This is a genomic window from Scytonema hofmannii PCC 7110, from assembly GCF_000346485.2.
In the GTDB taxonomy this organism is placed as follows: domain Bacteria; phylum Cyanobacteriota; class Cyanobacteriia; order Cyanobacteriales; family Nostocaceae; genus Scytonema; species Scytonema hofmannii.
Window position 1 is genome coordinate 8,355,710 of sequence record NZ_KQ976354.1, and the last position, 57,671, is coordinate 8,413,380.

A 57,671-nucleotide genomic window follows, 5' to 3' on the forward strand; every position below is an offset into this window, starting at 1 on the left:
TGGATGATGGTAGTTTCCTCTATTTAGCTGTTGCCAACGTATTTATTGATGAGAACCAAAGGCTAGAAGGTAAAGGCGTCGCGCCAGATATTAGCGTTCCCTTCTCATTAGAATATGCAGAGGGTAAAGATCCTCAAAAAGAGCGGGCTATAGAGACTCTGCTAGCAACAGCCAAGCAGCGCAGCCAATCAAGAGAAGGAAACCCTTAGAACTGGTTGATAGATTTTTTGTATATGTGGCTACAATCAAACTCAACTTAAGCAAATTCCCCAGATAGATGACAATGGCAGATTTTTAAAGATATATTTAGAAATACAGAGATTCAGGGCAACTACTGACATAGGTAATTTGTTTTTCTACCTTGACATATTTAATCTCTAACAATCCACAGATAGATTGTTTGTATTCTAGACCAAACTCTACGCACACTCATTTTATTGCCCGTGTTTCTAATTAACTACAGTCATTCCGAACAAACACAAACCTCAGAAAATCCTCAGATTTATTTGGTACCTCTAAGAGGGTGTCTGAGAAGTCTTATTTCATACTTAACCTTGGCGATTAGAAATTGCGGTTATACAGGCAAAACCCACAAAAATCTCTTGTGGTAAGGGCGTCCTCGCCCGTCAGCAAACGGGTAAGGGCAAGGACGCCCTACAATAGGTCGAATTTATTTTTTGCACATCCCTAACATGATTTCCAAAAAATAAATTACCGGGGAATAGGTAACCTATCTTAGGGGCACAATGCCTTGCGCCCCTACAGAAGTAAAATTTTTCTCGAAAATCGCCTAAGTTATCGAACTAACATTTGGCGAGGTTCAACAACTGTGGATTGAACCTATAAAGTTGTCTTTTTCGACCTTCTCCAGTTACATTTTTTCATCTCAACCTACTTACGTTCTGTTGTCACTTGCAAACTAATTTATGCTGTTATCTGTTAACATTCCCAAAACCCCTTCGACCGAGTTATTACTTAAGCTTTGGGCAGAGCGTTATACAGTAGACGTATCTTCTCTCTCCAAAAATCCTAAGTTTTATGGAGAATTGGTAAAAGCCGCTTGGCCAGAAGCTCGAGCCTTAACAGCAGCTAAATTATTGAAGACTGTATTAGAGCGCACGAGTTATCAAGCAGTGTTACAGGCAAAATCTCTCTACGAATATATTCCTGACATTATTGATTCTCAAGCGGAGCAGCGAATCACTCAGTTTGCCTGCAAAGTTTATCAAACGTTACTATCCTTTTACCAACAACAGTCTGGTATTGTTGTCACTCCTATAGTCAAACAAATGACTTCAGGTAATACTGAAGAAACGACTCTTGTGTTACGGACAATACCAAGCATAGAAAAGTTGTTCAATGAATTAGAACAATCTTTACTAAAGTATCAGGAACAACATTTCATCGCAAAGGAGCAGCGTGTGCTTGGTTTTCTGACTACGCTGTTCAATTTCACTAATCAGTTACTGATTAATCAGTTGACACCAGCTGAGAAAGTGCTGCTGTGTCCCTACTTTAAGTTCCTTGAAGAACAAGTTGCTATGCCCTGGCAGCGAGTCTGTGCCGCCGCCGCAAAGCATCAGCTAGGTTCACCAGCTTTAGCTCTAGTTCAGCAAATGTTCCCTATAGCGAATGAGATTAGTTCAATAGTTTACTGCCGACTGTTACAATTATTGCCCAATTATCGTAGCTTAAGAGGCTCTTTGGGTCATCCAGACGTCGCTCACTCTTGTCTTCGTGACTTAGATATGTTCCAGGCTTACTTATGGCTATGCGTGTTAGAAGAAAGTCTCAGACCTATGGAACAGGAACTGGTACCTTTATGTGTGATGGTCATGCCAAGTGTGGGAGTGAAATGGGAAATGACAAATCAATGGAAGCGACAATTAGTAGATGAAATAGAAAGCCGCGTGCCTCCAGAACAAAAGCCCCTTTTGCTGAATTACACTCAAGGTATGGAGTCAGCATTCTTTGCAGCGCGTCAGCGCCTAGGTCACCCTGGTGACATCATAGAAATTCCCTCTGAGTTTGGGGACAACTTAATTATTCATATTAACTCTCAAAGTTCTTTTTCTTGACACTGTCTAGAAAATAGGGAGTAGGGAGTGGGGAACTCGGGGCCCCCTCTGGGGATAAGGGGCAATGGGGAGTGGGGGAAGAGAAATTTTTATGATTGGTGGTGAAAATTTTTTCATCGGGACTGCCTAAATTGATTGATATAAAAAGCAGTTAGGAGTAAATTGTGTATACAGCAGTCGAACAGGTAAGACTATATGGACGTTTTGAAGATTAAAAAAACAATTACGAGTGATTTACTAGAACTTAGCGGGTTATCCGAATTTAAAGGCAAAGAGGTAGAGATTACGATTTCTCTGGTCAACCAGGAAGCTACTCAAACTTCCCGCAAAAAGAAAAATTTTATGAAATTTGCAGGAATAGCGGTTGACATGGCTGCTACACTCCAAGATTTGGAGAATGAAGTTGCTGCAAATAGACAACTTGATTGACAGAGCTAAGTGCCAATTGAGCGAAGTGTCCACTATTACCAAAACTCAATTGTCGTAATTCTCTCATACCAATTTGAAAAAAGAATGCGACAGTAGTCGGGCGAGATTAAGCCCAAGCAAGGCTTTCTCAATCCAAAATCCAAAATCTAAAATCCAAAATGGTATAACTTTGGAAAAGGAATTCCGGGACAAAAAATAAAGTGTCCTCAATCTTGTTCATTTCAATACGCTTTTAGGCTTACTTTGTTATGTAAGTGGCTGCGTAGTTTCGCACTAATTGAGGCGTTGAACTACAGTACATGAGGTAGCTGACACTGCTTAACTTGACCGAAACCACCCCTGCCATTGAGCAAGAACCAACTTCTCCAAATCACAAATAAACATGGACTCTAGAGAGCTTTTAGAGCTTTACTCAGCAGGAAGAAGAGATTTTTCTTGTGCTCATCTCGGTGGTTCCAAGCTGAGTGGTACTAACTTAAGCGGTGCTGACCTAAGAAACGCTAACCTACTTTTTGCTGACCTTTCCAATATTGACCTGCGGAGTGCTGACTTACGTGGTGCAATTTTACGTGGTGCTGACCTCCGTTGTGCCGATCTGCGGGGTGTTATTCTCAACCGTGCTAGCTTGTACACGGCTGATTTCTACAAAGCTAACCTCAGTCGTGCTAATCTCAGCGAGACTAACCTTAAGGGAGCCTTTCTGAGCGAGGCTAACTTGAGCGGAACTGACTTGCGTGGTGCCAACCTAAATTATACCGATCTGCATGGTGCTAATGTGGAAGATGCTCGATTTGGCTGGAATACGGGGCTTTCGGAAGACATGAAGCTTGACTTGGAACGGAGAGGAGCGATTTTTGAGGATTCTCTCAAGAAACAGGGGAGTGGGAAGTAGGGAGTAGGGAGTAGGTGAAAGAGTGTTTCTTTCATTCGTAGCGGGTGGTGTGCCGCCCGTGGGGCTGCTCTCAAGAGACGCTCTGAAATTATTAACTTTAGCTTAATCTATGAGTTTAGAAACACTTTCTTCTCCGAAAAAAGCAGCCAATTCCTCAATTAAGGCTTGGGGTATTGGAATACCTGTTAACATTCGCTCTTGGCGCGTCATTGCTTCTAGTTCTCCAGGGTAGTAGATGGGCTGGTTGGAGTCTAGACGGGGAGTTTCTTTGAGAGAAGCGATCGCATCTTGCACCTGTTGCTCAAACTCTTTGCGATCGCTCCACGCCTCCACATCAAGCACCCAGAATAAATGTCCGGTACCGTTAGCACCATCATGAATTGCTTTATTTTTAAACATTGCTGCTGCAGTACCCAACAACGGACCGCACAGTAAATCTGCCACAAATGCCAAACCAGACCCCTTATAAGATGCTGGTAAATTGACTGCTACCTGCTTGGGATTATCTGTTGGTTCTCCTGCTTCCGTAAGCCCCCAACCCAAAGGTATCGGTAAACCTTGATATCCAAAGTGCTTAACTTTACCTCCACTCACAGTCCCGGCTGCCATGTCTAAAATCACAGGTTGCGATGTACCTGTAGGAATTCCCCAAGAAATTGGATTGTTGCCCAGTTTTGCCTTTGTTCCTCCATAGGGAGCTAAGTCTACAGCACTGGTATCGCTAGTTGCAAAGCCAATTGTACCTGCTTCTGCTGCCATGCGAGTATAATAACCCGCCATCCCAAAGTGATTGCTATTACTCACTCCCACCACAGCCATTCCAAACTGACGAGCAACTTCAATCGCTTTTTCCATTGCGACTTTGCCTGCATACTGTCCGGGACTGCGATCGCCATCAATCCGAATCATTGTTGGACGTGCTGAATTGATACACAAATTTGGTTTTGAGTTAATCCGTCCACTCCGCAAACTTTTCACATAACCAAAAATTTGTTGCAAACCGTGCGAATCCATTCCACAAAGATTTGCCTCCACCAAATGCGTTTTTAATGCTTCTGCAACTTCCGGTAACAGTTCGTAGGGAGAGAGAACCGCATCAAAAAAATTATGCAGGGATTTGACTGAAATTTTCTTGTAGTTTGACATGAGGTTGGTAGACATCTAAGGTGCGATAATTGACTTGCCATCCTTCAGTTAGATCTTCCACTTGGCGCACGTGACGGAGCGTTTCTACCCGCCAACCAGGCATTTCGTTGATATGAGGTGCGGGGAGTGTTTCCAAAATATGAGATGAAACCTTTACTTCAACTGGCTTTGGCTCAGTTCCCCACACACTTGCTACAACCAAAGCCTTGTCACCAAAAACCTGCAATCGCAAACGTAAAGAAGCTTGGCTGTTATTTCTCACAATTAAGTTTTTATAACCATAAGCCACTGTTGCATCTTGACCTAAAGTAAAAAAACGAGTGTCTCCATGAGCATCAATTGAGTGATTGTGACGTTCTAAAATTTCACAGTTTGCCCATAGTAAAGCCTGAAATAAAGTCGTAGAAATTTGGCACAACCCACCTCCAACATCACTCATCAAGCGATTACCCACCAGAGTTGGACCCTCCCGGAAACCATTGGCAAGAGTTGGACGCGGTACGCGATGCCAAAAGTCAAAAATTTGCTCCGGGTTCAGGGTCAACCTATCAATACCCTTTGTCGCCAGTTGCATATTCCAAAGGCGGTTCTCGTTGACTTGGAGAGAACCAGAACGTTGTTTAATTGCCGTACTAATTTCACTCCATTGATAGCAATAATCAGAAGATTGCTCTGAGCCTTGTTTGCGAGGGTAGTAAAACACGTAACCCCGCCAGAACGATTGAGCATCTTTGATTTTTTGGCGAATCAACGCTTTCAAACTTGGGGATAACAGGTTCATCAAAACCTCCGGGATACCTCCTACCTTTAGGGTAGGGTAGTTGAAGACAATCTATCAGTTAGGGAGACTCGTAAAAAGGATAAATCGCTATTAAACGGTATAAAACAGAATTGTTGTCTGAGTGAGAAGTGGTGTAACGGTTAAGGTTTAGACCTTCCACTTTTCTTTCTAGACGTTGGTAAGCTCCCACTTACCAGTTTTTGAAACTCAGGGTTTTTTCGATGCTTAGGGTCAAGCCAGCCCAACTCCACTGCATCATCCAAACTCTTACCTTCGAGCTTCAGAAACATTGCAGTACGACGCAATAACACTGCTTGCACTTCACTCGCTCCCATGTACCGAGTAATCTCCTTATCCGTACCTCGATGAAGGACAGCTTTAGCAGCATTGCAGTCTGAGTGCACAACGACCCCAGTATGCCTGGTAAAACTGTCTCCAACACGCTTCCCTAAAAGAGTCAACGTGACGGAATCAGTTTGTGACGTATACGCAGCGTTCACCTCTGTGATGACTGAATCACTCCAATCAGCCCATTTTTGTAAACTGTCTCGCATACAGCCTTTGACCCAACTGTTCAACTTGCGAGACAAAGATTTGCTGTAGCGTTTATTTTTGATGGGTTGGGTCAGATCTTCTGCAAAAACTTTTAATAAACCAGTAGCAAACAGGGATTTAGAAGTTTGACCAAGTAATGAAGAGATAGCTGTTTGGTCTTTCCGATAACGTTTATTTTCAGTTTTTCTAGATAAGTTATTTTTGAGAATACGTGCAGCTTTTACTGGGTCATGTAATTCCAGCTTACGAAAAATAGCAAACAGCTTACCACGAAGACGATTCTTATTAATAATGCGGTTAGACTTTTTGGTTAGTAGCTCACCCAGACCAGCACCGTGAACTTTTTCCGACGAATCAATGAAAGCTTCTGTATATCCTTTATCGATACCAATAGGCGTTCGCTCTGAGTCAGATGATTTATTGTAGTGTCCGAAGTCTACTAAGAAATGTACTTCAAAACGGTCTAGTTCTGAATTGTAAATAACTCTGATTTGTCCACTTGGCTTGCGGTTACTCCTCATATTGAACTCAACTCGCTTACCTTTGGTTAAACCAGAAACACTTAACCTATAAACAAAGCGATTAATTTGTTGTACTGTATAGGCTACTGGTTGATAAACAATTTGGTGCTCAACACTAGTATGACCGCGTTGAAACTCATCCCTCACAATTCGACTTAAGAATGAGTCTGATAAAAACTCAGTGGACTTTAGCTTACGGTAGGCTTCTTTTCTTTGCGCTTCGTTTTCACTACCAGAATACCTTGCCCAAATCTTTCCACTCAAGTTAGCAATTGTTGCAGCTTGTTGGGCAAGTATCGCTTTAGCCACATCATTGACTGTCCACTCCATTAACTTGGATGGTAGCCCCAATGATTCAGGAGTACGGAATGCACGCACAAGAGGATAAGCTTTATGCCAATCCATTCCCCAGTGCTTGACACTACCAAGTTTGTTATATGCTTCAGAGCGAACAATACCTAAGCGCTCCATAAGGTCTAGCAATTCAGTCTTAACGCTGTCATCAATTAAAACAACGTTGACAATCTGAGTTGACAACTTATGAATCTCATTTTTAGGTTTTTTATTGTGAGACGCCATTGTTTGTACCTCCCTTTGCGCCCTCAGCGTCTGGAGCGGTTTTTAAATTATTCAGATATACTGGGTTGCTATTATAGCATATTGGGTTGAATTCTTATTAAATCTTCACCCAAAGGCTAAACAATAAAAATTGCAGTTACACCAACAATTTTTGTTTCCGCAAACTTTGAATAGTAGAAATCGCATGTTCCGCCACTCTATCAATTTCTTCAGCAGTGTTGAATCTTCCTATCCCAAATCGCACTGAAGCATAAGCTAACTGTTCTGAATGCCCCAGTGCTGTGAGAACATGAGAAGGTGCAGTCGTTGCTGAAGAACAAGCCGAACCAGAAGACACCGCCATTACAGGTTGCAATCCTAATAGCAATGCAGCACCATCCACCCCTTCAACACTGATGTTCAAATTTCCTGGTAATCTCTGTATAGGATGCCCGTTAAGACGAATTCCTTCTACCTGAGAAAGCTGTTCCCACAATCTTTGCCTGAGTTGGATCAAACGTTCCGTTTCTGTGACTTGCTCTTGTAAAGCTATCTCCACTGCTTTACCAAACCCTACAATTTGCGGTGTGTATAAAGTACCAGAACGCATTCCCCGTTCGTGACCACCACCATGTTGTTGCGCTGCAAGTTGTACTCTAGGATTTTTTCGGCGAACGTATAACCCACCAATACCCTTTGGACCGTATACTTTATGTGCTGTTAGTGACAGCAGATCCACTTTCATTTCCTGCACATCTAAAGGAATTTTACCAATAGCTTGTGCTGCATCAGAATGGAAAAGGATATTGCGATCGCGACACATTGCACCAATTTCCGCCAATGGCTGCAACGCGCCAATTTCATTATTAGCAGCCATGACTGATACAAGAATTGTGTCAGAACGAAAAGCTTGTTCTAACTCCATTAAATCAATCAGTCCATCCTTTTGAACGGGAAGGATTGTGATTTCAAAGCCCAAGGTTTTCAAATACTTATAAGGGTCTAGGACAGCGCTATGTTCTGTTGCTAAAGTGATGATATGCTGTCCTTTTTGGAAATAAGCTTCTGCAACACCTTTGATAGCTAAATTATTCGCTTCTGTTGCACCGCTAGTAAAGATAATTTCCTCTGGCGTGGCGTTGATGGCTGTCGCCAAAATTTCCCGTACTTGTTTAACAGCAGCCTCTGCTTCCCATCCATAAACATGACTGATGCTGGAAGGGTTGCCAAAGTGTTCTGTAAAGTAAGGTATCATGGCTGCTAACACACGTTCATCAACAGCTGTGGTAGCGTGGCAATCTAAGTAGACAGGACGCGCAGGCATAATTGCTAAATATATAAAATCAAAATTTTACACTGTGTTTAGCAAGGGAACCAACCCTAGAAGGGGTTGGAGTCGCTCATAACTTCATAAAACTCATGGTCTCGCTTCGCAAGCCTCTCATATACTCGCCCAGTGATTGCGCTCCCGAATCAACTAGCAATTTCACAGCTTGTGTACCAATAACTGCAATATCAACACGTCCCTTCAGATATTCAATATCTTCCTTAGTTTGAATTCCAAAACCAACCCCTATTGGTAAACTGGTCGCTTCTCGAACGCGCTGTATGTAACTGTCAAAATCTTCTGAGAAGTGAGTCCGATCGCCTGTCACTCCCGCACGCGCAACACAATAAACCATTCCGCTTGTCATTCCTGCAATTTGCTGAATTCGTGAATAACGTGTTTTAGGTGTTAATAGAAAAATAGCAGCGATATCATTGTTTTTACAGATTTCTACATATTCAGTAGCTTCTTCTGGAGGCAAATCTGGTATAATAATCCCAGTAATACCAATCTTGGATGCTGACTTAATAAACTTCTTGACTCCATACTTAAACAGAATGTTGTAGTAAGTCGCGATCAAAAACAGGGTTCGAGAATGTTTTTTTGTAATTTCTCTGGCAAATTGAAAACACTCGTTGACTGTTGCTCCATTTGTCACGGCTTCTTGATTTGCCTTAATCAAAACAGGTCCATCTGCTATGGGTTCTGAAAACGGAAATTGTAGTTCAATCAGTTCAACACCTGCATTCACTAGTGAATTGATGGCAACTCTATTGCTATCAAAAGAAGGATACCCAAGAACGACATGAGACATTAACAATATGTCTTTTTGCCGACGAGTCTCCACGATACGTTTTTCTAAAGTTGTGGTAAGATTAGTGGTAGGCGATAGTGTTTTCATGAGTCATTTCCTCTTTCAATCTCTTGATTTCCTGCGATTAACTTAATTGCTCAATTTTGTTGCTTAAGAATTCTTTCCAAGAGCGATCGCCAAAAGCATTTGCCAGGGTGAAAATATCTTTATCCCCGCGTCCTGACAGGTTAATAACAATACAATCTTCTGGAGAAAGCCGAGGTGCGTCCTTCAATGCTTGGACAAAAGCATGAGTAGACTCCAAAGATGGGATAAGACCTTCTTTAGTGAGGCAAAGTTTGAGAGTATCTAAAACCTCTTGATCTGTTGCTGTACTGACTTGAATGCGACCGAGTTCTAACAGATGTGCTAGCACGGGCGATACACCAACGTAATCTAAACCCGCAGCAATGGAATGGGTTTCTTGCATTTGTCCATCATTATTTTGTAAGAAATAAGTTTTATACCCCTGTGCGATACCAACTGTTGCGTCTTTTGAAGCAAGACGTGCTGCATGCTTGTGCGAATTCAAACCGCTACCACCTGCTTCTACACCAATTAACTGAACGCTCTTGTCATCAAGAAACCCACTGAAAATCCCAATAGCGTTAGAACCTCCACCAATACAAGCATAGACAGCCGAAGGTAATTTTCCAGTTTGTTGTAAGATTTGTTGCCGTGCTTCCACCCCTATGACGGACTGGAACCAAGACACCATTTCCGGATATGGATGAGGACCGCAAGCTGTTCCAAATACGTAATAGGTGGAATCCATAAAAGTAGACCAATCTCGCAACGCCTCATTAATGGCATCTTTGTAAGTTTGGCTTCCTGTAGATACTGGGACAACTTCAGCCCCAAGTCTTTGCATCCAGAAAACGTTAGGATATTGACGTTTAACATCTATAGCCCCCATGTATATTGTGCATTCCAATCCAAATTTTGCCGCAACAGTTGCCGTTGCTACCCCATGCTGACCTGCACTTGTTTCGGCAATAACTCTTGTTTTTCCCATTCTTTTGGCAAGCAAAGCTTGTCCTAAAACGTTGTTTAATTTATGTGCTCCTGTATGATTTAAATCTTCTCGTTTAATAAAAATCTTGGCTCCACCAAAATAGTTTGTTAAATTTTCTGCATAAGTTAGGGGTGTAGGACGGCAAGAGTAATTAGATAACAAAAATGTAAATTCTTGCCAGAATTTAGTGTCTGCACGTGCCGCTTTATATACTTCAATCAGATCTTCAAAGGTTTCATGCAAAATTTCGGGAATGAACTTGCCTCCAAATTCCCCATAGTAACCATTATGGCTTAATAAATCGGGGGATGAGAATTCTGAGTGAAAGTACATCATTTCTACACAGGGATTTTTATTTATAAATAGCAGAGAAGATGGAACCCCTCTGTTACCTACGATATCTCTATACATAAAGTTTCACTTAAAAACAGTAGAGAAGTTAAACCTCTTTGTTACTTACCATAAGAGAAAAAAAAGTATATGTCCAATATTTAATTAGTTGGTAGATTATACTTAATAAATATAGTCGTCAGATGGTTCACACTGTATGGGGATCAGCGATCTCCGTTCACCAATCACCGTTTACTGGTTTCGGTCATGGAACTTCGACACTTAAAATATTTCATTACTGTCGCAGAAGAACTGAATTTTACTCGCGCCGCCGAGCGTCTTCACATTGCCCAACCACCCCTGAGTCAGCAAATCGGTGATTTAGAAGCAGAATTGGGGGTTAAACTATTTGAGCGTAGCAAGCGCCCACTTCGATTAACAAGTGCAGGACTTGAGTTCTTAAAAGAAGCACGCTTGATTCTTTCTCACGTCGAACAAGCAACCCGACTCGCACAACGAGTTAGCCGGGGTGAAGTTGGACGTTTAATTGTCGGCTTCAACAGTTCTGCAACACAGTGTGTTCTACCCGAAATCCTCACCCAATTTCGCGATCGCTTCCCAAAAGTAGAACTCGTTTTACGCGAGATGGACTCTTACAATCAAATTCAAAGCCTTCTCGATAACCAAATCGACTGTGGTTTTTTACACTCACAAAATTTTGACCGCGACAATTTAAACTATACATCGGTGTTGAAAGAGCCAGTTATTGTGGCTTTGCCCATCACCCATCCCTTAGTAAAAGAGCGTTTAGTCCCGTTAAACAAACTAGCAGGAGAGTCTTTTATTTTGCCAGTACACCACACGGGACAAGGTTTTTACAGCCAGGTAATAAACCTGTGCCAGCTTGCTGGTTTTACCCCAAACATCGTCCAGGAAGCCGTGTGGTTGCAAACAGTCTTAGGCTTAGTCGCCTGTGGCGTAGGCGTTGCGATCGTTCCTGCTTCCATGCAGAACCTCCAGCGCAAAGGAGTCGTTTATAAAACATTACAAGATGAGACATTTGAAATAGAAATGGTTGTGGCATGGAGAAAAGAGGATCTATCGCCAGTGCTTCACGAATTCCTCCATTTAGCCTCCCTTGTACAAAATTCCTGCGCTATACCATTACCCAATACATAATACCTGTTATAAAGGTTTTAACAGTTTAAATGCACCATTCCAGAATTAATGTCAGAATGATTACAAAATTATTTTATACAAGATCTACCTACAGACAGTAGAGGAGTTAATCGGTATATGCCAACACTAATGTTGGACAACAACATCCATACACTTCCCTGTCATCATATCTTTTTGATGATTGGGGAGTTTCTTATCCCAAGTTATAAAGTCTATGACTATATTATCCTACTTTAGATAGATGTTAAATTTTGAAATATTAATTTTCTTATTTTTATATAGTAGGTAGGGCTAAAGCCCACCACTGCCGTAGTTACATTTTATGAAGGTAAAAATACAGTTAATTTTCTTTTCTTGTGGGTCGAGCGTCTCGCTCGACAGATAGGGGGCAGGCGACAGATAGGGGGCAGGCGACAGATAGGGGGCAGGCGACAGATAGGGGGCAGGCGAGGACGCCCACCCCACAAGATAAAGGCATGAAAGTCATCCTTGACTTAATCCTCAATACTCGTAGAAAAAAGCTCCCTTGCCATTGACAAACAAGAGAGCTACGGTGTGGTGTGAGGAGCAAACTGAATGTTTGCTTATATTAGTGTAGCAATTGACTATGAAGTTATGGTGATAATTCTCTAAAAAATATGTAAAAAGTCATGGATAGTTTCGGGAGTAGTGAACAGAAAAGAAGAGGAGAAAAAGTAAGAAAATATAATAGCTTGTGACCGAGATTTACCAACCACTAGTCACTGGTCACTGGTCACTGGTCACTTTTAAAGCATCTTTTCCAAAAATTGCTTAGCCCGATCGCACTGAGGATTCTGGAAAAATTCACTAGGAGTCGTATCTTCTGCCAAGCATCCCCGATCGAGGAACAGAATCCGGTTAGCAACTTCTCTTGCAAAACCCATTTCATGAGTCACAATAGCCATAGTTATGCCTGTTCTCGCCAAAGCTTTCATCACGTCTAATACATCTTTCACCATTTCCGGGTCTAAAGCAGAAGTTGGTTCATCAAACAGAATCATCTCTGGTTCCATAGCCAGTGCGCGGGCGAGCGCAACCCGTTGTTTCTGTCCCCCTGAGAGTTTGGCAGGGTAAACATCTGCCTTTTCAGCCAAACCCACTTTAGTGAGTAATTCTAACCCCTTAGTTTTTGCCTCCTGTTTATCCATCCCCTTCACCTTAATTGGGGCATAGGTGACATTTTGCAGCACCGTCATGTGAGGAAAAAGATTAAAGTGTTGAAACACCATCACCAAGCGTTGGCGAATTTTAGCGATATTTGCTTTTGGCAAGGTAATTTCGTACTCGTTGAAGTATACTCTGCCTCTAGTAGGGCGTTCTAACAAATTTAAGCAGCGCAGAAAAGTTGACTTACCCGAACCAGAAGGACCCAAGATAGCAACAACTTCACCTTGAGAAATTTCAGTGGAAATATCTTTAAGTACGTCGAGTTTTCCAAAAGATTTATACAAAAATTCAGTCCGAATAACAGCTTCACTCACTTCGCCTCAACCTCCTTTCAAGTGCGGATGCGCTAAAAGTTAAACCCATAACCAAAACATAGTAAATTAACCCGGCACATAGCAGGGGTTCAAAGTAAATATACTTATTTGCACCCACAATTTGAGCACTGCGTAAGATTTCCACCACACCAATAGTTGACACCAAAGCAGAATCTTTCAACAATCCTATTGTTTCGTTGACCAAAGCAGGGAGAATGTTTTTCAAAGCTTGAGGCAAGATAACATCCCACATCATCAGCCAGTAAGGAACACCCATGGACATTGCTGCCTCGCGCTGTCCCTTATCAACTGCTTGAATTCCGCCTCGAATGGTTTCTGACATATAAGCCCCAGAGTTGAGGGTAAAAGTCAGCACTCCTGCTTGCAATGCTGGTATATCATAACCAGTCAGCTGGGGTGTGGCGTAATAAACCAATGCTAACTGCAACAGCAGTGGTGTGCCTCTAAATATAGAGGTATAAGCGTTAGCAAACCAGCCTAATGGTTCTATGCCAGAAATCTTAAACAGAGATAGTACTGTTCCCCAAATCAAACCCAGGAATACAGATAATACAGTAAACAATAAAGTTATAGGTATCCCTTGAAGAATAAAGGGAATATCTGGAGCGATTCTACCAAAGTCTAGATTTAAACCCTTTGAAGTTGTAGGTGTTGTTGAAGATGAAGCAGCTTCTGTGGCTGTGTTTTGGGAAAACCACTTCGTTGCTATTTTTTCCAAGTTGCCACTGTCCTTCATTTGTTGAAGAACTTTGTTAAAAGGTTCTACGAGGGGAGAATTTTTTGGGAAGGCAATAGCTGAACCAGCGTTCTCTCCTGCTGAGGGAATGACATTATATTCTAAATCTGGATTAGCTCGAGCAAATCCTTTGGCAATAGTATCCTCAATAATTGCTGCATCAATTCGTTTTGATTTGATTTCCTGAATGGCTTCTGGGACTTTGTTGAGTTGCTTTAACTTTATGTTGGTGACTTTTTGAGCTATTTTCTTAGCATTTTCCTCTTGGATTGTTCCAAGTTGAACGCCAACTGTTTTACTAGATAAGTCTTCTGGTTTGGTTAAATTACTCCCTTTAGGAGCAACGATAGTATCTTTTGCTTCGTAATAGATGATAGAAAAATCAACATTTTTTCGCCGTTCTGGGGTAGGCGTCATCCCAGCCATGGCAAAGTCAGCCCGTTTTGCTTGAACTGCAGGAATCAAACCATTAAAATCTGACTCGATCACCCGAAGCTTAAATCCAAGTTCTTTGGCAATTGTGTTAGCAATATCAATATCAAAGCCAACAATTTTCCTTTCACCGTCCTTGGTATTGTAATACTCATAAGGGGGATAGTCAGGTGAAGTTATCATTGTTAACGTGTCTTTGCCAACTGACGGGGCTGCATGGAGAAAATTGCTGCGACTGATTGTGGTGGTAACTGCGATAAGCCGGGTACGGCTTGCGCCAAGGGCGATCGCGACTACAAGTAACAGCGTAAATAGCAATATTTTACGTTTCTTGATTGACATATTGATAAGAAGATGCAGCTGATGTAGCAGCTAGTTTTTGCCTAATTACGTAAATGTAAATTTTGAGTTATCCTACCAACGAAAGGGAGCTATTTTTCTCCACATTGTTTGGTTTTTGAAATATACGTAATCAGGCAATGTCTTTTATCTCCTCACACCAGCAAAAATTTCCTGTGCTCTATCAATTTGTTTGCGTACAGCTTGTGCGGAAGCGTGTAAATCACTTATTTCTTCATCTGTCAAGTTTAGCTCTACAATGCTTTCGAGTCCATTACGCCCCAAGCGACAAGGAACTCCAATAAAAATATCTTTTAAACCGTATTCGCCCTCAAGATATGCGGCGGCGGGTAACAAGCGCGATTGATTGAGCAGTATTGATTCCACCATGATGCAGGTGGAAGAAGCTGGTGCAAAAAAAGCTCCACCTGTTTGCATGAGTTGGACAATTTCGGCACCACCGTTACGGGTTCGTTCTACCAAACGTCTAATTGTATCTGTGTCTAACAATTCTGTAATTGGAACGCCGTTGACGGTGGAGTACCGGGGAAAGGGAACCATTAAATCGCCATGACTTCCCAACACCATCGCTTTGACATCTTGGTGACAAACGCCTAACTCCATTGCAATAAAGGCTTCAAAGCGAGATGAATCTAGGACACCAGCCATACCTAAAATGCGATCGCGTGGCAATCCAGTTGCTTGCCATACTAAATAAGCCATCACATCTAAGGGATTTGTGACAACTATATATATTGCATGGGGAGAGTGAACAAGTGCTTTTTTAGCTGCTTCCACGACAATCTTCGCATTTGTCAGTAACAAGTCATCTCGAGTCATACCTGGTTTACGAGGAAAACCTGCCGTGATGACAACAACATCAGACTCAGCACTATCAGCATAGTCATTTGTGCCGATAATCTGGCGGTTGTGCAGTTCAATTCCCCTTGCCTCCATCAAATCTAGTGCCAATCCTTGAGGCATTCCTGAAACAATATCTAGCAGGACAACATCTGCCAGATTTTTTTCTACAATCCGTTGGGCTAGGGTACTACCAACTTTACCTGCACCGATAACGGTGACGCGGGGTGAACAACTTATTTTTGAGAAGGAAGGGGAATTGCTAATCATATTACAGTATTTTTGCTAGTGGTTAATGTACAGCCACCAGTTACCAGCTATCAGTACATTACTGATAGCTGATGCTGACAGCTTTATTTAAACTCCTCAAGTTGATCCAGACGCAGCCAAATGTTTGGTGTTGGCACTTTCCCAAATTTCACTAGGGCGTAGTCACCTTTGAGATCGACGACTTCACCTTTGGTTTCAAATAAGTAGGAAGGAAAGCGGGTGTCACTGGCTTGTGCTTCTAAACTGTTTTCCAATTTCTCGCGGACAGCACGAACCATATCTCCTTTTTTGACAGCCATGAGGAATCCTCTTGAGTTTGTACACTGTTTTATTAAGGATTTTAACCCGTGCCTAGTTTTTATTGTGTTAAGACAAAATTTGAACCGCAGATGAACGCAAATGTACGCAGACAAAATTTGGAAATTCTCTGCTAATACCAGCATTTATAGATGGTTGGAGATTTTTGGTTACATGGTGTTGATTAAATGTACTCTTATTTTTTATACAGTAAGTTGTTTGCAATTGGACTGCAATATCTAAAATTTTGAATTTTGAATAACTTATACGATTTTGGATTTTAGATTTTGGATTTTGGATTGAGAAAGCTGTTTTGGAGTTTGGATTTTAGATTTTGGATTGAGAAAGCCTCACTATGGTTGAATTTCACCCAATTCTCTGTCCTATTCTTTTTTCAAATTAAGATTATCTTTGGCAGTGGGAACAATAATGACTTGAACGCCCAGCTAATCTTGTACGTAGAATTGCAGTGCCGCAAACTCGGCAAGGTTCTCCGGTACGGTTGTATACCCAGGCAACACCACCGTAGTTACCGTTAACGCCTTTGACATTTAGGAAATTACTAAAAGTTGTGCCGCCTGCTTCAATACTGGTTTCTAAGACTTGAACGATGCACAAGCGCAAGCGTTCGATTTGCTCTCGCTGCAAATCTATACATAAGGTTTCTGGAAGTATTCGACTGGAAAATAATGCTTCATCTGCGTAGATGTTACCTAGTCCTGCTACGACTGACTGATCGAGGAGTGCAGTTTTGATCGGGCGGCGACGATTTTTGAGTTTGTTTGCCAGGTAATCTACAGTAAATTCAGGGGAAAAGGGGTCTATTGCTAATTTTGCTAAACCAGTGATGATGCTTTCTGGCGCTCTACCTGGAGGCACCCACCACATTTGACCGAAGGTGCGCTGATCCACAAAACGAAGTTCGCGATCGCCCTGAAAAAATAATCTGACTCTCGTGTGCTTGTGTAATGGTTCATCTTGATGTAGCCATAATAGTTGACCTGTCATCCGTAGATGGACTCCTAGGAAACTGGGAGAGGGAGAGGGAGGGAGAAGGGGGGAAGGGGAGAGGGGGGGAAGGGGAGAGGAGGTATATAAGGAGGAAATTTCTATCTTGTCCCCCTTGTCCTCCTTGTCTCTTCTAGAGCAGCTTAGTTCGGCTAGGAGGTATTTACCGCGACGATGCCAGATTGCGATCGCACTCTCTTGAATTGCCGTTAAAAATTCTTGTGGTGAAAACGGGTAAGCAATTGTGCGATGAAGGAGCACATTTCCACCCGTTATTTTTTGGTTAAGGGTCAATTGATTTAAACCCCGTCGGACTGTTTCAACTTCAGGCAGTTCTGGCATCTGTTTGGTGAGCCTTGATGAGAGCAGAGACAAGGGAGAGTGGGGGAGAAAATCCTACCTTGTCTCCCTTGTCCACTTTGTCTCCTTGTCCCCCATGACTCCATCATCTAAAAACATTCGGGATGTTGGAAACTCAGGATTAGAAATCCTGAGAGGAAAACGGACAAGAGCAATTTTAATTGCGGCGATTAAAAGCAGAGTTTCTGGGCGATCGCATAGAAACTCTGCAAAACCCCTGGATTTAATCCAGGGGTCAGTGACAACTGGCAAATAGCTGTTACTTTTTCGCCTTAGCCTTAGGAGCTTCAACCTCAATTAATTCTTCATCGGCGAAATTGTTGGTGTTGATGCCAGAGTAATTTACGTTGTTAAAACGGACGATGACTGGGTACTTGATACCGCTTTGGTCAATGGATGCCACAGTTCCTGTATCTTGATACCAGTAGGATTCGGGGCGGAGAATACGAACTTTAGAACCACGTTGAACCATGAGTTTCTTCCCTTTTAGTTATCAATGGCCAATCTAAATAGGCTAATTGATTTCACTCTACAGGTTTAAGGTCGCTTACAGGCGTTTTGTTAAGTTATTTGTCATTGGTGGGCATTGGGCATTGGGCATTGGGCATTGGGTATTTCCACCAACCACCAACCAAAAAAAAATTTATCCAGATCGGCAGACGTTGTGTGTGGATGTCTATAAGTAGCTGCGGACTGCTCGATAGTAGGCAGCAACGCCCAAGAAACTTTTTTGATTGGTTTTCGTCCACAGGGTTAGCTTAAAGCCATCTATCTTTTAAAGCGTTTGGACAAAAACAACAGTGGGAATCGAACTCAAGGTAAAGTAGCGTTGCGGATTTCTTCTGATACTTAACAGTGATAGCGAGATACTAGGTAAAATCGCATCACTGGTCACTGGTCACTGGTCACTAGTCACTGGTCACCGGTCACTGGTCACCGGTCACTGGTCACTGATTACCGTAATTTTACTAGCTAATCTCTGCGTCCCAAGGTGAAAATGGGTGAAACCCTCCTTGACAATGTCCTTGGGATCGCTTACTTTCAATGGTCGCAAACACTTTATTTTGGGAAGACTTATGCTTTTATCAAGACGAACACGCTACCCTCGTTACCCCTGCCGATCCGTAAATTGTTATCTAGATAGGTAATATCCAACCAACCTTGTTGTTCATTGCTATTGAGAGCAAAATCTATAGCGGTAAATTTTTTACCAGCCTCTATCTGTTGGATGAAAGTTTCTGGGGAACTGTAACCTAATAAACGTTGTAATCCAATTATTGATCGCTCAAATTTGACATTGATTCTTCTACCTGAAACAGGCTCAAATTTTGCAGCAACACTGACAATGCTTTCAAGTAATGGCAAGCCATAAACTTCAGCTATGTTGTAAACACTGTTAGTTTGTATGCGTATATACTGATAAATTTGACCGAGCTTGTATAAGGGTAAATTATCAATATTGAGTAAAGCTCTACTCGTGGTGTATACAAGTCGCCAGTTGCCATCCAACAAGTTGGGAGCTTCGACGGGACATGGTGTAGGATTGAGATCTTCTAATTTTGCAATTGCAATTAAAATGGCTTGTTTCTCTTGCTCAGTTGCAATTAGACCGCGATTTTTACCAGCAATTGCTTCTAAAAGAGTCGCTTTTCCTAGCATAATTAATTTCACCTCAAAAACATCAGTATTGAAAACATATTGATGAACAATGTATAGCACCCTACCAAAAGAAAATTTACTGTGACTCTTACCTTTTTAAGAAATAATTTTGTCGGATTTCTGAAAAAGGGGTTGAATTAACAAGTAAATCGTGCATTATCAAGTGATAGACTCTAAGTGTCTAGTTATCATCTCCATATAGTTTCTTCGTAAATATGCTAAATTCACCACTACGTGAGGAACCCCGCAACAGACGAGCCCCTGTAATTCCATTAAAGCAAGAGTCCTCCCTGTTAGACTGGTTGCAAACAAACGGTCGTCTCATAGCACGAGATGTTCACGAACCCGACTATTCGGATGAAGAAGAAGAGATATCAGAGTTTTTGAGTACTGACGACGGAATTAGCGATTTTGATTATGATGACGATGACAATGTCGTCCCAGATGAAGAATAGCTAATTCAAACTTAAGACATATTGGCATAGCCAAATCCTCTTTGTTTAACTTTGCAAGTGTGGAGTGAAGGGAAATATCCGTGGACGCTAAGTTATCTCCTAACCAAGGGTTAAGTATCATTAATGGTATAGGTTTAGTCTCCCTACTCGGTGTAGGGCTGGGTGTATCAGCGCTAATTCTTGACAGCATAGCAAATAGAATGCCTTGGCAAGGTATGTCGCTTACCTTACCTCTACTATTCTGCGCTGTCGCTTCAGCCGCCGTTGGCTTCTGGGCGGTACCACTGCTACAAGCGCTGAAAACCGGGCAAATCATCCGCGAGGATGGTCCTCAAGCTCATTTGAAAAAAGCAGGGACTCCCACGATGGGGGGCATATTCTTTGTTCCCGTGGCAGTGATTTCTGCTTGTATCTGGTCTAACTTTGCCACAGAAGTACTAGCTGTTGCCGCTTTGACACTCAGCTACGGGTTGATTGGCTGGCTTGACGATTGGCAAATTCTCCGCCGCAAGTCAAACAAAGGCATCTCTCCCCGCATGAAACTGATTTTGCAAGTGACATTTGCCGTCGCGTTTTGTCTGTGGCTTGTTGTTTCTCATCCCGCTCATATTACCAATATAGCTTTACCTTTTGGTTTTTACATACCTCTAGGTCTTCTCTTCTGGCCTTTAGCAGGTTTTGTACTTGTAGCGGAAAGCAATTCTACCAACCTCACTGACGGCATTGATGGCTTGGCTGGAGGAACAGTAGCGATCGCATTATTAGCCTTAGGTGCTTTGGTAGCACCAACTTCGCCCGGATTGATGATTTTCTGTGCTTCTCTAAGTGGTGGTTGTTTGGGTTTCTTAGTCCACAACCGCAACCCAGCCCGAGTTTTTATGGGAGACACAGGTTCCTTGGCTTTAGGAGGTGCTTTAGCAGCAGTCGCTTTGTTGGCAAACAGCTTAGTAGCACTGTTTATTCTCAGTGGCATCTTCTTCGTAGAAACACTTTCTGTAATGGCGCAGGTTAGCTACTACAAAGCTACGAAAGGTCCAGATGGTAAAGGCAAGCGCCTTTTGAAAATGGCTCCACTACACCATCACCTAGAACTTTCTGGTTGGTCGGAATTACAAGTTGTGACTGTGTTCTATATCATCAGTGCAATTCTAGCAGTCATCGCTCTAACGGTAGGTCAATTTTGATGTGTTGAACAACAACTTAGATACAAGTTAAATAACCTTCTCGATTTGAGGGGGTTATTTATTTTTGTTAGTGGTTAGTTGTTAGTGGATAGTTGTTGGTTGTTGGTTGTTAGTAGTAGTAGCTAATAACCACTAACCACTAGCAATTTGTTTTACTAAATGAACAAGTTCTGGTAAAATCAGCTTTTCCATAGCCAATCGCACAGCATTACTAGAACCGGGTAGAGAAAAAATCAGTTTTTGTTGATATGTACCTGCAATAGCGCGAGATGCGATCGCTCTCGAACCGATGTCTTGATAACTTAAAAAGCGGAATATTTCTCCAAATCCGGGCAAAGTTTTTTCTAACAGCTTTTCAACCGCATCATAGGTGGTGTCTCTTGGTGCAATACCCGTACCACCATTAATCAGAATAACATTTAAATTACGGCGCTGACCCAGCAAGTTTACTTGCTCTTGAATTTGTGCTGGTTCATCTTTGACAATCGTATAAGCTTCTATATCATGGTTGGCATTGCGAAGTAATTCCTGAATAAGATGACCGCTTTTATCCGTTTCTGGGGTACGGGTATCGCTGACAGTAATTATTGCACAAGTGACCCTTGTATTTGAAGTATCTGGATGCGGAAGGTGAGTCATAAAGAAAGTTTGTTAGTTGTTAGTGGTTAGTAGTTAGTAGATAATAACAACTAACCACTAACAACTAACAACTAACAATGAACCTATGATTTACTAAATTCCAGACCGTGCTCTTGAGAATATCGCTCCATAAACCGCATAAAGCGGTCCCATTGTTCTGAAGATTTCATCAGATAGACTGCTTCTAATGCTTCGGGTTTACCGTTGACAAATTTACCCTTGACTTCACGAGTCACAAGTTCTCCTTCTTCGTCAATTAGGTACATACCAGTGATTTCTTCAGTGTTGCTACTTTCTAAAGCTTTGGGATTTGTGAAAACAAATGTTGCAGTCCCACTGTCCCCCGTGCGCGATCGCGTTAAGCGTATTTCTGGAATGACATCTTCGTTAATTCCTCGAGAAAACTGGATTTGAGCCATGATGAGTGAATTTAAAGTTTTGTTATGGTTAGTTTAATATTTTCTCATCATTTAGCACTTTACTGTCTAGAAAATAGGGAGTGGGAAGTGGGGAGTTGGGAGTTGGGAGTGGGGAGAAAATTTTTTCGTCGAGACTGCCTTAGATTTCTTTTTTACGTACAATCACTTAAGTAGCTTCTTGTTCTAGTAACAAAGTCACAGGACCGTCGTTTTCAATTGAGACTTGCATCATTGCTCCGAATTTACCTGTTTCTACCCGCAACCCGCTTAAGCGCAACTTAGCTATAAAACGGTTATACAACTCTTCTGCAATTTGAGGAGCAGCTGAACGATCAAAGGAAGGGCGACGACCTTTACGACAATCTCCATAAAGCGTAAACTGACTTACCACCAACAACTCGCCATTAATCTCTAGCACGGATTTTTGCCAACGTTCTCCAACTTCGCCCTCATCGGGAAACAACCGCAATTCCAAACACTTTCGCACCATCCAGTCAATCTCGCGATCGGTGTCGGTATCAGCAATACCTACAAGCAAGTTCAGTCCACGCCCAATTTTGCCAATTATTTCACTATTAATGGTAACTTGAGAAGATTTGACTCGTTGAATAATAACGCGCATAAATAACTCTGATGAAGGAATTAAAAGTCAGGGTATAACAAAGCGAGTTAGATAGATAAAAGTAAAAAATTCTTCTTTTTACTGCTACAATCCCATAATGTTTGACAATATTTGCAAGTTTCTCGTTGAGAGCTTTTCTACTGATTTTACGACTTGGTTATTAGGAGAACCGAGCGCTCTTACGGAATTAAGTCCACAAGAGCTTTCTCTTGAACCAATTCGTGCTGACGCTCTGATACTACTCCAATCCGATGAATTGATTCTGCATCTGGAATTTCAAACTCGACCAAAACCGAGAGTTCCATTCCGGATGGCTGATTACCGATTGCGAGCTTATCGCCGCTTTCCTAAAAAGCGGATGAAACAAGTCGTGATTTACTTAAAAAGAACTAATTCAAGACGGGTGTATCAAACAACATTTACACTGGAAGAAACTTTTCATCGCTTTCAGGTAATTCGTCTTTGGGAGCAACCAGCAAGCGTATTTTTGCAATCTCCTGGGTTGTTACCACTTGCAGTGCTCTGTCAGAGTGAAGATCGCGTTGAAACACTCAGACAAGTTGCCATGGAGATAGATAGTATAGAAGACTCACAAACACAGAACAATGTAACTGCTTCAACGGCCATTTTAGCTGGGTTAGTATTAGAAGAAAAGGTGATTCAGCAATTACTGCGGAGGGATCTAATGCAAGAATCAGTCATTTATCAATCAATTCAAGCCGAAGCTGAAGAAAAAGGTCTAACTAAAGGTCGCGCCGAAGGTCGCGCTGAAGGTCGCGCTGAAGGTCTTCAAGAGGGAATTCAGTTAGTGGCTCTTAATATGCTAAGAGAAGGATTGTCAATTGAAGTTGTAGCAAAAATCACTGGATTCTCAGTAGAACAAGTGGAACAATTAGAACTTTGACAATCTGAGAACTAACACAATTAAGTCACGGTGTTTTGTTTCAGTTCCAATGAGAGAAAGTGCTAGAAGTGGTAGGTGAAGATTAAAAATTTTTATTCTCCACGCCCCACTTCTAACTCTTGACTCGCTGAGCTATACTCCAAAACCCTTACCACGAGTGGTAGAAGGCAAACACAAACAATTTTCCAGTTGTTTTAGCAAAGTCTCGCGATCGAGATTTTGACCGATTAGCACCAACTGGTTTTTCTTCTCACTCTTGGTCCACTCATCATCATCTAAAGTGAAGCGTTTGCCACACAAGTGGAAAATGTGTCGTTTGGGGCTTTCCTCAAACCACATGATCCCTTTTGCACGGAAAACATTTGTGGGAAGCTGGTTATCCAAGAAATATTGAAATTTCCTAATGGAAAAAGGTTTATCGCTTTGGAATGACAGGGAGGTGAAGCCATCATTTTCTAAATGATCGGAATGATGGTGATGGTCGTGTTCGTGGTCGTGGTTGTGACCGCATTCGGAACATTCGGAGTGGTCATGTTCGTGGTCATGAGCATGAGCATGATGGTCATGCTCATGATGGTCATGACCGTGTTGTTTCGCCTCATCAAAATATTTATCTGTGTCAAACAGACCAACACTTAGAATCAGGGGAAGCGGGACTTGCGCCTGCTTTGTGCGAAGAATTCTTGCACCTTCTTTAACTTGGTTAATTTTTGCCTCTAGTGCTTTTAATTCTTCTTCAGACACTAAATCTGTCTTATTGATGAGAATAACGTCACCGTAGGCAATTTGACTGTAAGCAGCTTGAGAGTTGAATAAATCCAAGCTGTAATTTGCCGCGTCTACAACCGTGACAATTGAATCAAGACGCGTTAGGTCGCGCAAGTCAGTGCCAAGAAATGTGAGAGCGACTGGTAAGGGATCGGCAAGCCCTGTTGTTTCCACTACCAGATAATCTATCTTGTCTTGCCGTTCCAAAACTTTGTAAACGGCATCCACGAGATCGTTATTGATGGTGCAGCAGATACAACCGTTGCTTAACTCCACCATATTGTTATTATCATCAGTGGAGATAATTAACTCGTTATCGATGCCAATTTCGCCAAACTCATTGACTAGTACGGCGGTTTTCAATCCTTGCTGATTGGTCAGGATATGATTGAGTAAAGTTGTCTTACCACTACCAAGGAATCCAGTAATAATGGTTACTGGTAATCCTTGCTTGGGTGCATCCATTGATTGCGACTCGGAAGTAACTGCTTGCATGACGCTGCTTTCAAGAAGTCAAAATAGCTAATTGTAGCGCAAAATCTCAGGAAGAGACTAGCATAAGGATGCTGGTATTCATCCGGTGTTGCTTACCTCTATTATTACGTATTTCTATAAGTTGGATATGACCCTATCTGTTTACAATACCCTCACCCGTCGTCAAGAACCGTTTGAAACGGTGGAACCTGCAAAAGTTAAGATGTATTACTGCGGCGTGACGGTTTATGACTACTGCCACTTGGGTCATGCCAGAGCTTGTATTGTGTGGGATGTAGTGCGTCGTTACCTGCAATTCATTGGTTACGATGTCCGCTATGTACAAAATTTTACAGATGTTGATGACAAAATTCTGAATCGAGCGAGACAAGAACATTCATCAATGGAAGCTGTTGCAGAACGCTTTATTCAAGCATATTTTGAGGATATGAGGCGTCTCGGTATTCAGGATGCTGATGAATATCCCCGTGCAACTCACACAATGAATGGCATTCAACGATTGATTCACGAGTTGGAAAATAAGGGTTATGCTTACCCCTCTCATGGTGATGTTTACTACGCAGTCCGTCAGTTTTCCGAGTATGGCAAACTCTCTGGTCGCAAGTTGGAAGATATGCAAGCAGGAGCTAGCGAACGGGTGAATCTGGAAGATCCAGAGTATCAGAAGAAGAGAGAGCCATTTGATTTTGCCTTATGGAAAGCAGCAAAACAAGGAGAACCAGCTTGGGACTCACCCTGGGGTAAAGGACGTCCGGGTTGGCATATTGAATGTTCAGCTATGGTTCGCGATCGCTTGGGTGATACTATTGACATCCACACTGGTGGTGCAGACCTCATTTTCCCTCACCATGAAAATGAAATTGCTCAGTCAGAAGTTGTTACAGAAAAACCACTGGCAAAATACTGGCTGCACAACGGTATGGTAAAGGTGGATGGAGAGAAAATGTCTAAATCTTTGGGTAACTTTATCACAATTCGGGAGTTGCTAGATAAAGGAGTACACCCAATGGCGGTACGGTTGTTTGTCCTGCAAGCCCACTATCGCAAACCAATTGATTTTACGGATGAAGCGATCGCTTCTGCAACAAAGGGCTATGAGACACTTAAAGAAGGTTTGCTCTTTGGTTATAAATACGGTAAACAACTGGGTTGGGGAGTGGGGAACTACTCCCTACTCCCTGAATTTGTTGACCGTTTCACTGAAGCAGTCGATGATGACTTTAATTTTTCAGGAGGATTGCCAGTACTTTTTGAATTAGCCAAAGAACTACAGCGAGAAGGAAATATTTTGACCCATGAGGGAAAAACGGAAAAAACACCTGATGACTTACTCAGCGAATGGCAAACTCTGGTTAAATTGGCTGAAGTTCTGGGTTTTGATGCCAAGGTAGAGGAGGAACCTTCCAACAATGATGATTTAAGCGATGCAAAAATTGAGGAGTTGATTCAGAAGAGACAAGAAGCACGTAAAACGAAAAATTTTGCTCTAAGCGATCGCATTCGTGACGAACTACAAGCACAAGGTGTTACCCTCATCGACAGTCGAGATGGAACACGATGGCATCGCAATTAAGTATGAAGGGTAAAATATTGATATTTTATCCTTCATCTTTTATCCTAATACCAATTAAAAAAAGAAGACGACAGAATAGTTGGGTGAGATGAAGTCTATGCAAGGCATTCTCAATCCAAAATATTATAAAAAATACGACAGAATAGTTGGGTGAGATGAAGTCTTGCAAGGCATTCTCAATCCAAAATCCACGCATCCAAAATCCAAAATGGTATTATGTTATCAGAATTAAAAAAAGCTATTGCTCAAATAGATATTCCTGCTGATTGGTTGGGAATTAGAGTAGTAAAAGATACAACCCATACCCGTCACATCCGTGATGGGATACCTCAAAGTAACGGTAAATCCTTGACTAAGGGGTCGATGCTGGAAGTGATGGTCAATGGTTGTATCGGTTATGCAGCGACTAATTCGTTACAAGTGACCGATTTACAAACTGCTGCTGAGAAAGCATATCATCAAGCACTGGCTGCAAGTGAGTGGTGGGTATATCCATTTAAAGCAGCAAGTGAGCGCCCTAAAGTTGTGGGTCAATACACTTCGCCATTTCTCAAACCTCTTGATGCTTTGAGTGCAGGCGAAATCAACGATTTGCTCATCCGCATCTGTCAGACAATGAAGGTTTGCGATCGCATTGTGCAAACCACTGCTATTGCCTCAACAAGTGAAAAAGAAACTTGGTTTGCGAGTAGCAATGGCTCCGAGGTGTATCAAAAATTTATGTTTTTTAGCACTCATTATGGAGCTACCGCACAGGATGGAGCGCTCGTTCAGCAACGTTCTCAAAATGGTTGGCAGGCAAACTGCTACCAAGGTGGATTGGAACATTTTCAAGAAGCCCAATTGTGGCATCAAGTCCAACAAATTGGCGAACAGGCAGTAGAACTACTCACAGCAGAAGAATGCCCGACAGCACGTACAAATCTGGTATTAGCTCCGGATCAAATGATGCTACAAATTCATGAAAGTGTTGGGCATCCCTTAGAAATTGACCGAATTTTGGGAGATGAACGGAACTACGCTGGTGGTAGCTTTGTTGACAAGAGAGATTTCGGGAATTTAGTCTATGGTTCTCCCTTAATGAATATTACCTTTGACCCCACCGTACCAAATGAATTTGCCAGCTACGGGTTTGATGACACTGGCACTGTAGCAACACGGGAGTACTTAATAAAAGAAGGGGTTCTTCTTCGGGGTTTGGGCAGTTTGGAAAGCCAAGCAAGAGCAGAAGTACCTGGAGTTGCCTGTGCGCGTGCTTGTTCTTGGAATCGACCAGCAATCGATCGCATGGCAAATTTAAATCTTGAACCTGGGGAAGCTTCTTTTGAGGACATCATTGCCGAAGTAGAACATGGTATTTACATGGAATCCAATCGCTCGTGGTCAATAGACGATCGCCGATATAAATTTCAATTTGGTTGCGAGTACGCAAAGCTGATCGAAAACGGCAAACTCACAAAAACTCTTCGCAACCCAAACTACCGAGCCACAACTCCAGAATTTTGGCAAAGTTTAGTTAAAATAGGTAATTACTCCACTTGGCAGATGTACGGTACTCCTTTTTGTGGTAAAGGAGAACCAAACCAGGCTATTTGGGTGGGTCATGGTTCACCCATTTGTGTATTTGCCAACGTTGAAGTTTTTGGTGGAGGCTCTTAAGAAGAGGGGGAGAGGGGGAGAAATTTCCCTCACTTCCTCACTCCCTCACTCCCTCACTCCCCCCTACTCCCCACTCCCTACTCCCCTACTCCCTAATTCCTGATTCATGAAACAAGAAAAATTATCTGCCTTAGAAGTTAGCTTTAACCAATTGATGGACACTCTCCTTGAAAAAAAGGCAGAAAGTGAACAATTCACGATAAAACTCAATAGCGAAAGCAGCCAATTTACGCGTTTCAATCATGCCAAAGTGCGGCAAACAGGTTGTGTTGCTGATGGTTGGATAGAACTGACATTGATGCAAGATGGGCGGGGTAGTTTTCGTCAGTTTCCCTTTACTGGGAGTTGGGAAGTAGATTGGCAAGTAGCGTACACAGCTTTGCGAGAATTACGCGAAGAACTTCCCCAATTACCCATAGACCCCTATTTAGTATTACCATCAGGCACAAATACCAGTCGAGAGGTTCATATTGGGAATTTATTGGCTGATGAATTAGTCGTACCAACAGTACTAGAACCAGTCCCAGAATTTGATTTTGCTGGGATATATGCTGGGGGAGCGGTCATTAGGGCTTATGCTGATTCCAATGGTCAAAAACATTGGTTCAGTACTGATACTTTCACATTGGACTATTCTATATTCACGAACCGGGGACAAGCTGTTAAGGGAACTTTTGCAGGTAGTGATTGGAATCCTGAAGCTTATATCGCAAAAATTAGCGATGCCAAAAACCAGCTAGAGTTACTTTCTCGTCCGGTGAAAGAATTGCCAAGAGGACGATATAAGACTTACTTTGCACCAGCTGCTGTCTCCGATTTATTGCATATGCTTTCTTGGGGAGGTGTGAGTGAAGCCGATTTACAACAGGGAGGTAGTGCTTTAGCTTTTCTTTGGCGTAAAGAAAAGCAGTTATCTCCTGCGTTTAATCTCAAAGAAAATTTTCAACGCGGTCTAGTACCGCGTTTTAATGAATGGGGGGAAATGTCCGCACTGTCCGTACAGATTATTGAAAAAGGAATTTTGGTTAATACTTTGGTCAATTCTCGTACTGCGAAGGAATATGGAAAATTTGCCAATGGTGCCAATACTTTTGAAGCCTTACGAGCACCAGAAGTAACAACAGGAAATTTAAAATTTGAAGATATTATTCCTAGTTTGGAGACAGGATTATATGTCTCGAACTTGCATTACTTAAATTGGAGCGATCGCCCTACAGGAAGAATCACAGGAATGACCAGATATGCTTGTTTTTGGGTAGAACAAGGTGAAATTGTTGCCCCTATTGAAAACCTGCGATTTGATGACAGTCTCTACCGTTTTTGGGGAGAAAATCTAGTAGATATGACTAATTTTCAAGAATTTATTGCTGAAGTGGGGACTTACGATGCTCGCCAACTTGGAGGTAACATGGTTCCGGGTATGTTAGTTGAGGATTTTACGTATACTTTGTAACTGGTCATTTGTCATTTGTCACTACTCCCTACTCAACTTTCACATTTGTAGGCTGATAATCCAAACCCAGTTTATTTGCACAAAAACCAACTTCACGGACTTGATTTGGTTCAATGACACGTCCCCAATCCAAAGGAGTCGCAAGATAACGTGCTGTTCCTTGAGGTTGAAAATTCCCATTCCATGAATTATTAATGGCAGCTTGCTTCATTTGAAATGTCAGTTGCCAATTATTCACCTTAGTACTGCTCTGATTGTGAATTTTGAAACTCACACAAAATCCTGTTTGCCAATTGGTATAAATGTCAGAAGTGACTGTAAGTTGGCGAGATGCTAATTGAGTAAAAGTAACAGGAAGGAGTTGCGTTAGCAGTTGCTGTTTGGGAAGATCAATATTTTGCCAATCATCTAGTAAGAGACCACCTGTATCAGCACTGTTGGGATTCCAACTCCAGTAAGCAAAACTCAAGTTTTTTTCCTTAATATATTTCACAAATTCGTTTTGCCAAATTCCTTCTTTAGAACTTGTATCTACTTGCCTTCCACCAAATTCTCCAATCAAAATAGGTGCGCGATTTTGGCTAGAAATATAGTGAAATCCTATTTGCCAGCGATTTATGAGATTTTTGGGAAAACTACGTTCAGAAAACCAAGGCTGATCTGCAACTCCAGGACCGTACTCGTGAGGAGAATAGACAAGCTTACTGCGATTGGATAAACGAACTGGATATCGCTGTACTCCTTCTAAATTTCCACCTTGCCAATGCTTGGGTAGTTTTTGATTGGGGACATTTTTTTCTACCCCCCCAACAACAATGAGCCAGTTAGGGTTAACTTCAAGAATGGCATTGCCAGCCCTTTCTGCTGCTAGTCGCCAGTCTGTTGCTACATCATTTGTACCCCAACTTGCTTTTCCATGCGGTTCATTTTTTAAGTCTGCCCCGATAATATTAGTTTGGTTTTTATATCTATCGGCGAGCATTTTCCAAGTATCAATCCAGTCTTTTTCTGTAAAGCTATCTTCGTACCACAATTCCGAGATGCGTTGATTGTTGAGACGGTGACAGTCAAGAAGAATGAGTAATCCTTGATGTTCGGCTTCTTGAATAATTAAATCCATAACTTCCAAAGGATTTTTGCCTTCAAGTGCTTTGTTGTTACCAATGCTAAAGTCAATGCCACTTATATTTGTTGAACGCAGGGCTTGTAAAGAATAGGGTAATCGAATTAAGTTATATCCCAAGCTTTTAATCTGTGTCAGTATATCTTTATAATCCCGCTTCCATAAACCGTGGGGAACGTTAGTTTCTGTCTCAATGCCAAACCAGTTAACGCCTCTAAGTATTACTGGCTTACCTTGAGCATCCAAGATTTTTGCACCACGGGTTGAAAGTGGCAATTGTATTGATGGTACATTGGCGATCGCATTTTCTTGGCTGCGAAGGGGTGCGATTGTGAGAAGACTCCAAAAAAAAATGACTACAGCTAGTGATAAAACCGTCAATTGATTGTAAAACTTTAGTTTATGTCTTTTGCTTTTATAGATGTAATGCATAAGTAGGTTGGCGGAAATAAACAGAACTATGTTATTAAATGTAAATATACTGGAAACCTTTACCAAATTCTTAAATACCTACCCTTGAAAGCCAGTCTCCCTACCTAATAAGCTGAGACGCACTTAAATTTTAAAGCTGAAAATCTTACAGCAAGACTTTCAAGCTCCAAAAAGTACAATTTAGATGCGCGACAGCTTACCAGTCGCCGAGTTGTATTGCCCATCTAAAATAGTTTTTAGATTCGAGATACCGGGCTGCAACGTCTTACTTTGTTAAGCGACAGGAAATTTACTGAGATCACTACCTACTTGCACGCTAAAAGTGCGTGATATGTACCTAGAAAGTTTACATACTTTTCTACATAGAAACTTAAACATATTGACTGTGGAAGCAAAAATATTTTAGTGAGTAGGGACTAAAAAGTGGAACAATCAAAGCTAGTTAAGGCATATAGGTGGTATCGAGTGTTTTTTGGAGCGCGAGCGCGTATTTTGCTGTCATATGTTTTGCTAATGACATGTTCTATAGTGGGATCTGTCTTTATCATTCGGCAAGTTCTACTAGCTCAGATGGAAAGTAGAATTGAAAAGTCTCTATTGCAGGAGAAAGAGGAATTCCAACAATTGGTTAATGGTAGAAACCCTATGACAGGAAAACCTTTTGGAGACGATATTACTGCTATATTTGATACATATATATCACGCAATGTGCCTGATGAGAACGAATTTTTCATCGCATTGCTAAATGGACAGTTCTATAATTCTGACCCAAAAGCCCTTCCAGACTCTTTACAACCAGGCTCAGAAATACTAAAGCTATGGGCGCAGTTCACTAAGCCTCACAAGAGTGAAACAGTAACTTCAAAAGAGACTTTCAAGTATCTTGTGGAACCAATTGTGCGAGGAAAAACTCACGGGGTGATTGTTGTCGTGCATACTACGACTTTTGAGCACCAGCAGGTAAATAATGAAATTTTAGATATTACCCAAGTGTCATTTGCTGTGCTTGTTGTAGCATCATTACTTGCATGGTTAGTTGCTGGACGAGTACTCGCACCTCTACGCTTACTAGCTGATACTGCTCGTTCCATTACTGATTTTGACTTAACTCAGCGTATCTCAGTGAAAGGTTCAGATGAAATTGCGGAATTAAGCATCACCTTTAATGAAATGCTAGACCGCCTCCAAGGAGCATTTAAAAGCCAACGTCATTTTATCAACGATGCCGGTCACGAACTGCGAACCCCAATTACGATTATTCAAGGTCATTTAGAATTAATGGGCGATGACCCCGAAGAACGGCGTGAAACCAAGGAGATCGTAATGGACGAACTAAATCGTATGCATCGCTTGGTCAATGATTTACTGCTATTAGCAAAGACAGAACAACCTAATTTTTTAAATTTAGAAACCGTAGAAACTGATTGGCTGACTGAGGAACTCTATGCGAAGGCAAAAGCTCTTGCCAATCGCAACTGGTGTTTAGAACATAAAGGTACAGGACGCATTATTGCCGATCGCCAACGGCTGACTCAGGCAATTATGAACTTGGCTCAGAACGCAACCCAACATACAACAGAGAACGATATCATCTCTATAGGTTCTGCGATGGGTCGTAACGAAGCTTGTTTCTGGGTACGTGACACTGGAGTAGGTATAGCGTTGAAAGACCAACAGCGGATTTTTGAACGTTTTGCCCGGACTGCTGATAGTCGCCGCCGTCGTGTGGAGGGTTCTGGTTTGGGATTGGCAATTGTTCGTGCGATCGCAGAAGCTCACGGTGGTCAGGTTAAACTTACCAGCCAACCCGGTGGTGGCTCAACTTTTACAATTGTGATTCCACTTGAACCCCCTCAGGAGATTTTAGCCTCTGAACTGAACTCTTATTAACGAAGATGAACCTCTTATCACTAGAGCACCGATACAGAAATTTTACAAGCTATCGCTACAGTGCCAACATTAAATATGAAGCTTTACCAAGTATCGGCAGAGGGCATTTATGGAAGAAAAAAGTTTTAAAGAAGAGAAAGGGGATAGAGTGTTTGCTGTCAAGTCTAAAAATACGATAGAATAAGATACTTCTAGCTCAATGTAACTTAGCATAACCGCTTTTAACACAAGTGGTGGCAAAAATCGCTTGCATTCTCTCTTCGTCTGAGATGTCGTGCGTAGGGCGAATCGTCAGTCAAATGTTAAGTTCAGGGGTTTCATAGAGATACTAAGTCCATCCCCTCTGTAAAAATGTTGGCTTATGAAGTAAACGATACACAAAAATTATACTCAGTTTCTACTTATGCTTAAAAAAGGGAACTGAATGAAACAACATACTAATAACTTCCCACATACTTGGAGAGATAAAACGCGAAATTGTGAAGAACTGGCAATTCTACCGACCTTTTACGGTTTTATCTGTTTTCAGCCACCAGTTGTTGGTTATCGGCTTTTAGCAAACGATATGTAGGAAGCCATGGAAGTATCAAAAAAATCCAGGTTAAGCTAGAGAAGAGAGTTGGGGTTAGCTTTGCACCTCTCATTTGGGTAAGGAGCAAAACTCATTCTCATCGCAAGAATTTTCTCAAGTTGGCATTGTCCTTACTCCATGCTGCGAATCATTACTCAGCAGGCAGATGTTAGAGCAGAACTACAACGGATCTGCGATCGCATCCAAGATGAACAGGTACTTCATAAAGAAGCAACAGTGCGGGAAGTGCTGCAGGCAGTGAAGCGCCAAGGCGATAAAGCTGTACTGCAATACACAACCGAATTTGACAATCAAACCCTGAAGCCAGAAGAACTGCGCGTGACAGGCTCAGAACTGGATGCAGCCTACCAACAGGTATCGCAAGAGTTACTTGAGGCAATTCAGTTGGCGTGCCGCAAAATAGAAGCGTTTCACCGCCAGCGAATGCCAAAAAGTTGGGTTCACTTTGACGATGATGATGTAGTGCTGGGCAAGCGCTACACACCTGTAGATCGGGCAGGGTTATATGTGCCGGGTGGTCGCGCCGCCTATCCAAGCACGGTGTTAATGAATGCTATTCCGGCAAAAGTGGCTGGCGTACCGCACGTAGTGATGGTCACGCCGCCTGGACCTTTAAAAGCGATTCACCCATCTGTGTTGGTCGCTGCCCAAGAAGCCGGAGTGCAAGAAATCTATCGTGTTGGTGGCGCACAAGCGATCGCCGCTTTAACTTACGGTACAGAAAACATTCCCAAAGTCAATATCATTACAGGTACAGGTAATATATATGTCACGTTAGCGAAAAAACTAGTATACGGCACAGTTGGCATCGATTTCCTTGCAGGATCGGGGGAAGTATTAATTATTGCTGACGAAACCGCAAATCCCGTCTACGTTGCGGCTGATATGTTAGCCCAGTCAGAACAAGATCCAATGGCAGCAGCAGTTTTGCTGACCACAGATCCGGGTCTGGCAAAAAACGTACAAGTAGCAGTGGAAAGACAGCTGATAGATCATCCCAGACGAACACTGACAGAAAAAGCCATTGCCCACTACGGCTTGATTGTGATTGTGGAATCATTGCAAGCAGCAGCAGAACTCTCAAATGAATTTGCACCCGAACACTTAGCCGTGGAGGTGCAAGAACCCTGGGAAATATTACCACTTATTCGCAATGCTGGTGCAATTTTCTTAGGGCATTGTACACCAGAAGCTGTGGGGAATTATGTAGCAGGACCCAACCATACCTTACCCACTTCTGGCGCTGCCCGCTATGCCTCTCCATTAGGAGTAGAAACCTTTATGAAACACTCTAGTATTATTCAATACTCGCAAACTGCACTAGAGAAAGTGGCTAATGCAATTGATGTCCTGGCATCCTCTGAGGACTTACCTTCGCACGTTAACTCGGTACAACGCCGAATTGATGATGATATGAATTATTAATTTTTGCCGAGACTTTTTGCAAAAAAGAGTTTGCGATCGCAAACTAAAAGTTTAAGGCTATGCAAACTCTGTCCAAAGTTTGGGCATGGTGAGTATAGCCATTAACTATAATTACCTATTATCTGCGTGTGAGGTCTACTGTTGTGGAGAAGACAGCGGTGATAAAAACGATTTTAGTAGCTCTAGACGATTCAGAAGTGACCGACCAAATTATTCAAACGGTACAGCAATTTATGCTGCCAAAAGATAGCAAAATCATTCTATGCCACGTGTTTGCCACCTCAGAATCAGAGATGGAACTTCCTGCGGATCGCCCTCACCCAGAGTCTTCAACATTTTCTTACTCACAAATTGAAAGACAACTCAAAGGGTATCAAACTCAATTGGCAGTTGAAAGTGACATAGAACTCGTTGCGGGCGATCCAGCTCAAGAGATTATTCGCCTTGCTAACATTTACAAAGCTGACTTAATTATCACTGGCAGTCGTGGGTTAACAGGTGTGAATCGAATTGTTCAGGGTTCTGTTAGCAGTGAAGTTGTAGAAGATGCTCCTTGTTCTGTGTTGGTAGTTAAAGGTACATAAGCCCTAACGAATGTAATTCGTGGCTATACAAGCAAAACCCGCCTACTCGGGTTTAAAAAACATAATTTTCCATGAGTTTATGTAGGAAATATTGACCCAAAATCTATCTCATATATAGAAATTATTGGCGATCGCGTAGATTCAGATCCCGGACTTCTTGAAGAAGTCCGGGATCTATAGAGCTGTTAAGAATTAGCAAACATCTACCATTTAATCTAAAAAACGAGTAAATTTGAATACCACTCACTTTGAGTTGGGCCACTAAGATTACTGAGCAAAAATTTAACTTTAATTTCCGTAGGCATCGGGCTGTAAGGGTGAGGAATGATAACACCAGCATTATTAAATAATCGTTACAAAGTACTGAGAGTTTTAGGAAGTGGGGGATTTGGGGAAACTTTTTTAGCGGAGGATACCCAAATGCCCTCTAGTCGTTGCTGTGTGATTAAGCAGCTTAAGCCGGTTGCTAATAACCCTCAAATTTATCAACTGGTGCAACAACGATTTCAGCAAGAAGCCGCGATTTTAGAAGAACTAGGTGATAGAAGCGATCGCATTCCTCGATTGTATGCCTATTTCTCTGAAAACGGGCAATTTTATCTGGTTCAAGAGTATATCGAAGGTCAAACCTTGAGCCAAAAGGTGTATCAGCAAGGTTTGCTGAGTGAAAGTGAGGTTAAGGACATATTGATCAATATTTTGCCGATTCTGGATTTTGTCCACAGCAAGCGGATCGTGCATCGAGATATCAAGCCAGATAATATTATTTTGCGCTTTTCGGATGGCAAACCAGTCTTAATTGATTTTGGTGCGGTGAAGCTGACAATGCAAACTGAAATGGCTTCTGGAAACGCCAACCCATCAATTGTGATTGGCACTCCAGGATTTATGCCTACGGAACAATCTATAGGAAGACCGGTTTTTTCTAGCGATATTTATAGTTTGGGTTTAACGGCTATTTACTTGCTTACAGGTAGAATGCCACAACAGCTTGCTTGCGATAATACCACGGGTGAAACTCTCTGGCGGGATTTTGCTCCTCATGTCAGTCCTGGTTTTGCGGATGTGTTGGATAGAGCAATCAGAAGAACGCCAAGCGATCGCTATTCGAGTGTCCAACAAATGCTGGTAGCATTGCAAACTCCTGCTATCCCCGTTGCACCCACAGTACCCGTTTATATAGCTCCCACAGTCCCCGTTAATTATCCCGCACTCACTCCATCCCCTCCATCAATACCAGCGCCGCAACCAACCGTACCAGTTGGACAACCCCCTGTTGTCTCCTACCAACAACCAGCTGCTACTGTATCTGTAACAAGTCATAACGGTATAGCACCTTGGCAACAGGGTATTGCCATTGGCGTTTTAGTTGGGGCGTGTGTTGTAGGTGGTTTTTGGTTTTTGAGAGGACAAACACCGACTCCACCAGATAGAACAACTGTAGTCCAATCGGGTTCTACTTCAACATCTAGTTCAAACTCAACTGCTTCTGGTAAGGAACAAGAACCAAGCACGACACAATCAAACAATTCTTCTCAGCAATCGCAACAGGTTAATACAACTTCTCCACCTGCGATCGCGGAAAGTGAAGCCAGAAATTTGATTAATAAGTGGTTGCAAGCCAAGCGAGTCATGTTTGCACCTCCTTACGATTCCCAACCGGCTGCTGAGCTAACGACAGGTAGCCAGTATGAGAGTACTGCAGGAGAGGAAGGTTCCATCAACTCCTTGAAGAAAGACGGTCACTCCTATAAGTATGGAGTACAAACTATAGACAGTGTAGATGAGTTTTCTGTTAATGGCGATCGCGCTATTCTTCAAGTTAAGGTGACTGAAGACAGGACACTTTTAGATAGAAATGGCAACATTCTTCCCAAAGAAACTGATTTTAAAACAAGAACAGTTCGTTATACTCTGGAATTTATAGATGGGCGTTGGAAGATAGCTTCAACTGAAATTAATCAGTAACCAGTGACCAGTGACCAGTGACCAGTAATCAGTGACCAGTTAATTTCTATAAAGGTTTGTAGTAGCGCTTTAGCTTAGCGCATACATCTCAATTACAAACCAGTTACACCGACTCACTTGCTCCTTTCCCGCCCAAATATTAACTACCTAAATGAACCGCAAAGACGCAAAGGACACGAAGAAAAAAAAAGAAGATGAGTAGCCTTATAGCGCTGAAGGGAGTCATACAGATAGTTAGGTGAAATTAAATTCAGGCAAACCTTTCTCAATCCAAAATCCAAAATCTAAAATCCAAAATCGTATGCGATTTTTTAAAACATTACCTCATATTGCGCGAATTTTAATCATCGCGACAACAGTTTCATTCGGAATTATTCTGAGTGCAGCATTGGCGATAAAATTCTCCGCACCAAACCCAACGACTGTTGGAGCAACAAGCTCATCTCCACCAAAAGTTGTTTCTGTTGTACCAACCTCCAGTTCAACTGAAGCATCTTCTATTATTGTCTCGTCCCAACCAGTAAGAATTGCAGCAAATCCTGCCTCAGTTCAGCAACAACCGATAGAAAATCAAATAGCATACGGGCATTTTCCCTATGCACAAGCCAATCCAAGCGAATTAATGATTGTTAGTAGTTATGCAACTGGTAACAACCAACGCTTTGAGTCGTTAAATATTGAAGCAGGACAAGCACTGATGCGGATGATGTATGCTGCCAGAGAAGAAGGTGTTTGGATAGTACCCGTTTCCGGTTTTCGTACCATAGAACAGCAACAAAAATTATTTCAAGATCAAGTCAAGCGTCGCGGTTCCGTGCAAGCCGCCGCAAAAATCAGCGCTCCTGCTGGATTTAGCGAACATCATACTGGTTTTGCTGTGGATTTAGCTGATGGTAAATCTGCCAAGCAAGATATCACCTTAGAATTTGAAAAGACACATGCCTATCGTTGGCTGACTCGTCATGCTCAAGAATTTGGATTTGAATTGTCCTTTAAGCGCAATAATTCTCAAGGAGTGAGTTTTGAGCCTTGGCACTGGCGATATGTCGGTTCACCAAATGCAGTAGCAGCATTTGCTCATGCAAGAAAATCGTGACTGGTTACTACTTATTTTCGTTGAGTCCAAAGCCAAGCTACAGAGGTAAAAAACAAAGTTACCACAATACTGAGAAACAAAGACGCATAGAAAGGATGGGGCGGGTTATTTGGAGATATAACACCTAAAGGTTTGTTGATATAGCTGATTTGTTGCGTTATGACTCCAGATGCTATCGCACCCGTACCCAAGCCTATACCAAGGACTTGGATGGTTTTTTCCAAAGAGCGATCGCGTTCGGCTTGTTCTATTTCCACGATGCCGCGAATTGAAGAAATAGCTTGCTCTAAAAATGTAGAACTGTGACGAAAATAACCTAAATCTGCTTCAATTTGTCTTTGAAAATAAGAAGTTGTTTCTTTAATAAAACTCTCTAAAAATTCCAAATCTTTTTTTGTTATTTCACGAATTTGTTGCAGTTTTTCTAAATAATTATATTTATGTATAGTAATTGTGTTTTGATGTTCTTCCAAATTTCGCAATAATCTTGTATATTTCAAACCTAATTCCGCTAATTTCTTTAATAAATTTTTACATTCGTTTAAATTTTCTAAAGTTAATCCTTTATTCTCCTGAATTTGAGGAGCTTTATCAATTAAATCTTCTATTTTTTCAGAAGAATATACAAGAGCATTGTAAATTTTTCTACTATCTTGAAAAGATTTTATTATTTTAATACGAAAGAAAAATAAATCCAAGAACTCTTGATAGCACTGATTAAATTTATTATCAGCCGTTTCATTGCTAAACAGCCAGATAAGAACGTGTTGGTAGTTATCTAATTGACTAAACAAACCATACTCAAAAATCGGACTGCTAAATAACTCTCCTTGATGATTTAAAGGTGGTAGTTTATTGTTAAAAACAGATGTTAAGCACTCGTTTGCTATGTCTAAATATTCTTCTGCTGTTAAGTTGATATTTTCGTTGTCTTTAGCGCCTGGTAACCAAGCAGTTATTAGTAGAGTTTGTCCAAGAAAGAGATTGCTTTTTTCTAAAATCAAGCAATTCTCTAGATTTAGCTGGTTTAATAAATGGATATTCACATCTTTAGTGCGCGTACCATCATCATCTTCTTCCGGACGGCGTATATTTAACCATAAACCGTAGCTATCAGATAATTGAAAAGGGTAAGTAAACCCTTTCAACACAACTTGTTGCGCGTCATCTGTGGAAATTTTACCGGCGAACGATAAGGAGTAATCGCCATCTTTTACATCTGACTCTTTCAGTAAATCAACACGGCGACTATTAGGTTCTTTGTGAAGATCTATATGCTGGATAGGATGTAAATCTTGTTGTAGAATAGCGTGGACTATTTTATCGGCATTTTGCCATAATTTGCTTGTATCTTTTTCATTTACCTTAAGATTGGAGGGTTTGTAAAGCTGAAAGGCAAATAGATGAATATTTGGAGCATAGATTTTCATATTGAGTCTTGTACTCTTCTTTCTTCGTGTCCTTTGCGCCTTTGCGGTTCATTAAATAAATCTTTAGACGGGACGAAAAAAATAGACAATAATATATTTTACTGTCTCTAATTGTTCGCTCGCTTTTTATTTTGTAAGTTTTGTAGTTCTTCTTGTAAAACTCGATAGCGGTTTTCAAGGATATTTTCTTGGTTTTGTGCTTTTGGTTTAGCAACTTTCTTAATTTCCCTATCTTGAACTAAGACAGCATCTCTCACATCTGTATGATTCAGATACCACTGACGGATAACTTCTGCGATAGCATCAGGTGTGATATTTTTAAGAGCGGCAAGATTTTGTTGCAGTATAGCAATGTCTGCTATGGCTGCGGGAGAAAACACGTAGTCTTGTTCTTTTACCACTTGTGTAAAAGCTTCAATGATGTTATCTGCTTCCATAATAATTGCTCCTATTGATTGAGTTTTTTATTCTCCTATTGCACAAAAAGCCGCCCAAAAGCCTGGGTGCTTAAAGGGTTGCTGTTCCGGCTTGTAGTGTTCTTTCAATCTTTTTTGAATCTTCTGTTTATGCTGAACATCTATATTTGTTTTACCATCAAGCCATTGGAGTAACTCTTGTTGAGTCACTTGACGAAACCATTGCTGGGCTTTGTTGAGAGCCAATGGCACATGCCCATTGTTGCGGCAAGGCGATCGCGCCTGACCAGTTGCGTCCATCATGCCATACAGATGTATTAGAATTGAGCGATCGCCTGTGCCAGTTGCGTAAGTCCTGATACTACATCTAATTTCTGTTTTCAGGATAAAAAAGCCATATTGCCCTAAGTTATCAACATCATATTAGTCTCTTTGTACTATTTTGTGATAGTGTAAAAAAGCACTATTAACTCTTTTGACCTTGGCTTACGATAACACCTGTAAATACCTTGCCGAAACTTACCCTGCTGAGTTTGCTAGATGGCTGTTACAATCTGATACATCAGATATCCAGGTACTGAAGACGGAACTGAACCTAGAACCGATTCGTGCTGATTCTGTTACCTTCCTACAAGTCGCCAAGACAATTCTGCACTTGGAATTTCAAACCCTGCCAAAATCCAAGGTTCCGTTAGATTTTCGGATGCTGGATTATTACACTCGGTTGAAACGGTTGTATCGGTGTGAGATTAAACAAATTATCATTTTTTTACAACAAACAACTTCAGAAACTGTTTTTCAAACTCAGTATGTAGATACAAACACAGTCCACAACTACCGTGTCATTCGGATTTGGGAAGAAGATCCAGCAGTCCTGGTGGCTCACCCTGGTCTTTTACCACTAGCACCTTTGGCTAAAAGCAATTCACCCAATACCTTGCTAAAACAAGTTGCTGCATCTGTGGATATGATTGAAGAAACACAACAGCAACAGAATATCTCAGCATGTGTACAGCTTCTAGCTGGTTTACGATTCGATGAAAATTTGATTCAACAGTTTTTTAGCGAGGAAGTTATGCAAGAATCAGTTATCTATCAAAGTATCGTGCAAAAAGAAGCATTGAGATTAATTGTCCGTCTACTAAATCGTCGATTTGGTGATGTTGCACCTGAAATAGAACAGCGAATTCGGAGTTTATCCACTGCTGAGTTGGAAAATTTAGGTGAGGCATTGTTAGATTTTTCAAACACACATGATTTAATAACTTGGTTAGAGACTAGTTCTTAGTCAGATGAAAGATAAAGTATTAATTTTCTATCCTTTATCTTTTTCTGTACTCTTATAGGACTCCTATTTGATTTTTGAACTACACGTAGGGTAGGCATTACATACCAGATAAAGCTTTTGGTGGGCAATGCCCACCAAACAGTACTACAGTACTTAGATTTTTTTATAAATTAGATAGGATAGCCACATTACGATTTCAAATGCCTATTAATACTAAATCCGCTTCTTACTACCCCTTGATAATTTAGTCCGCGTAGGCGGACTTTGTTTGTATAGCCGCGATTTCAACCGCCCAGGCTAAAGGAATTCCCAAGCCAAATCCGGAATAATAGGAGACATTGATGTAGTTACTGAAAAATTTAACTTTTGACTCCGTACAATGCAGTCTATATCTTAAGCTTTTTTACGCCAACCTTAACCACAAAAGACGTAGATTAAAGAAACGAGCGGGATATTTCTGTGATACCACTTAACCTTGACGCTATTATTAATGCAATTTCTGGCATCGCTAACCCACTAATTAAAGATAAGTTGCAGCGTAATGAAACTGTCATCAAATTACTAAAACAATTTAACCTTGCTCCCGAACACCCACCGGCTGATTTTAGTGGGGTTTATGCCTACGCTTTGGTAGAGTACGGTGTTGGCAAACCCAAGCCATTTCTGGAACTTTTCCGCCACGAACAAATAAAACAAGCCTTTCGTAAAGCCTTAGATCACAATAACCCCTCAATCCTCCTATCTGAAGTCGATATATTTGTAGGTGCTTATGCTTTAGGGGATGAAATCAACACCCTGGGGCTTGACATCAAAAGAGAAGTTGCAGCATTTGCCACTGTCTTTATTGAAGTTGCCAAGCGCAGCCGCACGCCATCTGATGCACTTATGAGCCAGCAAATAGGTTCTTTGCATAAAAGAATTGCAGCTATTACCGAACAATTAGACAGGCTGCCAACTCTCGAAGGAATTCGTACCGAGATGGCAAGGTTGGCTTCGCAGAATTATCCAGCACTGCCAGCACCTAGCACTATACCAGAAAACAATTGTAGGGCTGTTGCTCTTGCCCAACAAATGCGCGGGTGGTTTGAAACACTGGGTTACCGTTTCGAGAAGTACGAAGTTTGGGCAGAAGACTTCTTCGAGTGGATTATTAACATTCCAGTCAGACGCAATCGATACGATCGCATTCTTATACGTGGAATTGCCGGAGAAGCAAAGCTCAGTGATGTAATGGCGTTAAGTTCTTCAGTAGAGCAACAACACACGGATGAAGGGTGGTTGGTGACAACCCGTCGCATCTCACGGGCGGCTCGTAACGAAGTTCAAAAGGACGAAAATCAACACCTCGAATGCTACACCTTTGATGAACTCATAGCCCAAGATGCTAACTTTAGCGGGTATCTTGAATGGTTAGAAGCAGAGGTGAAACGGCGGAAGATAGACCAAAAATACGTTCCTCTTGCTTGCACCAAGGAAGAAATCGATCCCACCACCAAACGCCAAATAGCAATCAGTCGTTATGACGAACTTGACGGCTGGATTGACGGTTATATTGACCGTTGGCTTGATGACCCTGCAAAAGAGCATATTTCCATATTAGGGGAATTTGGAACTGGTAAAACTTGGTTTGCCATGCACTACGCTTGGGTAGCATTGCAGCGCTATCAAGATGCTCAAAAACGCGGGACTGAACTTCCTCGCTTGCCATTAGTTATTCCCTTACGCGACTATGCTAGGGCAGTCAGCGTAGAGTCACTGTTTTCGGAGTTTTTCTTTCGGCAATACAAAATTCCTCTACCTCATTACGATGCTTTCGTGCAGCTCAATCGTATGGGCAAGCTGCTGCTAATTTTCGACGGCTTTGATGAGATGGCAGCTCGTGTTGACCGTCAGGAGATGATTAACAACTTCTGGGAATTAGCAAAAGTGGTTATGCCTGGGGCAAAGGTCATTTTAACTTGCCGCACCGAACACTTTCCAGAAGCAAAGGAAGGAAGAGCATTACTCAACGCCGAACTCCAAGCATCGACTGCTAATTTAACAGGAGAAACGCCACAATTTGAAGTCCTAGAACTAGAGAAGTTTAACGATGAGCAAATTCAAGAGGTCTTATCGTTTCAAGCTTCCCCTGGTACTGTGGAGCAAGTGATGGATAATCCTCAATTACTGGATTTAGCACGTCGCCCAGTGATGACGGAGTTAATCCTAGAAGCACTACCAGATATTGAAGCCGGGTTACCTGTAGATATCTCGCGAATTTACTTATATGCCGTGCGTCACAAGATGGAACGGGATATCAAAGCAGAGCGAACTTTCACGAATTTAGCCGATAAGCTTTATTTCTTGTGCGAACTGTCTTGGGAGATGCTCTCAACCGACCAGATGAGTCTCAATTATCGCTTGTTCCCAGACCGCATTCGTCGTCTTTTTGGTTCTATGGTGCAAGAAGAGAAAGATTTAGACCACTGGCACTATGACATGATGGGGCAAACAATGCTCATTCGAGATGCTGATGGCGATTATACTCCAGCCCATCGTTCTTTGTTAGAGTTCTTTGTCGCTTACAAATTTGCAGCAGAATTGGGAGCGTTAGCTGAGGATTTTACTGAGCTAGCGCGATCGCGAAGCCAAGCTGTACCCAGCTTATCGCAGTCATGTTTAAATAACAATACAGCACCGATTGATTATACCTGGTCGAGTTACTTTGCTTCTCGTAGTGAAATCGCACCATTGAAGTCATTTACAAGCGAACCGTTGGAGAAGTTGAGAGAAACCGTTGGGCGATCGCAACTGACAAAAGCCGTCATGGATCTTGTCTTGCCGATGTTAGGTGACTGTAAACCTTTAATTGGGCTGATTGAAGCGACGCAAGGCAAAACAGAAACAGAAGTGGGCTATGCTGGAGGGAACGCGGCTACTCTGGCGGTGAAAAGTGATCGGGTAATATTGGAAGGTAAAGACCTCAGCCATACCCTTATTAAAGGGGCTGATTTGAGCAATGCCAGCTTGTATGGTGTGAATTTTACAGAGGCGAATCTTGCTCAATCGACTTTCACTAAACTTTGCGGTCGTGTTTTATCAATAGCATTTAGCCCTGATGGGAAACTATTTGCCACTGGTGAAGCCAATGGTTCAATTTCTTTATCGCAAATCGAAAATGGTAAATTACTTTTAATATTCCAAGGGCATACTGATTGGGTCAGATCAATTGCAATTAGTCCTGATGGAGCTATTTTAGCGAGTGGTAGTGATGACAAAACAATAAAAATCTGGGATATAAGTACAGGAAAATGCTTGAAAACTCTCCATGGACATTCCAGTCGCGTGTATGGAGTAGCGATCGCTAATGATGGTGCAATATTAGTTAGCGGTAGTAGTGACGAAACAATCAAAGTTTGGGAGATCGCTACTGGAGAATGTTTAAAGACGATACAAGGACATTCCACAACAGTATACACAGTGGCAATTAGTCAGGATAATACCACCGTAGTAAGTGGAGGTGGAGATAACACGGTTAAATTGTGGAATCTTCATACAGGAGAGTGTACCAAAACTTTATTCGGTCATCAAAGTCGAATATGGTCAGTAGCAATTAGTTCCGATAATACAACTGTAGCGAGTTGTGGTGATGACCAAATCATTAAACTTTGGGATATCCGTACTGGAAAACACCTAAAAAATTTCCAAGGTCACACACAAAGGATACAATCAACAACTTTCAGATCCAACGGTAAAACTATAGCGAGTAGCGGTCTCGACCAAACCATAAAGCTTTGGGATATCAGTACTGGAGAATGCTTAAAAACTTTGTTGGGGCATACCAATTCCGTTTCCTCAATTGCGTTTAGTCCTAATGGTAGTCAGTTACTCAGTGCGAGCAGCGATTCAACAATAAAGCTTTGGGATACCTCCACGGGCGACTGTTTATCAACTTTACAGGGATATACTAGTATGGTGTATTCTGTAGACTTTAGTGCCAACGGAAAACTCTTAGCCAGCAGTAGCGATAATAGAACAATTAGAATTTGGGATGTAAATACAGGAATCTGCCTAAAAACTCTACAAGGGCATATAAGTCGAGTCTGGTCAGTTGCAGTAAGTTTAGACAATCAATTCTTAGTGAGTGGCAGTGGTGACACTACAGTTCGTCTTTGGGATATTAGCACTGGTCAATGTTTGAAAATTCTACGAGGTCACGGAGGAGATGACAATAGGTCTGTGTACTCAGTAGCTATTAGTACTGACAATACACTCATTGCTAGTAGTAGTGGGGATATGACAATTAAGTTGTGGAATGTCTCTACTGGAGAATGTGTCAAAACCTTATTAGGTCATCAAGGTCGAGTCTGGTCAGTGGCAATGAGTTCCGATAACACAATTTTAGCCAGTTGCAGCGATGACCAAACAGTTCGACTCTGGGATATTCATACAGGACAATGTGTAAAGACACTAACAGAGCATACTAGTGGAGTCAATACGGTACTCTTTAGTTTTGATAATAAAACTTTATTTAGTAGTAGTGACGACCGAACAATTAAAATCTGGGACATTCAAAATGGTAAATGCCTGAAATCATTAAACGGGCATAGGAGTAGAATCAATTCACTTGCTATTTTCAATGACACAATCATAGCCAGTGGTAGCGCTGACCGAACAATCCGATTGTGGGATATTAGCAGTGGAGAATGTTTAAAAATTCTTCAAGGACATAAGAATTCAGTCTTTTCAGTAGCTCTCCATTCAGATGGTAAAACTTTAGCGAGTGGTAGCTTGGATGAAACAATTAAACTGTGGGATATCCAGTCCGGTCAGTGCTTGAAAACACTTGACAACAAACCTTACGCAAATATGAAAATTACCAATATTAAAGGTTTAACTGAAGATGAAAAAGATACGCTTAAAGCTTTAGGAGCAATTGAAGACGAGTAAATTCTGCTAAAAATGAAGTACAATCGCGTTTATATAGCGATTCTTTCTCACTCTTTTCTCTGTGTCCTCTGCGCCTCTGCGGTTCATTTGCTTTTAAATCTAATCAGGCTTCATTTATGATGACTCTTGTTAAAAAGCGTCTTCAAGAACTAAATAATTTAACAAAACTTCCTGAACCCGAAGTAACGGATAGATTCTTCCATATTTACGGAGATGTTAAAAAGATTCAAACAAGCATTGCATAATACTAACGAGTTTACATTTACAATCACTTTATCTTGTGGGACGGGCATCCTTGCCTGTCCTATAATTAAAGGCGGGCAGGATGCTCGCACCACAAAAAATTTTGATATATCTTTTATTTGGCACTCAATCCAAAATCCAAAATCTAAAATCTAAAATCATATCACTTCACCTGAAATGTCCCAACAACTTGCTGTAACTCTTTAGCAATCTGTAGAGTTTGAGCAAAAGAATTGGAAACTTGACGTGAAGAATCACTCGTGCGTTGCGAAGTTGCAGCAATAGCTTTCATCAATTGACTCACAACTTGAGATGTTTCCACCTGGGAGGCTGTGGCTTCAGAAATCGATCGCACTAACAAATCGATTTGCCGAGAAATTTCTAGGATTTGGTTGAGATTTTGCTTAGCATCATCCACAATGCGCGTACCATCCATAACTTGAGTTGTTCCCAACTCCATTGCTTGAACAACGTCTGTTGTTTCCAGTTGAATACTCTCAACTATCTGTTCAATTTCTCTGGTGGCTACCACAGTCTGGGCTGCTAATTCTCCTACTTCCTCAGCGACGATCGCAAAACCCTGACCTTCTTCACCCGCACGTGATGCTTCTATTCCAGCATTGATAGCAATCAGGTTGGTTTGGGTGGAAATCTGGTTAATCAAAGCGACTACACGGGAAATATGTTGTGTTGACTCTCCCAATCTCCTGACTTTTTTAGAAGTGTCGCTGATTGTCTCGCGCAAACGCAGGATCTGTTGCACTGTCATATCCATAGCCCGCCCACTTTTTGTGACGGTATGAGCAGCATCATGGGCTACTGTGGTTGCTTGTTCGGCGTTGGCTGCAACTGCTTGAATCGATTGGGTCATGTTATCAACTGCATTAAGAGTCTGGTGAATTTCTGTTGCTTGAGCAAGCGCTTCTTCAGCGAGATGACGCACTGCTCCTTCATTTGAGCCAATCGCCTGATTCACTTGCAATGCTGATTCTTTGACTTTAGTTACAATATCTCGCAAACTTTCAACGATGGAGTTGAAAAAGTCAGCAACAGTACCAATTTCTCCCACCGTCACTTCAGCACGTACTGTTAAGTCTCCACGCGCTGCACACTCAATATTATCTATTAGTTCTGAGAGTTGAGCTTGCAGAGTGTCCTTGTGTTGCTGTTCTTCGGGGGAAGCTATGGCAAAACCGCGTTCTATTTGTTGGATAAGTTCTGCTTGCTCTAGAGCGTAACCTGCTTGAACAGCAACTTGTCTAAATAAGTCAATTTCTACAACTTGCCAGTTGCGAGGAGTAGAGCATTGATGAGCGACTAACAAGCCGTATAGTTGCTTGTTCACATATATGGGTGATATGAGATATGCTTTGACAGCTAGCGCTTTTAGTTGCTCTAAGCAAGACTGGCTTAAAGAGACTTCTTGAATATTATCAACTGCTTTGACACGACCTATTTCATATTCTTTAAATTCTTCTTGAATTTGGTAAGGTTTAACAACACGCGTTCCTATTGCTGCTGATAAAGAATCACTGACAGACTCGGCGACAATCTTACCTTGCAAGTTCTCATCTAAACGAGAAAAAACGACTCTATCTGCTTGTATGGCTTCTTTGGTTGTAGATACTAACGTCTTCAAGACTGTTTCAGGATTTAAGGTTTCTCTGATGCGAGTCGTGATATTGTTGAGGTGAAATTCCAGTTTTGCTTGATTTTCTCGACGTTGATTGTGTTCTGCAAGGCTGTCTGCCATTGAGTTAAAACTCACAGCTAATTGCCCGATTTCATCAGTAGAAAAAATATGCGATCGCGAGGATGATTGACCTGCTGTAAATTTTTGCGCTGTTTGTTGCAGGTTTTTTATTGGTCTGATAATTGCCCGTTCGAGAATCAATGTCCAAAGAGAGATGAGCAACAAGCCGATAAAAATAGCCAGTGCTTGTCCTTGCCATCTGTATCTTAATAAATCATTCAAAGCTGTTTCTGGAGTGCCTCGCACCAAAATAGCGACAGGTTCTTCGCCAGAAACAATTTGATTGCTACTTTCAATTATTTTATTAGGAATAGCTTTGGCTGCTATTGCATAAGTTTTGTTACCCAAAACTAGACGTTGAGTGACTGTTTTTCCTGCGGAATTCTTAGTTGCTGTATTGAGTAAAGATAAAGCTTTTTTAGGTAAAGGAAGATTGTGCTTGGAGCGATCTAAGTTATCTTGATATAAAGATGTCGCTAGAGCAAACTCCCCATTTAGCTTACGGAAGTAAACAGCACTGTAGCTACTGCCAATAGTTTCCACAGTCTTTTTAGCGATCGCATCTTTCCCACTCAAAATTTCTCCGGATACTAAAGCACCAACTACTGTTTGTGTTTTCTCATCTTTCACAGGTGTAACCGTGTAACGAATCAGAGTATCTTGCTGTTTAAACCCCTCTGGTAAAGAAGGTAACTCTTGACTCAATTCCGACCATGTAATAATGCTATTCGCTGTTATTTGTTGAGATTTTTCTATAGCTTCACTGACTAGATTGTTGGGATTAAAAATTTCTCCTTGACGGTCATAGTTAACATTGGCGATAATTTTGAAATCTCTACCTACTAGAGTGGCATACTCTATTTTTCTATTACGGGCTTCCTCTTCAAGAATTTTTTTAGCATTCTCTTGTAAACTTGGACTTAAAGACTTGCCATTGTGTGCGATCACGGCATTAATTATTGTATAATTAACTGCTTTTTCTCGAAAGACAGAACTGTTTTGATTGACTTGAGTGTCGTAATTTGCATTTGTAACTGCTAATTCTGACTTAGCTTGTTCCAATAATTGAGTTTGCAACCCTTGATTAATAATTAATATGCTGACAACACCTATACCTACAACAGAGACTAATTCACAAGTAATCACACCAATAAATTGTTTGCTACTAATAGGAAGGTTATAAAAACGTTGTATTAAAGATGTTTTGTTTTTTTGCCACTCTACTTTAACGAGTTGAGATTTCTTAATACGTAATCTAGATTGAGAACCTTGTAAGCTGGAAATATTAACTTTATTATTAAGCATAAACAAAACACCCAGATTTGGTAAATGCAAGAAAAAAATGTGTTTCCTTCACAGGATAGACTTTATACCATTTTAGATTTTGGATTTTGGATTGAGAAAGTCTTGCCTAGATTTCATCTCACTCAACCATCAACCGCATTTTTTTTCAAATTGGTATTACCTAACTAAATACGAATTATTGCAATAAATCGTGAAGACCTTGTGAAGATAAAACAGTGTTTATTGCTGCTAGGAATTTACAATATCTTTATAATATTAAATGTAAATAACGCGATCTTCGCCACGTTAAAATTACGGAAAAAGTGGCAGGAGACTTTTGTCTAGATCAGGGTTTTTACGGATACTATTTTCAAAGTGCTTGAATAATGTGAGCTAAAAAGCTTTGGGCAATCCAGCTTGTTTCAAGACAGCATTAGCTGTATGACGCGACTTAATAGAACTATCGACTACAAACCGACGCTGTGCGATCGGGCTGTACCAGATTTCATGATCCCCTTTACCTTACCGTTCAAAGTAACAACCCGCTTCTAAAAGAATTTTTTTCAATTCAGGGGTAAACGACCCACTCATTTAAGAAGCTACCTCAATTAACTCTTGTCGGTGACTGATTAATTCAAAAGCAATAGAACCTACATAGTCAGAAGGTAAAATTGAGTTAAGAATAATAAGTTCTGGGAGCATTTCTCGAAGCTTTTGCGTTAAAATCTCAATCGTAGATGCTTCCGTTACCAATCCCGGCACATCGTCACTCGTTGCAACCCAAACCTCTGCATCTTTATCCCAAAATGCTTCAACATTAAATGTAATTTGTGTCATTATCCAGTGCTCTGTCGAATTAACAACATAATTTTAGCAATATCACCATAATCCCAAGTCACTCATTGCTTTCCACAAATTACGTCGTCGCGGATGCGATCGCCGACACTACCAGAAGAATTACCCTGCTCCTGTTTTGACATTAGCGATCGCACTCCTGAAGTTATGGTTATCTATCAACCTTTAGAGGCGGAAAGTAAAACTAAAACACCACAAGAATTAGGATGGAAACCTGGTTTCTTTGAGAATACATTTAGTGCTTGGGAAGGTGAACCTTTAGTTCGAGAACCTTAAGGAGAAGCACAGGAAAGGAACTGGGATGATTTATTTATTTGATACTAACACTTGTATTGGATACATTAACCGGCGCAGTTCACTGACTCATAATGTAGATGAGTTTAGCCATGTAGAGGGGTTACAGATAGAGGATTGGGAGGCTGAAGAATAATTATTGTGAGGTGGGCGTCCTCGCCCGCCCTCTTTTATCTGTGTACGGGCGAGGACGCCCGTACCACAAGAGCATAGTGTGGTTCTAGACCTGGAAAACTGCTGTATAAGAAAAAAGCCTGCATATGCAGGCTCTACAAAAGGGAGTAATTAAACTAAAACTTAGTATCAAAATCAAAAATATTCGGTAGAGTCATGAATTTCTTCATCTACAGAATAAAAAAATACCCAAGATAAATTATCTGCGTCCATCGGCGTTCATCTGCGGTTCATAAATAAATTTATAATTCTCACTTAGCAGCACCTGCGAAAGGAAAAATGATATCATCCAAAGTCCTCAACAACTCCTGTTCATTGTAAGGCTTAGAAAAATAAGCCCGCGCACCCAACTGCATAGCTAATTGGCGATGTTTATCACTACTGCGAGAAGTCAGCATAGCAATTGGTATATCTCTAAAATCAGTATTTGATTTCACTCGACCCAAAAATCCATAACCATCAATGCGAGGCATTTCGATATCACAAATCACAGCCTGAACTTTCAAACCACTCTGAAGTTTTTCCAAAGCGTCTTGACCATCTTTAGCTTGTTCGACTTGATACCCTCCCTTCTCCAAAGTCAACGCTAAAAAGCGCCGCACATTAATTGAGTCATCTACAATCAAAATAGTGCCTTTATGATTTCCAGGAAGGGACGCTTGTTTTTCATCAGCTGGTGTTAAGAAAACCGTCTTTAACTTAGAGGATGGAAGTTGATTAGTTCTAGGTACGCGCTCATTCGTCGCAATCCAATAAAGCATTTCGTTAGCATTAACCAACGGTACAACGCGACCATCACCTAAAATTGTACAGTTACTAAAACCACTTGGTAAAGCAATATTCCCTTCTACCCGACGGATAGCAACTTCTTGCTCGCCCCAACAACGATCGACTTGCACTGCGACTGGCTGATTTCCCTGATTAACAATCAGGATGCTGGAAGCATTAATTGCTGGTGGAGTCTCTAAGGTTGGATTGTCATAACGGGGACAATTAAACTCTAAGTGACGACCCAAACGAACCAACGAAAGCATAGTACCTTGCCAATTGAGGACTTCTCCGATGGCCATTGGGAAGATATGCTCTTCGTTAAGCAGGAATATCTCGGAAACCACATCTGTGGGGAATGCCAAGAGCATGCGATTGCTTTCGATAAGCAGAACTCGTGCGACTGAGAGTGTAAATGGTACGGAGAGCGTGAATGTGGTTCCAATTCCCAGCTTCGTATCAACTTTGACATCACCTCGGATTTGCTTGAGGTTGTTACGCACAACATCCATACCAACACCACGACCAGATAGAGTTGTTACCTGGTCAGAAGTGCTAAATCCTGGCTCAAAAATCAGCGATAGCAGTTCTTCGTCAGTTGCTTGCGCTAATAAAGTTGGTTCTAATCCCATCTCGATCGCCCGAGTCCGGATTTTATCGAGTGAAATCCCACGCCCATCATCTCGAAGCGAAATAATGGTACGATTTCCCAGGTGGTTTGCTGTAATTTCTATGAACCCTTGTTCTGTCTTACCAGAAGCACGACGTGTTGCTGGATCTTCAATTCCGTGGTCAAAAGCATTCCGGACTAAGTGCATCAAAGGCTCATTCAAAGCCTCCAATATGCTTCTTTCGATTAAGGTGTTAGCACCTTCAATTTTCAACTGTACATTTTTGCCGTATTCTACGCACAAGTCGCGCAAGGCTCTAGGAAAGCGATCCACAACATCAGATAGCGGGCGCATCCTGATTTGCGTGAGCTTTCTTTGCAGTTGCTTGGATGTTTTGGTAAGCTTGCGGGCAAATTGGTCTGTATCGTCAATGCTCAGCTGAATGTCAGTTGTGACTTCTTGCACTTGCACGATCGTTTCCATCACTTCCTGGGACAGCAAGTTGAGTTCGTTGTAGCTGTCCATTTCCAGGGAATCAAATTCCCCTTCCACTCCATTTGCTCGATCGCCATTCTCTGAAACTGGGGGTGGAAGTTCTTCTGGTTGCTCGGCTGGTGCTAGTGCTCTTAATGGAGTCCCAGATGGCATTACACCTTGAGTGGATATTTTGTCGTAAGCTGTGCGGAGCTGTTGGTTTTCTCGTTCCAAAACTTGGACTCGTTGGTTCAAACTGCGAATGAGTTTGCGTAATCTTTCGAGTTGCAAATTCATCCCGTTGCGCTGAATAATCAGTTCTCCAAATAGATCGTTAATTTGTTCGAGTTGTCTGCTGGGGACTCGGACTGTATTTTCGGGAGTTTCGCTCTTATGACTACCTGTAGTTTGCTCGGCTTTGCGGTTATAACTTGATGTCGGAATTTCTCTAGAAGATACTGTAGCTGGCTCTGGTTCTGGTTCTTCAACTTGAGCGTTGCTTTCTTCAGCAAAAGCTGCTTCCAAAGCTTCAAAATCGGCTGCAATGATTTCTCGATCCAGCCAGGATTCTTCTGTCTCTTCTGGTTGCAGAACTCCTGCTTCTATAAATTCTGGTTCTACTTCGGGAACTGGGGCTGGTTCTACTTCTAGGAGTTCTGTTGGAGTATAATCTACTGTATCATATGCTACTTCACCAATCTGTAATTCTGCTGGCAAGCTCTCCAGTTGATTTGTCAGTACTAAAGCTTGCGATCGCCGCCATGCTTCCAATGCTGAGCGAGCAACTGTTTCCACCTGGGAAGGTTCTGCAGTTTCTATATAAGTTGCAATTGACATACACAACTGAGAAAAAGCTGACAGTTGGAGCATTTCGCCCAACCCACCCAACTCAGCTGCCATAATAGCCACTTCTTCTTTCAGACATGGCTGTTCGCCATCTGCCAATACTGCTTCAAGGCGCTGCAAACACCCTTCCACTTCCGTTTCAAACAGCAAAGGTACGATATCTTGCCCGTCTTCTGGAGACAGCATAGTTGCTGCATCTTCGGGAGTAGGATCGCCCAAACGTTGATGCAACTCATCAAAAACTGGGTAACAAAAAGTACCCAACCACTGCTCGTCTATTTCCCCGCCTTCCGATAGCAATTCTACTATCTGACGCAGCCAGTCTACTCCAGATAGCAGTAGACTTTGCAACTCAGTATCTATTTCTAAAGAATTTTTCCTAGTTTTTAAAACTTTAAATGAATCTTCTAAACGGTGAGCCAGATCGCTGAGAGAGCGAAATCCCATCATGCCAGCACCGCCTTTGATAGAATGGGCGGCTCTCAGTGCAGCATTAATTTTTTCTGGAGAAATGCGATTGCTGGAGTTGATTTCCAGCAACACCCCTTCCAAGGTATTGAGATAATCATTCGCTTCCTCCAGAAATTGCATCTGGATTTCTAATTCTTTGTCTTGTGACATAGGGCTAATAGCTAACGGCTAATGGCTAATGGCTACATTAATCTACTTTGAAGGTACCAACAGTTGCTTGCAACTGTTGCGAAATCTCCACAGTTTGTTGCAGAGAATCCGAAACTTGACGTGAAGAATCACTAGTGCGTTGCGAGGAGGAGGCAATTTCTCTCATCAACTGACTGACTGTTTGTGATGTTTCCACTTGAGAGGTTGTTGCTTGAGAAATTGACTGCACCAACAAATCGATTTGCCGCGAAATATCTAAAATTTGAGTTAGATTTTGCTTGGCGTCTTCGACAATGCGTGTACCTTCTACAACCTGGGTTGTTCCCAGTTCCATCGCCTGCACCACTTCCGTTGTTTCGCGTTGAATATTTTCAACAATTTGCTCTATCTCTTTTGTCGCCGCTGCACTCCGGGCTGCTAATTCTCCTACCTCCTCAGCTACAACCGCAAAACCCTGTCCTTCTTCTCCCGCCCGCGCCGCTTCAATACCGGCGTTGATGGCAAGTAAGTTGGTTTGCATGGAAATCTGATTGATCAAAGCTACCACACGGGAGATTTGTTGTGTTGATTCTCCCAATCGTTTCACTTTCTTGGCTGTTTCGCCAACAGTTTCACGCAGGTGCAAAATGTTTTGCACTGTCATATCCATTGCGATCCCGCTCTTTTTCGCCGTGTTGGCAGCTGTGTTGGCAACTATGGCTGCTTGCTGGGCGCTTGCTGCAACTGCTTGAATTGAGTGGGTCATGTTATCAACAGCATCAAGGGAGCGGTTGATTTCTGAGGCTTGGGCAAGTGCTTCCTCTGCAAGGTGACGAATCGAACCTTCGTTTTGCCCAATGGCTTGGTTAACTTGGATAGCTGCTTGTTTAACTTGGGTAACAATGTCCCGCAAGCTTTCCACAATGGAGTTAAAGAAGTCAGCAACGGTGCCAATTTCTCCAGCTGTCACTTCCGCACGTACTGTTAAATCGCCACTTGCTGCTCCTTCAACTTCGCTTAAGAGTTCTAGGAGTTGCATTTGCAAAGCTTCTTTTTGCCGACGCTCATCTTCTGAGGATCTTTCGGCAATGGATCTTGCTTTTTCGACTTCTTCTAAAAGCAATGCTTGTTCTAAGGCATAGCCTACTTGAATGGCAATTTGCTTAAATAACTCAATTTCTGATTGCAGCCAAATACGGGGGCTATCACAATGATGAGCAATCATTAAAGCAATAAGTTGTCCGTCGCTAATCACTGGTGCGACTAAATTTGCTTTGACAGCAAATTTTTCCAACATTTTAACGTAGCATTGGGCGTTGCTGAGATTTGAGTCTTGATATATATTGGATATTGCCCGAACCCTACCATCTTTGTATGTTTCTACATGGCGTTCTCTAAAACAGGGATCGTCAATTTGTACGCCTAACATTCTTGGCAACCCAGCAGTTACGGATTCAGCAACCACATCTCCATCTAGGGTTTCTGGATTGAAATGATAGATCAAAACTCTATCTGTTTTGATTGCCTGACGAACTTCTCTGACTGCTGTTTTGTAGATATCCTCCATGTTGAGGCTTCTACGGGTTCGGAGGGTAATTTCTGCTAGTGATTTTGCTCTTTCAGTGTCCAGTTCTTGTTGTTTAACCAACGTCTGTAACTGAGATGCCATTTGGTTGATATTGGCGTTTAAAACACCTAACTCGTCTTCTGACTCTACATCCAAACGGGTGCCTAAATCTCCTTGTCCGAGTTTGGCGATCGCATTTGTTGCTTTCACAATTGGTTCTGTGACTCGTTTTGCCAATAAGACTGCGATCGCAGCGACAACGAGTGCAGCCAATCCCATTCCCAAGATAATTGTCAACCCCAATTGTCTTTGAGGTGCAAATGCAATTCCCGCATCTGTCGTCAAAATGGCTTGCCATTGCAAATCGGGCAATCCTTCTTGGATTTTGGATGTGTAACTGACGAGTTGTTCTTTACCCTCAATTTTATTAACTGTGGTAAAAGTATTTTCTTTTTTTTCTGCTTGACGTTGACTTAAACCAGGAAACTCTGCTTTAACATCTCTACCTCTATAAGTTTTGTCAGCAGGCAAAAATAATTTTCCGTTTGCATCAGTCAAATAGTATTTATGCCCTACTCCATAGTTTTTCAGGAGATCGTCTAGAGAATTTACGGGCATACTAGCTATGACCACAGATGAAACTTTCCCTGTGGTAGAATCCTTAATTGGCGTTGCAATAATAATGTTACTATTCCCCGTCTCTTTTGAGACTTCAGGCTGACTGATGTAAGTACTTTCTTTTTGCTTTGCTGCCTCAAAATGTTTCTTGTTATCTTGACTAGTTACAGAATTTCCTCGAGATTTTGCGAGCGCATCCCCACTTAAGTTAAGGATCGCAATGCTGTCATAAACTTTATAACTCTCTATATATTTGTCTAATAAAACTTGTTTTTCTCTAGGAGATAGCGAATCCCTCAGTTTAGCGTTTGTCAGAATTGGCATAGTTGATAAGACTTGCATATCAGTATACCGCTCTAACATAAAGCGGTTGACTTTATCTGCCATATCGTTGACTTCTGATTGTTGAATTTCTGAAACTTTACTACTTGTTGCCATATTAGCTACGTGATAAGCTAATGCGCCAATTGCTAATACTGGAAGTGTTCCAATTGCGATCGCCAGTAATGTAGCTTTAGTTCCCAAACTCAACCGCTTCAACGGTGCTGATAACCGATTTAGGCTAGAATCAACAGTTAACTCAGTATTTCGCTCTTTATCTAGTTCTACAAAATCGCTATTTTTGGTTTTTGAAGAATTATTAGATACTCCATTTTTTTCAGCATCAAGGCTATTTTTAGCATCATTAGTTTTATTAAACATAGCAAATTCTCCTGAGGTAGTGAATAAACATGACGCAGAAACAGTTTTTCTTAGTAGTACACCCTAATCACTGCGGAGAATAGAAGATTGCACAATAGCCTGTGCATCTAATACAAGTAGTATTTCTTTTTGTTGAACAACACACCCGCGTAAATAGGGAATCAAACTGGATGCCACTTGTCCTACAGGAGAGCGTATATCATCCGGCAAAAACTTAGTTGTACCTTGTATTTCTTGTACAACTAAGCCCAAAAGTAATGAATCTACCCGAATAATAATTACGTTGTATTGTCGCAACCGATTGTCAAGATATTCCAGATTGAACATTCTTGGCAAATCGATAGCCCAAACTATCCGACTTCGCCAATTCATTAACCCCAATATGCATC

General features: G+C 41.6%; 47 protein-coding genes (2 of these 47 running past the window's edge). 21 read left to right on the forward strand and 26 right to left on the reverse strand.

Annotated elements, in window-relative coordinates; genetic code table 11:
* From WA1_RS35355 to WA1_RS35370, 4 genes are all read left to right on the forward strand, one after another.
* Positions 1-209: the final stretch of a S41 family peptidase gene (locus WA1_RS35355; RefSeq protein WP_017745912.1), read on the forward strand. It extends 1,051 nt beyond the left edge of the window; only the last 209 of its 1,260 coding nucleotides appear in the window; the start codon falls outside the window, past its left edge; the stop codon is at positions 207-209.
* A 717-nt stretch (positions 210-926) separates the two neighbouring features.
* Positions 927-2,078, forward strand: coding sequence for a hypothetical protein (locus tag WA1_RS35360; protein WP_017745911.1), 1,152 nt, complete (start codon positions 927-929; stop codon positions 2,076-2,078).
* 195 nt (positions 2,079-2,273) lie between these two features.
* Positions 2,274-2,507 carry a hypothetical protein gene (locus tag WA1_RS35365; RefSeq protein WP_017745910.1) on the forward strand — a complete coding sequence of 78 codons (234 nt, stop codon included), beginning with the start codon at positions 2,274-2,276 and terminating at the stop codon, positions 2,505-2,507.
* A gap of 382 nt (positions 2,508-2,889) precedes the next feature.
* A complete protein-coding gene (locus tag WA1_RS35370; protein ID WP_017745909.1) occupies positions 2,890-3,399 on the forward strand; it encodes a pentapeptide repeat-containing protein in 510 nt (169 codons plus the stop codon).
* A 102-nt stretch (positions 3,400-3,501) separates the two neighbouring features.
* On the opposite strand, the gene WA1_RS35375 is transcribed toward WA1_RS35370, so the two are convergent.
* The 6 genes from WA1_RS35375 to trpB form a co-directional block, all read right to left on the reverse strand.
* Positions 3,502-4,560, reverse strand: coding sequence for an Ldh family oxidoreductase (locus WA1_RS35375; RefSeq protein ID WP_272819306.1), 1,059 nt, complete (start codon positions 4,558-4,560; stop codon positions 3,502-3,504).
* Positions 4,505-5,326 (reverse strand): VanW family protein, encoded by an 822-nt coding sequence (locus tag WA1_RS35380; RefSeq protein ID WP_017745907.1) that lies wholly within the window; start codon positions 5,324-5,326, stop codon positions 4,505-4,507. The genes WA1_RS35375 and WA1_RS35380 overlap by 56 nt, the downstream gene beginning before the upstream one ends.
* 140 nt (positions 5,327-5,466) lie before the next feature.
* Positions 5,467-6,981, reverse strand: a complete 1,515-nt coding sequence (locus WA1_RS35385; RefSeq protein ID WP_017745906.1) for a hypothetical protein — start codon at positions 6,979-6,981, stop codon at positions 5,467-5,469.
* Between the two features lie 136 nt (positions 6,982-7,117).
* On the reverse strand, positions 7,118-8,284 hold the full coding sequence (locus WA1_RS35390) for a cysteine desulfurase family protein (protein WP_017745905.1): 1,167 nt from the start codon (positions 8,282-8,284) through the stop codon (positions 7,118-7,120).
* A gap of 76 nt (positions 8,285-8,360) precedes the next feature.
* Positions 8,361-9,188, reverse strand: coding sequence for a tryptophan synthase subunit alpha (gene trpA, locus WA1_RS35395; RefSeq protein WP_017745904.1), 828 nt, complete (start codon positions 9,186-9,188; stop codon positions 8,361-8,363).
* Between the two features lie 37 nt (positions 9,189-9,225).
* A complete protein-coding gene (trpB, locus tag WA1_RS35400; RefSeq protein ID WP_017745903.1) occupies positions 9,226-10,566 on the reverse strand; it encodes a tryptophan synthase subunit beta in 1,341 nt (446 codons plus the stop codon).
* A gap of 186 nt (positions 10,567-10,752) precedes the next feature.
* On the opposite strand from trpB, the gene WA1_RS35405 reads away from it, so the two are divergent.
* A complete protein-coding gene (locus tag WA1_RS35405) occupies positions 10,753-11,664 on the forward strand; it encodes a LysR substrate-binding domain-containing protein (protein ID WP_017745902.1) in 912 nt (303 codons plus the stop codon).
* 767 nt (positions 11,665-12,431) lie between these two features.
* Here WA1_RS35405 and WA1_RS35410 read toward each other — a convergent pair.
* The 5 genes from WA1_RS35410 to WA1_RS35430 form a co-directional block, all read right to left on the reverse strand.
* A complete protein-coding gene (locus tag WA1_RS35410; protein WP_017745901.1) occupies positions 12,432-13,166 on the reverse strand; it encodes an amino acid ABC transporter ATP-binding protein in 735 nt (244 codons plus the stop codon).
* Positions 13,159-14,697, reverse strand: a complete 1,539-nt coding sequence (locus WA1_RS35415; RefSeq protein ID WP_017745900.1) for an ABC transporter permease subunit — start codon at positions 14,695-14,697, stop codon at positions 13,159-13,161. Before WA1_RS35415 ends, WA1_RS35410 begins: the two co-directional genes overlap by 8 nt.
* A gap of 144 nt (positions 14,698-14,841) precedes the next feature.
* On the reverse strand, positions 14,842-15,822 hold the full coding sequence (gene mdh / locus WA1_RS35420) for a malate dehydrogenase (protein ID WP_026134937.1): 981 nt from the start codon (positions 15,820-15,822) through the stop codon (positions 14,842-14,844).
* Between the two features lie 86 nt (positions 15,823-15,908).
* Positions 15,909-16,124, reverse strand: a complete 216-nt coding sequence (gene ndhO, locus WA1_RS35425) for an NAD(P)H-quinone oxidoreductase subunit O (RefSeq protein ID WP_017745898.1) — start codon at positions 16,122-16,124, stop codon at positions 15,909-15,911.
* A gap of 403 nt (positions 16,125-16,527) precedes the next feature.
* Positions 16,528-17,472, reverse strand: coding sequence for a DNA-formamidopyrimidine glycosylase (locus WA1_RS35430; RefSeq protein WP_066613125.1), 945 nt, complete (start codon positions 17,470-17,472; stop codon positions 16,528-16,530).
* A 94-nt stretch (positions 17,473-17,566) separates the two neighbouring features.
* Here WA1_RS35430 and WA1_RS57485 point away from each other — a divergent pair, with 94 nt between their 5' ends.
* Positions 17,567-17,746 (forward strand): hypothetical protein, encoded by a 180-nt coding sequence (locus WA1_RS57485; protein ID WP_158516731.1) that lies wholly within the window; start codon positions 17,567-17,569, stop codon positions 17,744-17,746.
* Positions 17,747-17,749: 3 nt separating this feature from the next.
* Here WA1_RS57485 and WA1_RS35435 read toward each other — a convergent pair whose 3' ends face one another.
* Together WA1_RS35435 and WA1_RS35440 are read right to left on the reverse strand one after the other, a co-directional pair.
* Complete coding sequence (locus tag WA1_RS35435) at positions 17,750-17,962, reverse strand: photosystem I reaction center subunit IV (RefSeq protein ID WP_017745895.1); 213 nt, start codon at positions 17,960-17,962, stop codon at positions 17,750-17,752.
* A 602-nt stretch (positions 17,963-18,564) separates the two neighbouring features.
* The gene (locus WA1_RS35440; protein WP_017745894.1) at positions 18,565-19,149 is read right to left on the reverse strand and encodes a PAP/fibrillin family protein; all 585 of its coding nucleotides are present in this window, start codon (positions 19,147-19,149) and stop codon (positions 18,565-18,567) included.
* A gap of 215 nt (positions 19,150-19,364) precedes the next feature.
* Between WA1_RS35440 and WA1_RS35445 the strand changes: the two genes are divergently transcribed.
* Both WA1_RS35445 and mraY read left to right on the forward strand, forming a co-directional pair.
* A complete protein-coding gene (locus WA1_RS35445; protein ID WP_017745893.1) occupies positions 19,365-19,604 on the forward strand; it encodes a DUF3134 domain-containing protein in 240 nt (79 codons plus the stop codon).
* An 80-nt stretch (positions 19,605-19,684) separates the two neighbouring features.
* A complete protein-coding gene (gene mraY, locus WA1_RS35450) occupies positions 19,685-20,788 on the forward strand; it encodes a phospho-N-acetylmuramoyl-pentapeptide-transferase (protein ID WP_017745892.1) in 1,104 nt (367 codons plus the stop codon).
* A 132-nt stretch (positions 20,789-20,920) separates the two neighbouring features.
* Here the strand turns inward: mraY and WA1_RS35455 are convergent, their stop codons facing one another.
* From WA1_RS35455 to dtd, 3 genes are all read right to left on the reverse strand, one after another.
* A complete protein-coding gene (locus tag WA1_RS35455; RefSeq protein WP_017745891.1) occupies positions 20,921-21,427 on the reverse strand; it encodes a MogA/MoaB family molybdenum cofactor biosynthesis protein in 507 nt (168 codons plus the stop codon).
* A gap of 83 nt (positions 21,428-21,510) precedes the next feature.
* Positions 21,511-21,846 carry a photosystem II reaction center protein Psb28 gene (gene psb28, locus WA1_RS35460; RefSeq protein WP_017745890.1) on the reverse strand — a complete coding sequence of 112 codons (336 nt, stop codon included), beginning with the start codon at positions 21,844-21,846 and terminating at the stop codon, positions 21,511-21,513.
* 166 nt (positions 21,847-22,012) lie between these two features.
* Positions 22,013-22,468: a D-aminoacyl-tRNA deacylase gene (gene dtd / locus WA1_RS35465; protein WP_017745889.1), complete on the reverse strand. Its 456-nt coding sequence runs from the start codon at positions 22,466-22,468 to the stop codon at positions 22,013-22,015.
* Positions 22,469-22,565: 97 nt separating this feature from the next.
* Between dtd and WA1_RS35470 the strand changes: the two genes are divergently transcribed.
* Positions 22,566-23,372 carry an Rpn family recombination-promoting nuclease/putative transposase gene (locus tag WA1_RS35470; protein WP_017745888.1) on the forward strand — a complete coding sequence of 269 codons (807 nt, stop codon included), beginning with the start codon at positions 22,566-22,568 and terminating at the stop codon, positions 23,370-23,372.
* A 132-nt stretch (positions 23,373-23,504) separates the two neighbouring features.
* On the opposite strand, the gene WA1_RS35475 is transcribed toward WA1_RS35470, so the two are convergent.
* On the reverse strand, positions 23,505-24,635 hold the full coding sequence (locus tag WA1_RS35475) for a CobW family GTP-binding protein (protein ID WP_017745887.1): 1,131 nt from the start codon (positions 24,633-24,635) through the stop codon (positions 23,505-23,507).
* Positions 24,636-24,762: 127 nt separating this feature from the next.
* Between WA1_RS35475 and cysS the strand changes: the two genes are divergently transcribed.
* From cysS to WA1_RS35490, 3 genes are all read left to right on the forward strand, one after another.
* Positions 24,763-26,208 (forward strand): cysteine--tRNA ligase, encoded by a 1,446-nt coding sequence (gene cysS, locus WA1_RS35480; protein ID WP_026134936.1) that lies wholly within the window; start codon positions 24,763-24,765, stop codon positions 26,206-26,208.
* Between the two features lie 216 nt (positions 26,209-26,424).
* Positions 26,425-27,867, forward strand: a complete 1,443-nt coding sequence (locus tag WA1_RS35485) for a TldD/PmbA family protein (RefSeq protein WP_017745885.1) — start codon at positions 26,425-26,427, stop codon at positions 27,865-27,867.
* Positions 27,868-27,973: 106 nt separating this feature from the next.
* Positions 27,974-29,320 carry a TldD/PmbA family protein gene (locus WA1_RS35490; protein WP_017745884.1) on the forward strand — a complete coding sequence of 449 codons (1,347 nt, stop codon included), beginning with the start codon at positions 27,974-27,976 and terminating at the stop codon, positions 29,318-29,320.
* 28 nt (positions 29,321-29,348) lie between these two features.
* Here the strand turns inward: WA1_RS35490 and WA1_RS35495 are convergent, their stop codons facing one another.
* On the reverse strand, positions 29,349-30,875 hold the full coding sequence (locus WA1_RS35495) for a cellulase family glycosylhydrolase (RefSeq protein ID WP_017745883.1): 1,527 nt from the start codon (positions 30,873-30,875) through the stop codon (positions 29,349-29,351).
* Positions 30,876-31,445: 570 nt separating this feature from the next.
* On the opposite strand from WA1_RS35495, the gene WA1_RS35500 reads away from it, so the two are divergent.
* The 6 genes from WA1_RS35500 to WA1_RS60610 all read left to right on the forward strand — a co-directional run bounded on the left by WA1_RS35500 (position 31,446) and on the right by WA1_RS60610 (position 38,430).
* A complete protein-coding gene (locus tag WA1_RS35500; protein WP_272819307.1) occupies positions 31,446-32,765 on the forward strand; it encodes a sensor histidine kinase in 1,320 nt (439 codons plus the stop codon).
* A gap of 424 nt (positions 32,766-33,189) precedes the next feature.
* Positions 33,190-33,336, forward strand: a complete 147-nt coding sequence (locus WA1_RS57490; RefSeq protein WP_158516732.1) for a hypothetical protein — start codon at positions 33,190-33,192, stop codon at positions 33,334-33,336.
* 138 nt (positions 33,337-33,474) lie between these two features.
* Positions 33,475-34,782, forward strand: coding sequence for a histidinol dehydrogenase (hisD, locus tag WA1_RS35505; RefSeq protein WP_017745881.1), 1,308 nt, complete (start codon positions 33,475-33,477; stop codon positions 34,780-34,782).
* 158 nt (positions 34,783-34,940) lie between these two features.
* Positions 34,941-35,366 (forward strand): universal stress protein, encoded by a 426-nt coding sequence (locus WA1_RS35510; RefSeq protein WP_017745880.1) that lies wholly within the window; start codon positions 34,941-34,943, stop codon positions 35,364-35,366.
* Positions 35,367-35,690: 324 nt separating this feature from the next.
* A complete protein-coding gene (locus WA1_RS35515; protein ID WP_017745879.1) occupies positions 35,691-37,334 on the forward strand; it encodes a protein kinase domain-containing protein in 1,644 nt (547 codons plus the stop codon).
* Positions 37,335-37,635: 301 nt separating this feature from the next.
* Positions 37,636-38,430 (forward strand): M15 family metallopeptidase, encoded by a 795-nt coding sequence (locus tag WA1_RS60610; protein WP_272819308.1) that lies wholly within the window; start codon positions 37,636-37,638, stop codon positions 38,428-38,430.
* Positions 38,431-38,441: 11 nt separating this feature from the next.
* On the opposite strand, the gene WA1_RS35525 is transcribed toward WA1_RS60610, so the two are convergent.
* From WA1_RS35525 to WA1_RS35535, 3 genes are all read right to left on the reverse strand, one after another.
* On the reverse strand, positions 38,442-39,860 hold the full coding sequence (locus WA1_RS35525; protein ID WP_017745877.1) for a hypothetical protein: 1,419 nt from the start codon (positions 39,858-39,860) through the stop codon (positions 38,442-38,444).
* A gap of 107 nt (positions 39,861-39,967) precedes the next feature.
* Positions 39,968-40,297: a hypothetical protein gene (locus tag WA1_RS35530; protein WP_017745876.1), complete on the reverse strand. Its 330-nt coding sequence runs from the start codon at positions 40,295-40,297 to the stop codon at positions 39,968-39,970.
* 27 nt (positions 40,298-40,324) lie between these two features.
* A complete protein-coding gene (locus WA1_RS35535) occupies positions 40,325-40,579 on the reverse strand; it encodes a hypothetical protein (RefSeq protein ID WP_148662837.1) in 255 nt (84 codons plus the stop codon).
* A gap of 178 nt (positions 40,580-40,757) precedes the next feature.
* Between WA1_RS35535 and WA1_RS35540 the strand changes: the two genes are divergently transcribed.
* A complete protein-coding gene (locus WA1_RS35540; RefSeq protein WP_026134933.1) occupies positions 40,758-41,564 on the forward strand; it encodes a DUF4351 domain-containing protein in 807 nt (268 codons plus the stop codon).
* 459 nt (positions 41,565-42,023) lie between these two features.
* Complete coding sequence (locus tag WA1_RS35545; protein ID WP_017745873.1) at positions 42,024-46,493, forward strand: NACHT and WD40 repeat domain-containing protein; 4,470 nt, start codon at positions 42,024-42,026, stop codon at positions 46,491-46,493.
* Positions 46,494-46,899: 406 nt separating this feature from the next.
* Here the strand turns inward: WA1_RS35545 and WA1_RS35550 are convergent, their stop codons facing one another.
* Positions 46,900-49,794, reverse strand: a complete 2,895-nt coding sequence (locus WA1_RS35550; protein ID WP_148662838.1) for a methyl-accepting chemotaxis protein — start codon at positions 49,792-49,794, stop codon at positions 46,900-46,902.
* Positions 49,795-50,364: 570 nt separating this feature from the next.
* A complete protein-coding gene (locus WA1_RS35555; RefSeq protein ID WP_017745869.1) occupies positions 50,365-50,610 on the reverse strand; it encodes a DUF1902 domain-containing protein in 246 nt (81 codons plus the stop codon).
* Between the two features lie 93 nt (positions 50,611-50,703).
* Between WA1_RS35555 and WA1_RS35560 the strand changes: the two genes are divergently transcribed.
* The gene (locus WA1_RS35560; protein WP_017745868.1) at positions 50,704-50,904 is read left to right on the forward strand and encodes a hypothetical protein; all 201 of its coding nucleotides are present in this window, start codon (positions 50,704-50,706) and stop codon (positions 50,902-50,904) included.
* A gap of 443 nt (positions 50,905-51,347) precedes the next feature.
* Here the strand turns inward: WA1_RS35560 and WA1_RS35565 are convergent, their stop codons facing one another.
* The 3 genes from WA1_RS35565 to WA1_RS35575 form a co-directional block, all read right to left on the reverse strand.
* Positions 51,348-54,416, reverse strand: a complete 3,069-nt coding sequence (locus WA1_RS35565) for a hybrid sensor histidine kinase/response regulator (RefSeq protein WP_017745866.1) — start codon at positions 54,414-54,416, stop codon at positions 51,348-51,350.
* Positions 54,417-54,453: 37 nt separating this feature from the next.
* Complete coding sequence (locus WA1_RS35570; protein ID WP_017745865.1) at positions 54,454-57,282, reverse strand: methyl-accepting chemotaxis protein; 2,829 nt, start codon at positions 57,280-57,282, stop codon at positions 54,454-54,456.
* Positions 57,283-57,345: 63 nt separating this feature from the next.
* A protein-coding gene (locus WA1_RS35575) for a chemotaxis protein CheW (protein ID WP_017745864.1) crosses the window boundary here: on the reverse strand, positions 57,346-57,671 show its 3' portion. Its footprint extends 172 nt past the window's final position; only the last 326 of its 498 coding nucleotides appear in the window; its start codon lies beyond the right edge, outside the window — the gene reads right to left on this strand; its stop codon occupies positions 57,346-57,348.

Coding starts and splice junctions, on each gene's coding strand:
- WA1_RS35525 (WP_017745877.1), bottom strand. CDS start 39,860: ATGAAAATCTATGCTCCAAATATTCATCTATTTGCCTTTCAGCTTTAC.
- WA1_RS35365 (WP_017745910.1), top strand. CDS start 2,274: ATGGACGTTTTGAAGATTAAAAAAACAATTACGAGTGATTTACTAGAA.
- WA1_RS35390 (WP_017745905.1), bottom strand. CDS start 8,284: ATGCCTGCGCGTCCTGTCTACTTAGATTGCCACGCTACCACAGCTGTT.
- WA1_RS35470 (WP_017745888.1), top strand. CDS start 22,566: ATGTTTGACAATATTTGCAAGTTTCTCGTTGAGAGCTTTTCTACTGAT.
- WA1_RS35500 (WP_272819307.1), top strand. CDS start 31,446: ATGGAAAGTAGAATTGAAAAGTCTCTATTGCAGGAGAAAGAGGAATTC.
- trpB (WP_017745903.1), bottom strand. CDS start 10,566: ATGTATAGAGATATCGTAGGTAACAGAGGGGTTCCATCTTCTCTGCTA.
- WA1_RS35570 (WP_017745865.1), bottom strand. CDS start 57,282: ATGTTTAATAAAACTAATGATGCTAAAAATAGCCTTGATGCTGAAAAA.
- dtd (WP_017745889.1), bottom strand. CDS start 22,468: ATGCGCGTTATTATTCAACGAGTCAAATCTTCTCAAGTTACCATTAAT.
- WA1_RS35405 (WP_017745902.1), top strand. CDS start 10,753: ATGGAACTTCGACACTTAAAATATTTCATTACTGTCGCAGAAGAACTG.
- WA1_RS35555 (WP_017745869.1), bottom strand. CDS start 50,610: ATGACACAAATTACATTTAATGTTGAAGCATTTTGGGATAAAGATGCA.
- WA1_RS35495 (WP_017745883.1), bottom strand. CDS start 30,875: ATGCATTACATCTATAAAAGCAAAAGACATAAACTAAAGTTTTACAAT.
- WA1_RS35455 (WP_017745891.1), bottom strand. CDS start 21,427: ATGACTCACCTTCCGCATCCAGATACTTCAAATACAAGGGTCACTTGT.
- WA1_RS35475 (WP_017745887.1), bottom strand. CDS start 24,635: ATGCAAGCAGTTACTTCCGAGTCGCAATCAATGGATGCACCCAAGCAA.
- WA1_RS35550 (WP_148662838.1), bottom strand. CDS start 49,794: ATGCTTAATAATAAAGTTAATATTTCCAGCTTACAAGGTTCTCAATCT.
- WA1_RS35375 (WP_272819306.1), bottom strand. CDS start 4,560: ATGTCTACCAACCTCATGTCAAACTACAAGAAAATTTCAGTCAAATCC.
- WA1_RS35430 (WP_066613125.1), bottom strand. CDS start 17,472: ATGCCAGAACTGCCTGAAGTTGAAACAGTCCGACGGGGTTTAAATCAA.
- psb28 (WP_017745890.1), bottom strand. CDS start 21,846: ATGGCTCAAATCCAGTTTTCTCGAGGAATTAACGAAGATGTCATTCCA.
- WA1_RS35530 (WP_017745876.1), bottom strand. CDS start 40,297: ATGGAAGCAGATAACATCATTGAAGCTTTTACACAAGTGGTAAAAGAA.
- trpA (WP_017745904.1), bottom strand. CDS start 9,188: ATGAAAACACTATCGCCTACCACTAATCTTACCACAACTTTAGAAAAA.
- WA1_RS57485 (WP_158516731.1), top strand. CDS start 17,567: ATGACTCCATCATCTAAAAACATTCGGGATGTTGGAAACTCAGGATTA.
- WA1_RS35515 (WP_017745879.1), top strand. CDS start 35,691: ATGATAACACCAGCATTATTAAATAATCGTTACAAAGTACTGAGAGTT.
- WA1_RS35445 (WP_017745893.1), top strand. CDS start 19,365: ATGCTAAATTCACCACTACGTGAGGAACCCCGCAACAGACGAGCCCCT.
- WA1_RS57490 (WP_158516732.1), top strand. CDS start 33,190: ATGAAACAACATACTAATAACTTCCCACATACTTGGAGAGATAAAACG.
- WA1_RS35360 (WP_017745911.1), top strand. CDS start 927: ATGCTGTTATCTGTTAACATTCCCAAAACCCCTTCGACCGAGTTATTA.
- WA1_RS35490 (WP_017745884.1), top strand. CDS start 27,974: ATGAAACAAGAAAAATTATCTGCCTTAGAAGTTAGCTTTAACCAATTG.
- hisD (WP_017745881.1), top strand. CDS start 33,475: ATGCTGCGAATCATTACTCAGCAGGCAGATGTTAGAGCAGAACTACAA.
- WA1_RS35415 (WP_017745900.1), bottom strand. CDS start 14,697: ATGTCAATCAAGAAACGTAAAATATTGCTATTTACGCTGTTACTTGTA.
- WA1_RS35440 (WP_017745894.1), bottom strand. CDS start 19,149: ATGCTAGGAAAAGCGACTCTTTTAGAAGCAATTGCTGGTAAAAATCGC.
- WA1_RS35485 (WP_017745885.1), top strand. CDS start 26,425: ATGTTATCAGAATTAAAAAAAGCTATTGCTCAAATAGATATTCCTGCT.
- WA1_RS35370 (WP_017745909.1), top strand. CDS start 2,890: ATGGACTCTAGAGAGCTTTTAGAGCTTTACTCAGCAGGAAGAAGAGAT.
- WA1_RS35560 (WP_017745868.1), top strand. CDS start 50,704: ATGCGATCGCCGACACTACCAGAAGAATTACCCTGCTCCTGTTTTGAC.
- WA1_RS35535 (WP_148662837.1), bottom strand. CDS start 40,579: ATGATGGACGCAACTGGTCAGGCGCGATCGCCTTGCCGCAACAATGGG.
- WA1_RS35565 (WP_017745866.1), bottom strand. CDS start 54,416: ATGTCACAAGACAAAGAATTAGAAATCCAGATGCAATTTCTGGAGGAA.
- ndhO (WP_017745898.1), bottom strand. CDS start 16,124: ATGGCTGTCAAAAAAGGAGATATGGTTCGTGCTGTCCGCGAGAAATTG.
- WA1_RS35385 (WP_017745906.1), bottom strand. CDS start 6,981: ATGGCGTCTCACAATAAAAAACCTAAAAATGAGATTCATAAGTTGTCA.
- cysS (WP_026134936.1), top strand. CDS start 24,763: ATGACCCTATCTGTTTACAATACCCTCACCCGTCGTCAAGAACCGTTT.
- WA1_RS35435 (WP_017745895.1), bottom strand. CDS start 17,962: ATGGTTCAACGTGGTTCTAAAGTTCGTATTCTCCGCCCCGAATCCTAC.
- WA1_RS35380 (WP_017745907.1), bottom strand. CDS start 5,326: ATGAACCTGTTATCCCCAAGTTTGAAAGCGTTGATTCGCCAAAAAATC.
- WA1_RS60610 (WP_272819308.1), top strand. CDS start 37,636: ATGCGATTTTTTAAAACATTACCTCATATTGCGCGAATTTTAATCATC.